The following is a 40,966-nucleotide window of genomic DNA, read 5'->3' on the forward strand; positions in this document are numbered from 1 at the left end:
AAAGCTTTATAGGTTTTTCACAGGAAGGGCAAAACGAATTGGGCAGGATTATTGACCTGTTCCGGGGAAGCCGGTAGATGCATACATTAAGAAAACTGCCAACAACAGAACCGAATATGAAAATAAGGATGTTTAATATATTCATTAGCATATCTCATTCTTGACTGCCGTTATAACCATAAATAAATATGGGGGCGTACTTACGCCCCCATATTTATATTCACTATTAATTGTTACTTTGGTAACAGAGGGGTAATGTTAGCATTGGCTGACCCGAATGTCCATGTCGGCGTTGTTGCAATATTGGTTGATACCAAATTCATAACACCACCATTAACGTCACTACCTATATTTGCCAGCGTCACATTGATGGTGACAATATCTGAAGCATTGGTAACATTTGCATCAGATACATATTGTGATGGAAGAGTAATGCCAAAGTTAGAATTAATTTCGGTAATGCTTGTAGGGTTGGATGGAATATTTCCTTTTTCTGTATAGTATGCCGTTATGGCATTCTTAAGAGCACCCATTGCACTTGTTACACCCGATAACTTAGCCTTTTTTGTGTATCCAGTATAAGCAGGGATTGCAATTGCAGCGAGGATACCGATGATCGCAATAACGATCAGCAACTCAATTAATGTAAAGCCCTTACTATTTCTGTGAACCTTAATCATAAAAACACCTCCTGAAAGATTTAATATGTATTGCAATATACTTTATAGTATCAATACATTTTCTTGTCAATGATATTCGTCACATTCCTTAGAGATTGGGTTGAAGGCGGCTAAACCGAGGACTCAAGTTCAAAAAAAATATCAATCTTCCTTTTATTTGCTTACCATAAACATATCTGCAAGTTTGGCATACTTTTCGTTCCATTCCTTATTTTCAGTTGGGACAAGCATATGTGCATATTTGAATAGGATTTCTGCATCTCTTCGGTTTCCCGACAAGATTGCAGCAAGACAAACATCATGCATAGATTTATAATCTGTTGTACTAGAAAATGGATCAGTAATCATCTTTAAGATTTTATACGCTTTAGCATACTTTTTCTGCTTCATATATATGTTGCCGATTTCTCTGTATATTTCGACCTTCTTTACTGCTCTGCTTAAGGCCTTTTTATACTCTAAAAGGGCATCATCATACTTTTCCATACCTTGCAATGCATCAGCTTTTAATTGATATCCGACAGGAGATTCCGGGTAGTATTTTATAATGTTTTCGGTATATTGAATTGATTTGCTAAAATTTCTTTTTTTATTTTGCAAAAGCGCCATAAATTGATTTGTATAACCACATCCGGGATATATTTCGATCAGCCTTGATAATTCCTTCAAAATGTTTTCATATCTTTCTCCAGATACAATTACGTCAATATTTACAAAATTAATTACATAAGGGTCTATTTCTTTTAGTTCATATTCATTAACAATCTTTGGAAATTGTTCACTATTTGCATATAAAACGCCTGTTTCATCAAAAAATATGGCTTTGTAACCAGGGTGTTTTGCAATTAATAATTTAAATCCTGTTCTTTCGATAGGTGCTATAATAAATGAAGGATGATATTTTTCTACAATGTAGTTTAGCCCCTTTCCTGTAAAAAAGGCATTATTTGCAATAAAAATATCTTCATTAAGAAAGAGAAAAGGGATTTCCATGTCCATAAATATGTTATACTTCGGATAAAGCATCCATTGCAGATAACCGCCATGGTTTGGATAATTGAAAACCGTTCCTCCTACTGCTTGTATTTTGTTTAAAAAAGTACATATTCCTTCAGGAAGATTTTTATGGGAAAACGGATACCTCGGAAGATTTGTAAACATGTCTTTTATGTTTAAAGAAGAAATAATCATAAAGATAACCAATAAAATTATGCTAAAAGGCTTCAATATATTTTCTTTTATTTTAAAATAATCCAGATCTGTCTTGTCTTTGATTCGTAAAGAAGATGTATCAAATTGCAAAATATCTTTAAAAATAGGCACTGAAAGCAACACATATTCATATACAAAGCGGTTTGCCTTTGTAAGCAGAGCAATCCCGCCTAAAAACATAATTAAATGACATATTCTCCTATAGTTTTTATTAAAAAGAGTTGTTATTGCAGCAATACACGAGATAAAAAACAAAATATTAAAAACCGCTCCATGAGAAAATTTCATTCTTATAATTTGAAACGTGAAAAATTCTTCCGGTTTTATATGTGCTATTTCATTGATATAAAGTGCTGCAAATCCAGTAGGGATAAAAGGTACCCACGTAAGTTGAGAACCATGGGGAGTACAAAAAACAGCGCCTACTGTCAGGATTATTGGAACAACAAAATACAGGTCCTCCTTTCTGATATGTGTTTTGCTTATTGTATATCTGATAAAGAACTCTATCAGATATGACAGCACAATCAAAAGCATGACAGGATACTCTATCCCGTGAAGATTAACCCACAATACTGCAATAAATGGCAAGGCCACTACGTATCTTGGTTTTAATTCAATGATGAAGATAAAAAGAATTATGAAGAAATATGTAAATATATGTGGTCTTATTAAATGAAAACGCGGTAGCAGCATAAGCATATACAGTGAAAAAACCAATACCGTATACAAATCAGGCTTATTCTTTATGCCTCTGTTTAAAATCAGATAAATAATAAATATCGTTGCGAGAAAAATAATTGCACGAAGAAAAATAAGGCCATAATAGCCTGAAAATGAATAGATTTTGTAAACTAGGACCTGAAATAACCAATAATAATCAACCCATTCGCGAGGAGGAGTAATGAAGGAGAAGAAACTGCTATCCCTTGGTATCATCCCATTCTGAAGGATATATCTGCCTCCGTTCAGGTGATACCAGAGGTCTGTATCTCCGGCATAAATTGGCCACTGGACAAGATAATATGAAACAAACGCAAAGAGAAAGAAGATGTAGAACAGGTAATAATTTTCTTGATTTTTAAAAAACTCTTTATAATTTAATTTTTCCATAGATGTAAAATTTATTAAACAGTACTATAATTTACCTTATTTATTCAAGGAGATTCAAAGGCAACAGATTGATAAAGAAGATAGACCTCGTTTCGGACGATATGGAAAAGCCGGGACTCAACAGGATCAGGTTACTGCCCCCGGAAAACCCGTCAATTGCCAAAGATGCCTCAATTTCGATCCCTGAGCCCTTGAAATCCTTCTTCCTTTATTTTTGAAATATTCTTTCAATATGCAAGGTTACACACGGTATTAAGAAATTCTGTAATAGAGCTTTTACTTGTAAATTAAATAACATTGCAGTATAATTAAGAAAAGGAGCATGAGGATCAAGGTTAAGTCTGTCCTTGAAAAACTTTACCTTCCTTCCATAAGACCCCCCTTGCAGTTACTTTAATACTTCAATGTACAGTGCAGGAGAAAACCCGGAGGAGATTCTTGTATGGCAGTGAACAGTGCGCGTCTTGACGTCTGTCCAAGGATATCCGCAGCAATATTTATTATATACTTGATAGCAGCAACCATGCTCTTTTCTGTTGTTGATGCTTGGGCTGGAGCGCAGATTGATTGCCCAAGCTCCCTGAAAGCATATAGTATCGATCCAAAGATGAATAACTACAATTGCAACTGTTCCAATGGCAATCGGAGCATGCCGGTATGCACACCTAAATCCGGATCATCAAAGAAATCACTTTCCGGCAGTAAGTCCAGCAGCCGCTCCATGAATAACGATATCAAGCTGCAGTTGTTCCAGGGTTTGCTGGATGGAATGATGCAGGGGCCAAAAAATAAAGCCCCATCCCGACAGCAACAGGAGGCGCAACAAGAGGCACAGCGGCAACAACAAATGCAAAGAGAGCAGAAGGAAAGGGAACTGGAGTTTGCGCGACAGAAGGATTTTGCTGAGAAAAAGGATCAGCTCCTGGGAACTCTCAAGGGGTCCAGTACGGGAGCCCTTGTAGATTTTAAAAATCTTGATGGAGATGCCGAAACAATGAGAAAAGCAGCGGGCGATCCCTTCGATCAACCGTCTGCCACTAACGGCAAAATTGAAATTTCCACAGGAACTAATTTTTTTGGAACTACACTTACAGAACCTGAAATATCTACGTTGATGGAGCCAGAAAATGACCCGATAATTGTTGATTTAAGGGATGCAAGTACTTTTGTTGTCCAGAGTTTAAAGCAAAATAAAGAAGCGATAAAAAAAGTAGAAAAACCTAAAAAAGAAGAAAAAAAACAGAAGACTGAAAGAGGAGAATGTAAGGAAATAATTGCTAAATACAATAAGCAAGTTGGTGACATGCAGAAATTTCAAAAACAAATTGAATTTACTAAAAGTCAACTTGATGAATGGAAACAGAAAAACGACGCCGCTTTCTGGAATGCAGTTATTGATGGATCATCTTTTGCTGTTGGTGAATTTTTTGATTATTTAAAGGAAACCAGAAGCGGAGCGGAGAATGTTAAACGAAATTTGGAATTGATTGAAACTAAATTAATAAAAGGAAATGTATATACTCACGCACAAATTGAGAGCCTGAAAATGAAACTAAATTTAAGAATGGCTGAATACAAAATTGCCAAGTATACTTCGGAATTTAGCAATATAGCAGATTATTTTGATTATGTTAAAAATGTAATTCAGTCTTCTGTTGCAAAAATAGGCGAAACAGATGCAGATATAAAAGAATTACTGTCAAATCCAAAGGTTAAAGAATATTTAAGCGAATATCCTACTATTGATACTGCACAGTTTTTATCTGGAAAATCAATAACCGCATTTTTAGCAAGAAAAGGATTTTCTAAATATTCTTATGTCGGTATTGCACAGTTGGTTGTGAACACAGCATACAACGCCACAGATATGTATTTAAGTTATAAAAACATTTGCACTCTGCGCAATGCTTCTGGTAAAGAGTTGGAATCAGCCAAGTATATTCAAAATCAAATTACTAATACATATAATAAAATTGTTGAATGCAGAGCTCAGTAACCCATTTTGATGGAGGCGCACCTGAAAGATTTTCATGGACAGATTGATGTATCATGCCGAAAAAATCACTAAGTTGGATCAGGAAGTCAAACAACTTAAGAAAACAGTTACCGGAGAAGAGAACAGAGCGGCAATCGTCGGACCAGAATAAGAAAAAGGAGAAGGAATAATGAGCAAATCTTATCACCGTTTAATAATAATAGCATTGGTCATCATGGGGCTGACGGCACCTGTTTTCGGGCAGAACAGTGCTGACGAAGCCCGCAAACATCTTGTACGCGGGATGGTGGCAATCGAAATGGCGAAAAGTGAGGGTGAGCTGGCAGCAGCGGCAGCCGAGTTTAAAAAAGCAACTGAGCTTGCACCAACCATGCCAGCAGCCTGGTACAACCTGGGATCAGTTCAGTCTAAAATGGGACTGCTGAAGGATGCAATAGCCAGCTATCGCCGCTATCTGATTGTGGCACCCAAAGCCAATGACGCACGGCTCGTCAACGATGAGATCATCAAGCTTGAGTACAGGCTTGAGAGAATCGAGAAAGTGGCGGAATTAGCCGGTGTCTGGCTTGTCGGAACAACGACCTTTGCCGTTTCGGTAAACAACGCAGAGTTCATCGCCAAAGGCAGTGTGGGGACCGACGGAGTAACGGTGATCAGTGACGGGGGTGCATTGGTAGGGAAACAAGGAAGGACGCCACGAGGCAATAGCGAGATGGTATTCAAGGGCAGAATAAATGGGTTTTCCATCAAAGGTATGCGTTACAGAGGCCCATTTACGGAGGGAGTCTCGGATTGCACGATACCCGGTGATCAGAGTGAGTTTACAGGCACTGTCAGCGAAGATGGCAATAATATCACTCTTAATTTTCAAAAGGGCTTATATCAGGCAGACAGGGATGCGGGGATTTTCTTCGGTCTGGATTCATGCACCGGTGTAACGAAAACCGGCGATATGCCCCAGACATACGTCCTCACGAGACATGGCGGGGTTCCGGGCAAAACCGATTCGGCCGGGAAAAAGCTTAAAAATGACATTGGCCTCGTTGGGTTAAAAATATCGGAAACAGATCCTCAACTCATTGCGGATGTTTTGCAGGGCTTGCCGGCGGCCGAAGCGGGGATTAAAATTGGCGACCGTGTCCTGAAGGTAGACGGGAAAGATGCCAGGGGTTTGACCATCCAGCAATTGGTGGGATTGATTAGAGGGCAGGTCAGAAAGTCAAACAACTTGCGATGAAACGGCTGAATGCCAACAAGGAAGAAAGTAGGCCTAAGGAGAGGTCAAACGAAAACCGTTGTCATGTTATTATTAACCTTATCCCGAAGAAATGACCGTAGCACATCGCTAATTTTGTGATCTGGAAACGAAGGGTTTACAAAAAACTGTAATGAAAATGTAATGACTTTTAAGGGGGTGACTCTAATAATATCAAGTAGTTAAAAGCGTCCCCACGGGGATTCGAACCCCGGTTGCCGGCGTGAAAGGCCAGTGTCCTAGGCCTCTAGACGATGGGGACATATATGGGCCGTGCAAGACTTGAACTTGCGACTCTCTGCTTAAAAGGCAGATACTCTACCAGCCTGAGTTAACGGCCCGCTGAAGTGTACTAACATATTAAAATTTTCACGCATTGTCAAGTCTAATAAACCCCCTTGCATTGCATCGATATTTTCTTCATGCACGAAAGCGATGCCCACCTATCCTTTCCGTAATATTCAATATGATTAGCTGAAATAATACAGGTAGTATTGTAGGGTACGCGAAAACCGAGAGAAACCTAATTTTAAAATGTAAAATATTTCGTTAAATATGGAAGGCAAATATCAACGATAAAAAGTTATCACGCACTAACTTTTACTTATCGGAAACCTTCTGCTTAGCCTCATTCAGAAATTTTATCAAATCATCAACACTGTCCGGCGTGAGTGAAATACCTTTTTTTGTCGGTATCCATTCTCCTTCCTGATTTTCAAAGTATGTTCTGATGTCAATATACTGCTTTCCTTTAAACTCCTTTAATGTAATGATAATTTTATCTTTACCTTTCGCCAGTTCTCCTATCTGCATACTCCCTCCTTATAGCTCCATTTTAGCAAATTGCCATAAAAAAATATACATAGCAAATATTTTTTTAAGAAAAAATTTACTTTTATAATTTTATATTGACAAAGATTACATTTCATTGATAACTATACCCAAAATTATGGATACCCCCCACAAAATGAGTCACTTCTCGTTTTTTATTCAACAATTCACAATAAAAAGCGCTTATATGTTTTTTAACAGTGCATTACAATTCTACGCTGCAAGAACACACAACTAATGAAAAGGCTTTGACAGCCATTCTGCTTGTAAGAGGATTCAGCGGCTTTGGCCTCCATACGCTGCTTTCTATAGTCCGTAATTTTCCTAACGTATACAAAAACTTTATCTTTGTCTCAGTTGCAGAGGTTGATTCCGGCACGTTTAAAGATATTGCCGAGATAGCAGCTTTGAAAAAATCAGTTGAAGAAAATCTAATAAAATATGTAAAAATTACCCGTCAACACGGATTTCCTGCTGATTATAGAACGGATGTGGGAACAGATGTGATAGATGAAGCCTCGGATCTTGTTGAAGCAACAGTCAAAGAGTTTCCGAGATCAACTGTTTTTACAGGAAAATTAGAATTCCGTCACAACAACCCTTTCCAGAAGATATCACAATGAAACAGCACACGCTATTCAGCGCAGGCTGCAGTGGAACGGTATACCAACGGTCATTTTACCGATACGGGTAAGCATTTAGCTTTACTTTGCTACAAATGACAAATAACGGTGGATTATTAAGAGAAGTTTATTGGGTATGTAAATACGGGTGGACATGCTGAATACCACCAAGGTGACCCCGCATCCACATACCATAAATATATATAATCTGATCAACCCGGAGGTTGATCAGTAATCAGGCATTAACGGACAAGGACATCATGTCCTGGTTATCTGTATAACAATCAACGCAGTGTACTTTGTTGATTCTCTTTCTTTCCCTGCCGGCCTCAAGTTTTATTACACTGCTATCCGGAGAACTGCACCCGAATACTTCTATAAGCATCTCTTCCATAGTTTTGTTAGTAATATCAGATTCCGGACTCCATTTCACTGCCATGGCACCCTCCTTAAGCTCCGATTTAATTACCTTGTATTTTTAAAGCAAGGACTGTGCCAAATGCCAATTAACTGTATAATCAGTATGTTATACATAACAGGCATTACGAGACTGTTATATTCAACAGATATTAACTGATACATATCTCAGTACTGCTAATAACTGTTAAATATGACGGAATATTATTTGCATAGTTATAGGAAATCCTGTAAACTACTAAGCACGGTAGGATTGTTTTGGATAAAGCTCTATGAATGTAGATGAAAATCAATTTTTCAGAGAGATTACCTTGCGCATATGCGGGAGTCTCGAAATCGAGAAGGCACTCTGGCACTGCTTCCTCTATCTCCGGAATATCATCCCCACTGATGAACTTATTCTAACCGAATATAACCATGGTACTGGAACGCTTGATGTCGTTGCAATCGCCGATGAACATGGCGGCATATCAAGCACTGATAAGATCCCTATGCCTTCACACCTTCAGAAGCAATTGGAAGATCCCTTCAAATTCCCACGTGTAAGAGCATCCGACGATGTGTACAAGGACGAAATACTTGCAATTGTTGCCGTGAATTATAATTGGGCCGACTCCTCAATTATCGTTGGACGTCTCACTGTTGAAAACAAATTTGTCGGTTCTTTGATTGTCCGGGCTAAAGGAAAAGGAAGATACACGGAAGATGACGCAAAACTATGGTCCCTCATAAACGAGCCTGCGGCTGTAGCCCTTGCCAACAGCCGCCGTTATATGGAGTTAATGAATTTAAAAGAGTTGCTTGCAGATGATAGTAAATACTTCCAGAACGAGTTAAGGCGTGGGTTCAGTGAAGAGATTGTAGGCGCTGAATTCGGTTTGAAAGGGGTAATGGAACAAGTCCTTAAAGTAGCGCCTCAGTCAAGTCCTGTATTGCTTCATGGTGAAACAGGAACCGGTAAGGAACTCATTGCGAATGCAATCCACAATTTTTCTCCAATGAAAAATGGACCGCTTATAAAGGTCAACTGTGGAGCCATACCGGAATCTCTTATCGACAGCGAACTTTTCGGTCACGAAAAAGGTGCTTTTACCGGCGCCTTATCCCAGCAGAGAGGCAGATTTGAGCGTGCCCACGGAGGCACCATCTTTCTCGATGAAGTAAGCGAACTGCCGTTCCATGCACAGGTACGTCTACTCAGAGTCTTACAAGAAAAAGAGATAGAGCGCGTCGGCGGAACCCGATCCATAAAAATTGATATACGTATTATCTCTGCCACTAACAAGGATCTCAAGTCACTTGTGAAAGGAAACCTCTTCAGGGACGATCTGTATTACCGCTTGTGCGTATTCCCCATCTATATCCCGCCTCTCAGGGAACGAAGAATTGACATCCCGACTCTCGTTGACTATTTCATGCGAAGAAAGGCAAATGAAATCGGATTACATTTTAAGCCTGCACTTCTGCCCGGCACTATGGAGCAATTGATTGATTATGACTGGCCAGGGAACGTAAGGGAGTTGAGCAATGTTCTGGAACGTGCAATGATCATCCACGGCGGAAGGTCGCTCAGTTTTAAAGATATTATTGGCATTCAGGTGCATAACAACGAACATCCAGAATACAGTCCCGACAACAATGATCTGACGCTCGGCAATATTGAAGCACTGCATATAAGGTTGGCTTTAAAAATGGCTGGAGGTAGAGTGGAAGGAGAAAAAGGTGCAGCGGCCATCCTGGGGATAAATCCGGGGACCCTGCGCCATAGGATGAGAAAACTTGGCGTCTCCTTCGGCAGGGCAGCAAAGAAGTAGTTCGGAAAGTTTTATGTCAATTATTTGGAGACGTACAAGATGCTATGATTTCGACAAATATTGGGAGTAAATTATGGATATAGAATTTCATTACTACATTACTTACATCATTGCATGCAGGGCAGGTTTTAAGCCGGAAGATGCCAGAATAATTGCATATTCGTCACAATATACAGATGACAATGATACAATATATAGAATTCATGAAGGTCATCCGGATGAATATGCAAACTATATCAGCCAGACGATGGATATCTTCAACCCGCAGAAAGAATATATGAGAATCTACCCTGTTTTTCATTTTATGCCGGGCACATTAACGGAAATTACCGGCGATTCGGCCTGGCGTCGTGACGGCAAGTTTCATATAATGAATACCATACCCGATAATCTCAACAGCAGGCAGTTGCTTCAGGCTGCCCTTTATTCTCGCAACCTCTATAGCATAGGTATAGCCACACATATGTATGCAGACACATTTGCTCATCAGAATTTTGTCGGATTTAATGAGGGTTTTAATGAAATGAAAGGTCTTTTTGAAGGCCTTATTCCTAATATCGGGCATGCAGATGCCAAACATAAACCGGATGAACCGGATCTGATATGGGAAGATGAACGTCTTATTCCAAGTATTTCGCAAATAGACAATAAGAAACGTTTCCTTGAGGCTGCCAGATGCATTTATGAAAAATACATTCGTTATCTCAACGCTCCCGATGACAGTAATAATTTTATAACTCTGATAGATGAAGCGATAGGTCCATACTACGGCAACGAAGAAGACCGTATTGATCGTTATAAGGCTTTGATCGGCAATAATTTCATTGAGTATGATAAAAAACAGTGGTTTAAAGAGGCAATTGATTTTGTGAATACAGAAATTCCATATTCCGGCGGCGGATACAACGTCCCCATAAGTGAAACAGAATGGATATGGAGGGGAAATTACAAAGAAACCGACTGGTACAAATTTCAGGAATCCGTAAAAGCTTACCAATGGTTAGCGATGGATACGGTTATCGGCCCTATCTTCGAGAAAATGGAATTTAAAGGTGTGTAGATAGGGATAATCCAGTATGCTCTGTTGTCTATGTGCCCCGGTCCATCATTTGTACTGCACATCCCCAAGTCTCGGGTGCATCCTGTGTTGTAATTCGAACTCAACAGGAACATTGCCGGATAAACCCTTTACAATCTCTTCAATCTTTTTTTTGTCGTCTATATTGTGAAAAACACCTCCCACAAATAAACCATATTCTACAAGCCCTTCTTCTTTTAACCTGACCTCCAGCGTTGGCACCGACAAATCAGGATTTATCGCAATTTCAGCCTTTATTTTTGCTGCAAGGGCCTTTAACTGTAATATATTCTTTGCTTTTTCCGTGCAGAGCTTATCTCTTTTTTCAAGCTCATTCTTTATAATGTCTGTAATTTCATCATATGTCTGTATGCTTGTATCAAAAACAAAATCATATTGCTCAGGATCGTCCAATGCACTTCCGTAAATCAAATAAACAGCGCCCGCCATCTCACTGTCTACCTTCTCTATCAGCCATCGGGCATTCTCACTGTTGTCGATTTCCAGCCATTTCATTACATTCTCAATCCTCTTTTCAATCGGTGCTATTGTTCGTATCCTTAATGCATGAGGTATCCCTTTCAATAAAAAATTTCCGCCTCTACCCATAATTACAATCCTGTCATGCATGGCATAATTAAGAATATGGCTCTGGTTTAATGCCACAAAACCCCTGTAAGACCATTCATATCTCTCTATGATAGTCGGTTGATTTTCGTCAAGATATTTTGTCAGCTCTTCCCAATTGACTCCTACCTTCTTCATATCCTCAAGTATTTGCTTTCTGTCAATATATGCATAATTCAACAACGTGGCAATGTTTTTGCCTATCTCTTTTCCTCCGCTTCCGTATTCCCTTGCTATCGTTAATATGGCCATAGCCCCTCCTTTTAAAAGTCTTTTTGGAAGAATCTATTTCTGAAATGGAATTACCCAGATCAGCATAGCAGGAATATAACAAAAAATGAGTGATATAATAACATAGGGCACAGTAATGCCCAGAAATTCTTTCAGACCGACCTTTCTCTGGTCTTCTTTTTCACCCATGCTTTTTGCTACAAATAATGCAGGTGCACCGGCAACGGTGAGGTTGCTTCCCAGCGTACCGGCCCATAACAGCATCCAGTACAGGGGCCAGGGGTTCATTCCTGTATCTTTACACAGGTCTCTGATAACATAGAGCATAGTAAGGATATAAGCATCGTGCTCCACAATGCCAACGATAGGGGCTGTTACCCAGTAAAGTGCTGTAGCACCCACAATAAGGCTCTTCTGGATTAACGGCGTAATTGCATTGGATACAAGCTTTATCACTCCTGCATGTTCCAGTCCTCCAACCAAGGCAAATAGGGAGACATAAAAGAATACTGCCCTCCAGTCCAGTTCGGAAAACACTTGTTCAATATTGGGAATTTCCAGGGTAAAACGGTCCTTAAAAACTTCAAATATTAGCATGATTGCCATAGCGCCCCACATAGCAATAAATCCGAGGGTATAACCAAAGACAGGACGAAAAGCCATGGCAATAATTGTAATGACAAAAATACTGCATGTAATTATGGCAAAAGGTTTATCCTTGATATGATCAAGGGGCTTTTCCTCAGACATGGATGCAACATCCATCCTGATATCTTTGTACTTTTTCGAAAATAACCAGTAAAAAAATCCGCAGGTAATGATATATGAAATACAAAGGATAAAAAATGATGATGGCCGCCCCATATACCACAGAAAACCATTGAATTCTATGCCTGACACGCTATGGAGCATCTGCGGAGGCAAATCACCCAGCAGCATGGCAGTGCCCATAAAGTTTGCACAAAGACCAACAAACATCACAGGCGCAAATGCAGGAAATTTAAATCGTCGACATGCATGAAAAACAACGGGTGCAAACATAAGGACAACAACTACATTATCAATCAACATGGATACAAATCCGGCAAGCATACCAAGGACTGTTACAAATATTGCCACGTTCCCCTTAGACATCTTTAAGATTATGGCAGCCAAAAAATCAGGTACACCGGATTTACCAAAATAGCCTGATATTATCCAAATACTCAGGAGTATAGCTATAACATTCCAATCAACAATCTTAAAGGCATCAATATCGCTGTATATGCCTACAAAAATCATCAGAATGATCCCTGAGAGCGCAGCGATGACGCTGTCAATCCAACCGGTGATTACAAGGATGATACTGGCGAGGAAGATAACGCTTGCTGCAATTTGCATAAAATCCATTTCTCATGACCCCCTGTTATTTAGTATACAAAATACAAAAAAGGCGGGAAATAATCCCGCCTTTAGTTTTATCAAATATTTTAAAAAATGTATACAATATTTTTTAAATCATATTACTCCCATAGCTTTCAGCACGGACAGCATAACTGCTGCTGCCATGACAGAACCTACCTGGCCGCCTGCATTTGCACCCATAGCGTGCATAAGGAGATAACTCTTTCTGTTGTATTTCTGGCCTTCCTTCTGTACTACTCTTGCAGACATAGGGAATGCTGAGATACCGGCTGCTCCGATCAGAGGATTCACTTTCCCGCCTGTCACGTAATACAGTATCTTTCCAAAAAGTACTCCACCTACTGTGTCAAGACATATAGCCAAAAGACCCAGTGCAAGAATAATCAAGGTTGTAGGTTTCACAAATAATGGTCCGTTCATTGTAGCGCCGATTGATAATCCGAGAAACAAGGTAACGATGTTGGCTATCTCATTTTCAGATGCCTTCGTAAGTCTGGCAACTGCGCCTGACTCCTTCATGAAATTGCCCAGCATAATCGTTGCAAGAAGCGGTAAGCCCATTGGAGCAATAAGTCCACCAACAACTGTGATGACAATAGGAAAAAGTAATGCTGTTGTGTCTGACACCGTCTTCTTGTGCGTCTTCATGATAGTCTCACGTTCTTTCTTTGTGGTAAGCATCCTCATAATCGGCGGCTGAAGCACCGGTACCAATGACATGTACGAATATGCCGCAACCGTGCATGGACCAAGCAGTTCCTTTGCATATTTGGATGCCACAAAGATAACTGTCGGTCCGTCACATGCGCCTATGATTCCGATGGTGACAGCTTCGTTATAGGGAAAACCCATCCAAAGGGCAAGAAGAAGTACCAGGAATATACCGAGCTGCCCTGCTGCCCCCAGAAGAAAAGTATATGGGCTTTCAAGGACAGGTCTGAAATCCGTCATGGCCCCGATACCGACAAAAATGAGCAAGGGGAACAATTCTGTTATAACACCCATGTCATAGAGAGTCCTGAGAAAGCCTTCTTTTTCCATAAGGTCTGCAAGGGGAACATTCACGATAATACAGCCGAAACCGATGGGAACAAGAAGTAATGGCTCAAAATCTTTTTTAATTCCCAGATAAAGGAGGATTCCACCTATTATCATCATCACCACATTTGACCAATGCAGGGCTGAAATGCCTGCAATAAGTCCTGATAAACCACCTAATATTGCTTCAGTCATCTAATTTTCCTCCTTTCCTATTCTTCTTCTTTTTTGTACGGGAAAATCTTTTTCAAACCACTCATTATAAAACTGAATAAAATGAGTGTAGCAATTGTTCCGCCCATGCCTACTACAAGCAAGGTTAAACCGAATGTCCATTTATCCATCATAAGCCTGCCTCCTTGGGGTTTGATATGTTAATGCTGTTATTAAAAATGATTAACGGATACTTTGTCAAGGGAATATTTTCACATATAGCCCTTTCTTTGACAATCTCCAAATATAGCCATTGCAGAATTAGCAACATTATTTTAAATTTTATTAATCATGCTATATATCTAAAAAATTCTTTATAAGGCAGGCAGCAAAGGCTCAAGAATATTAGGGGGTTAAATAATAACATGAACCTGTGCTGCAAAATAAATTAAATCTGCCTTTTCATCCTTAAAGTATTACAACAGGCTCTTCATGCCAGGTTTCAAATATGTAAATTTCAACATCGTCTTGCACTTGTCAAAAAGTGCTGCATAAAACTTCAGAAATATATTCTCCATCGCTTGCCGCAGCGCAACTCACTAAATAAGAATTATTGTATTATGTGAACGCATTCACATTCAATCAGGAAATCCCTGATTTTCAGATTCTATTTGTATGGTTGGAGATAAGGGAAAACCTTAGACGAAATAAAAAAAGCGCTTACCCCAACTAAGTATAATAATTTTTTAGAATCTTCTGACAACTCAGGTTTTTCGAAGGGAAATATCAGGATTAACCTTATTGACAATAAAGGTTGCATGGGTTAAAAATACCATGTGATTTTTTATACAAGCATTATGAATGCGGTGATTGAAAATTGTTTTATAAATATGCCTTTTGCATAAGCATTCCCATCTGCTGTATAATGTAAGCAGGCACAAGGATTTTTCCTGCATCGCCTGACATCGTTTCACAGGCATGTCAAAAGGATATTTACAACAATTTTACAATAGATTAAAATATAAATACTATTTTGTGAGGTGGACGTTATGGATTTTGGAAGTTTCGGGCATTTTAGTTTCACATGGGAGTTTGTAAGCTCTTTTTTAATGATAATATTGATCGATCTGGTCCTGGCAGGTGACAATGCAGTTGTTATTGCAATGGCTGTCCGGAACCTTTCGCCCAAACAAAGATTGAAGGGCATTATGATGGGCGCAGGCGGAGCAATTATCTTGAGGGTTGGACTCACAATTGTTGTTGCCCAGCTTCTCGGCATAAAGGGACTGAAGTTCTGTGGCGGCGCCCTTATTTTTTGGATAGCTCTGAAACTTTTTATAGAGGGCGGACCTGAAGAGGGGATCAAGAAAGAGCCGAAGAGCATATGGGAGGCTATGATAACCATTGTAATTGCCGATATTGTCATGAGTCTCGATAACATGCTTGCCGTTGCCGGCGCGTCCCACGGCAATAATTTTCTGATCATCTTCGGACTCGTTTTGAGCATTCCATTTATTGTATTTACAAGCAACCTTCTTTCCATGTTGATGGATAAATATCCCATTATTGTATACCTTGGGGCCATGGTGCTTGGAAAAGTGTCAGGGGAGATGATAATTACAGATCCCTATGTCCAGTCATTCCTCCACACAGGCAAGGCTACCCAGTATATCGTAGAGGTTGCAGGCGCTGTTTTAGTTGTTGTTATAGGGAAACTCTGGATGAAGATGAAGCGCGATAAGGCAGCTCAAGAAGAAAGCAAAGAAGCACACACAAACTGAAATAAGGAGGTTTATTATTTATGGCAACCTTAACCATATCAAGGCAGCACGGAAGCAGCGGCAGGTATATAGGACAGGAAATAGCACGTGAAATAGGGTATGAATACATTGACAGAGAAAAAATACTTACGGATATCAGAGCAAAGGGGCAGGATTGGGAAAAATGGGAAAAAGAATTTGCAGAACATAACCCCACCATATGGGAAAGATACGACTGGTCTTTCAGGGGATTTGTGGCGCTGCAGCAAAGCCTGATATTTGATTATGCATTAAAAGATAATGTTGTAATCATGGGCAGAGGTGCAAACTTTCTCCTTAAGGATGTCCCCTACGTTCTTAGAGTTCGTTTTGAAGCTCCTCTTGATAAAAGAATCGAGATGGTACAGGAACGTGAGGATATGGACAGCGCTACTGCTAAGTGGATGATAAACAAGCTTGATAAAGAAAGCAAGGGCTTTATTGGAACAGTATATGGCGCAGACTGGAATGTTCATACATATTATGACATCATATTCAATACGGCTGTCCAATCTGCAGATGTAATTAAGACATCTCTGAAAGCATCTATTGCTGAAAAAGATCAACTGAAAACAGAAGAAGCAATAAAAACACTTAAGATGAAGGCTGCTGCATTTTATGTAAAAGCCGGAATATTGACAAATTCAAAATTCTTTGTTCCAACTCTTAACGTGTTCTCGAGCAATGACACAATTGTTATTAAAGGAGTAGTTCATAATCCTAAAGAGTATAAAAGTATTGAGGATGAGGCAAGGCGTCTTGCCGGTGACGTACCTTTAAAGTGCGAGCTAAAATACCGCTGAAAATTTGGATAAAAAAATATGTCAGAAGCATAACGGCCAGGATTATCCTGGCCGTTATTTTTTTAATGTATGTGTTAAACTACAATGATGTAAGCCCTTCCCTTATCGCATATTTTGTCAGTTCGGCGATACTGTGCATGTTCAGTTTCTCCATAACCTGCTGCCGGTGTGTTTCAATTGTCTTAATACTGATATTCAAATAAACTGCTATCTGTTTGGTTGTTTTGCCTTCTGCAAGCAGTTGGAGCACCTCCCGTTCCCTTGTAGTTAAAGCCGAAAAAGCCGTAGTTTCATTTGCAGGTATATTGTGAATATATTCCTTTATCACCACATCCGTTATCTTCGGGCTTAAATATGGCTGGCCGGACATAACGGTCTGAATTGCCAGTTCAAGTTCTTCGAAGGCGCTATCCTTCAGAAGATATCCTGATGCCCCCGCTTTCAGCATCTGGAGCACAAACCTTCTGTCCGAATGCATTGAAAGGGCAATGACTCTGATATCCTTTGTTTCTGCGATAATCTGGCGCGTTGCATCAATGCCGTTCATATCGGGCATACCTATATCCATGATCACAATATCCGGTAAAAGCTTTTTTGCAAGACGTACAGTTGTTAATCCATCCTGTGCTTCTGCAACAACCTCCATGGCCTTATTCTTTTCAAGCAGTGCATGGAGGCCCTCCCTTATAATTTTATGATCATCTGCCAGAATAATTTTTATACTCATTAAAATCTCCCCTTCTATTAATGGGGCTCACGTCGCCCCCTCCACCAGCAAAGCTGTCGGAGCCACCCCTTCTCGCTCAAGAATGAGCTAAGGGGTTGTTGTAAATTCAATTTTTCCGTCTTCACTATTCACTATATACTATTCACTATTCACTGTTGTGGGGCTCACTGACCCCTGATGTCAATAGTGGACACCAATCATATTCATGCTGCCTTCCTTCCTGCATAAAATTGCCGTTCATAAACAACGGGGGATAAATATCCAAGCCTTTTCTGCCGACGTTGCCGATTATAAAAGACCTCAATGTCGACCCGCAAGCGGGTACCCCGGCCACCCCTTCTCGCTCAAGAATGAGCTAAGGGGTTGTTGTAAATTCAATCTTTCCGTCTTCACTATTCACTATATACTATATACTATTCACTGTTGTGGGGCTCACATATTAATGTTTTAGCGGTGCATATAGAATTACCCTTGTTCCACGATTTTTTTGCGACCTGATTTCCATCTGACCTTCAAGATGGTGCAACCGTTCGCGGATACTGAAAAGTCCGAATCCCTTATTTTCATCAAAATAAAAATTCATCTTTGCAGCGTTAAACCCGACACCGTTATCTGCAACATGAATAGATATATTGCTTTCTATTTTCCGCACAGTTACCTTTACTGTCCGTGCATGGGCATGTTTCGCAACATTTGCCAGAAGCTCTCGTACTGCCGTAAAAAGAAAAATACGTATCTCATCATTGACAGGTTTGAACTGATTATCGTTTTCAAACTCATAGTCAATTTTATGCTGTTCGTGAATCTGCTCTGTCAGCCATTCAAGCGCTGCCTCAAGACCGAGATCATAAAGGATTGGCGGGCTCAGTTCAAAAGTCAATGAACGGGTATAACGGATTGCCTGCTCAATATGTTCCCTGACTTCATTTAATTTTTCGATTAACGTGTTTGCTGTTTCATATTTCAGTAATGCGCCCAGCTTAATCTTGGAAACAGCGAGTACCTGACCGATATGATCATGGAGCATGTTAGCTATGCGCCGCCTCTCTTTCTCCTCTGTCAGCGAGAGGTCTGATGCCAGAGATCTGAGCTGCTTCTGGTAAGAGTGTATTTTTTCTTCAGCTTTTTTCTGCTCGCTTATGTCCTCTACGGTTCCCTCATAATACAGGACTGCGCCGTCCGCTCCCCTTATTGCCTTGGCATTCTCTCGCATAAAAACTACTGAATTTCCGCGCCTACTCCATTTTACCTCAAATCCTCTTACCCTTTCCTCTTTTTCAAGGCGCTTTTTGAGCCTCTTTTTAAGGTATGTAGGTTCGTAATCCCCTTTTTTCAATTGACTCGATGCCATTTCATTAAATGAGTTGTACCCGAGCATTCTGATCAGAGTGGGATTGGCCATCAGAATCCTTCCATCAGGATTTGTCCGGTAAATACCTATTGGAGAATTTTCAAAAAGATTCCTGTAGCGCTCCGCACCTTTGCGAAGCATCTCCTCGATGCGTTTACGCCTGTTCAGCTCCAGAGTAAGACGTTCGTTTGTATCCAGCAATTCTGCTGTCCGTTCTTTTACCCTTTGTTCTAACTCGTCTTTAGCCTTCTGCAGCGCCTCCTCAACCTGTTTATGTTTCGTGATATCATTGTTTATCTCCATTATAGCTATTGGATCGCCTTTATTATTTCTCTTTAGAGCCCATCTACTTCCTACAGCTATTCGCACACTGTCGCGCCTTGTATGGATAAGCTCACCATCCCAACGTCCATTAACGAATACATCTGCCTTAATCTCTTCAAACGGTTTGGAAAATTCTGTACGCAGGAGCGTATGTATATTTTTTCCTATGGCTTCTTCCTTTGTCCACCCGTAACGTTCTACCGCCCCGTTGTTCCAGAATGTAATCATTCCATCAAGATCACCTACGATGATTGCATCTTCTGCAATTTCAAGAAGTTCTGCCTGGTCTCTCAGTTTATCCGACTGTTTCTGTAATTCTTCTTTTGCATGTTTTTGAGAAGATTGCTTCATTAAACGCCGGCATTGTTTCTCACTTTCCTTTAGAACCTTTTGAATATACTTTAATTTTGGCTGCAAACGTTCAAGCCGGGCAACTTTATTCCGCAACATAATAAGTTCTTTTTCCATACTGTTGCAGCTTTCTTTTTTATTCATCCGTTTCTCCATCAAATAACCTGTGATAATTTATAATATGTCCGGTCTGATTGTCTATAGATTAAGAAAATAACTTTAGTTTGAAGCTATTCTGCCATTGACAAAAAGCAGGGGCAAAGTATAAAATTGGACAAGCATTTAAAAAATAAAATAAATAAATGACTATCGGGTAAGATCATTAACTTATCGGCAGGGACAAAGATGAAAAGGAAATTAACGAAAAAAATTAGTATTGGTAAAGTTCCTATTGGCGGCAATAGCCCGATAATTGTTCAATCAATGCTCAAAACTCATCCCGAAAACCCGCAGGAAACATTAGACCAGGCAATGGCTCTCAAAAAAGCCGGATGTGAGCTGATAAGGATAGCATTACCACAGGAAGATACATGTAATATTATTCCTTTTCTAAAAAGAGAGATAGATACGCCCCTGATAGGAGATATTCACTTTAATTATAAGATTGCAATAAAAGCGATGGAACTCGGTATTGACGCAATACGCATAAATCCTGGAACAATCAATAACGTGCGAAAGGTAAAAGAGATTGTCCTTGTTGCAAAAGAAACAAAAACACCGATACGTATCGGTCTGAATACCGGCTCAATTGAGAAAAGAATACTTAAGAAATACTCCAGACCATGTGCAGATGCAATGGTTGAAAGTGCGCTTTATTATGTAAAATTCTTTGAAGATCTTGGTTGGAGGGAGCTGAAGGTATCCCTGAAGGCTTCAGACATATACCAGACGATTGATGCATATAAAAAATTTTCAGAACAGTCGGATTACCCTCTTCACGTCGGTATCACAGAAGCCGGTCCAATATTCTCAGGCGCTATAAAATCTGCCATAGGCATAGGTATATTACTATATGAAGGCATAGGAGATACTATCAGAGTTTCCCTCACAGGGAACCCTGTTTATGAGGTTACCGCTGCATATCATATTCTCAGGGACCTCGGCCTTAGAAAAAGGGGCATTAACATCATATCGTGCCCTACCTGTGGAAGGTGTAAAACCAGTATATTCGATATTGTGGCAGATTTCGAAAAAGAAGTTGACCATTTTGAGACAAATCTGAATGTAGCCATCATGGGCTGTGAAGTTAACGGACCGGGAGAGGCAAAAGAAGCTGATATCGGCATAGCATTCGGCGCCAATAAAGCTGTTCTGTTTTCCAGGGGGGTTATTATTAAAACAGGTATACCAAAAGAAATGGCAAAGAACATCCTCAAGGAAGAAATTTATAATATGACATCATAAATGCTGCCTGCCTTACAACCCCTTATCGGGTTTATGCCCTGCCGTAATCATCTTCAACCCTCACAATATCATCCTCCCCAAAATATTCTCCTCTTTGAACTTCAATAAACACAAGCATTTCCTTCCCGACATTCTCAATCCTGTGAAGGGCCTCTTTATTTATACGAATGCAATCACCGGCTGCTAAAGGATAATCTGTTCCATCTATTGTTACCCTACCCTCACCTCTTACAGCCTGCCAGTGCTCTTCCCGTTTAGAATGCTTCTGGTAGCTAAGCCTTTTTCCCGGAAACACATCTATTCTTTTTACCTTGAAATCCACCTCATCCTGAATTACAAACCATCTCCCCCAAGGCGGCGTACCTTTTTGCCCGGCATCAATTTCCATTAATATCTCCTATAGCTGTATTATTTGAGTCTGTTACCATTTTTATACTTCTTCATGCTCATATAGTCAACTGACTTTACCGCAGGCAACGGCAGTTTTATAAAGCATTATTAGCAAGACCTGATTGAGTACCGGAAAAAAATATTGTATAGTTAGAGTACTAATTATGAAAAAAATAGTAATCGGCACAGCCGGACACATAGATCACGGTAAAACATCCCTTATTAAAGCTATTACAGGCATCGACTGCGACAGGCTGAAGGAGGAAAAAGACAGAGGAATTACAACTGAACTCGGCTTTGCACATTACAAGTTCGGTAATGATTTGCTCCTCGGCATAGTAGACGTACCGGGACATGAAAAGTTTATCAGACACATGGTCGCCGGTGCATGGGGTATTGATATGGTGCTTCTAATAGTTGCGGCTGATGAAGGAGTAATGCCCCAGACAAGAGAACATATAGATATATGCGAACTTCTCGGGCTATCAAAAGGCATCGTCGTGATTACCAAGAAAGACCTTGTTGATGATGATATGGTGGAGCTTGTTACCGAAGACGTACAGGATCTTCTCAAAGGGAGACTCCTTGAAGGCGCAACTATTATACCCGTATCTTCAACTACAGGTGAAAACCTTGAACAGTTGATGAAAACAATCAAAGAGATTGCTGCTGAGATACAGGAAAGGTCCGGCATGGGTATATTCAGATTGCCTGTGGACAGGGTTTTTACATTAAAAGGACTCGGCACAATAGTAACAGGGACATGCATTTCCGGCTCTATAAAAACAGGTGAAGAAATTGAAATATATCCTCTCAACAAACGGGCAAAAATAAGGAATATTCAGACATACCATGAAGATACGGCAGAGGCAATTGCAGGTGAAAGGGTTGCCTTAAATCTGCAGGGCGTTGAAAAACAGGATATAGAAAGAGGAACCATCATAGGCAGGCCTGGTACTTTAATATTATCCAACAGGATAGATGTGGCATTAAAATATTTGAAGCTTCCCTTTAAACCCATAAAAAACGACTCAATTTTAAGGTTTCATATAGCCACAACCCAGGAAGAAGGCAGATTGATTTTATTCGGCAAAGACACTATAGAACCAGGGGAGGAGTTGTTCGCCCAGTTTGTCTTTTCAAACCCTGTTGTTGCATTGCCTGACGACAGATTTATTATCCGCGGATCATACATGGTTCAAACCATAGGCGGCGGGAAAATTCTTGATATTACACCGACAAAACATAAAAGAAAAACCATAGAACTAGACTCCATATACAACCTTTTGAAAGAAGGCACTTATGATGACAAAGCCGAATATCATATATTAAAAGGCGGATACAAAGGCATTGATAAGACATTACTTCCCGTACTCATAGGCAAAGATGCATTGTATGCATTAAAACTGGTGGATACGTTAATACAGCAAAGCAAGATAAAGCTTATTGGAAAAACAATAGTACATATGGACTATTTCACAGTTTACAAAAAAACCCTTAAACAATTGCTGGCTGATTTCCACGAAAAAAACCCTTTAAAAATAGGCATATCAAAAGAAGAACTCCGCATGAGACTGCCTGCTGTTGAGCCCCTGATATTTCAAACAGCCCTGGATGAATGCATCAATGAAGGCGCGGTAGAAACCGAAAAAGATAAGGTAAGGGCAAAAAGCGCAGAAAAATCAATTGATAAAGACATTGAACTCCTTGAAAACAACATATTAAATACGCTCTTTAGCGCAGGCGCTACCCCCCCCACACTAAAAGAGCTCTCTTTGGAATTCAAAAAAAGCGAAAATCAGATAAAAGACATAATCGAAAAATTGATATATAAAGGCAAAGTAATAAAATTAAAAGGAGATATCTGTTTTCACCATGACATCATGGACAGTATAAAAGAAAAGGTGGTCATGCATTTAAAAGAAAAAAAAGAGATGACACCAATAGACTTCAGATCATTTTTTGACATATCAAGAAAATATATGATTCCCATACTTGAATATCTCGATGAAATTAAACTGACAATCAGAGTTGGGGATAAAAGGGTTTTAAGGAACTAAGCGGTAGCCGGCCGAAACTGGTAGCTGCCCTCGGGTCTGCCCGTGGGAATCTATCTGAACGATAGTACGTCTTGTGATACCCAGCCTTCTCTGTTTCCGTATAAATTAAGTCTGAACCACTTCTTGCCGGTAATATCTTTTTTTTCGTCCACTATTTTCACTGTTTCACCTTCGAAAATTAATGCAATTCTTGCAGCATTAATATCTGGCGCACTTCGTACGTTTGCTCCACTTGCAATGATTAAGGCTTCTTTTTCATATTTCTTCGGGGTTTCAACCTGCACCGGTTCTTCACGCTTTGTCTGTTCCGGCTTTTGTGTATTGTTTTCCTGCACTTCTTGAGTTGGTTGAACATCAGCTTTAACCATAATTTCATTCTTTGCAGGAACCGTGCTGATGGCCTCAACTTCCTTTTTTGCAGGCATTATGCTGCTTACCTCTTTTACACCGAAAGTTATATAATAGCCCACAGCAAAACCAGCGATTATTGCAAATAAAACAGCCAACACAGCAAAAAAGGGCCTAACATGGTCTATTTTTGTCTCATATCTCACTTTTTCATTTGTGCTTACAGAAGCAACAGAAATGTTGGGTATCTTTTTTTCTATAATTTCTTTCCTTTCATTTATCCCGGACAAATTATCCGACATAGTTTCCTTTTTTGTCTTTTCCTCTTTAATATATGCAAGGCTGTCTCCCCTGCCTGACATAGCATTTATAACTTTTGACATCTCCTTAAAACCGATCTTGCTTGAACGATCGGCAAAACCTATCAACAAAGAAAGGTCCGACATGGCAATTATTGTTCTTGGAGAACCCATGGAATATCTCTGAATAATTTCCAGGGCATCATCCGTAAAAATTTCTTTTTTATCATTCAGGCCTGCTCTCATAAGCCTGTATTTTATAAGTTCCTTAGTTTCCTGAATCTGCAAAGGAACAAAATAATACCTCACAGGCAGCCTTTGCCAGAATTCCGGCATGGATTTAACTTCGTTCCATAACGGTCTCTGTCCGGAAAGAATGAATGTATGCAGATATTCATTTTTGAATGTAAGGTTAATAAGAATCCTCAACTCCTGCAAAATATCCTGTGCCCCGCATAACATCTGTCCTTCATCTACAATGATAATACTTTTACCGCCTTGCTGCTTTACTTCAATGAGCGCTTCTTTTAAAATCATAAGATTCTTCAACTTATCCTCATTATGACTTAAATCAGAAACGATCTGCATTCGGTTGTGGATAAAATCAATCGTAAGATTTCTTGGTTTGTTATCCTCGTTTGGCGTGGCATCAGTGAAACATCCTGCTATATAAGCTATCAACTGATTTGACGTTAAGGTCGGATGGTCAACAAAGGCATATTTAAAGGCATTGCCGTATATTTCCCTCATTTCGTTTATAAGTTTTAAAAGAATCGTAGTCTTTCCGAGGCCTGCATCTTCCGATACTACAAGCGCCCCGCCCTTGTTTGTGTTTACGGCATATTTCAACCGTTCAAGGCATTCATAGTACTGCCCGGCCATATGCATCATATTGCTGTCAGGCGCTAAAAGGAATGGATGTTGTTTCAGTCCCCAATATTCTATGTATTCTTCACTCATGGTTTGCATTGTTTGCAGGGAGAATATCCCACTTTAATTGCATCAAAACGGCTTCGGAAAATGATTTTATTTTTGTCGGAAATTTTGTCCGTCATTGTACATGACGGCCTGTGCAAAGAGTATGTTCTTTTATTTCCTACATAAGAAACTTCCGTCTCACGCTTCTTCTCCTGCCACAGCCCTCTTTCCTCGTCCATTGCTGTCTTCTGATGATTTAAAAGCATATCTTTATATTTTGCATTAGGCAACTTGACCATTACTTTTGCATATCCAAGTTTTACCAACTCGGCATTAACAAACAAATCCTTCACAAAAACATATGCAAGCAGCCTTCCGTACTGATCTTTTTTTTCAACATCAAATTCAAGCCTTACTTTTTTCATGTAAACAAGCTTTTTATTATATTTTGCAGCTTCTCTTGCATAAAATTCGGCCCCAATACCCTTTTTAGACAACTCCGGCGTATCTATCCCCAAATATCTGACAGTTTCACCTGTATCCAGCCGAACCGTGTCTCCGTCAATAATTTTATTAACCACGTATTCTTTGGCAAAGGAGTTTCCTGCTAAAACCATTATCAAGTAAAGCAATATCGCAAAGACTCCAGTTTTCTTCATAAGAACGATTTTACAATATTTTACCTTTATGTTAAACAACAAAAGTCTGTTTGATGCCTGTTTTTATGTGAAAATCCTTTTATCTTTGTTTTTGTTTCTGTAAAACATCTATTTGCTGAGCGGTTTTTCTGAAACAGACCTTGTGAAGGATGCCCTAAAACTGGGAGTCGGGGGATATGTCCAAAAACCCTATCAGATCGATAAAATCGGTATTGCAGTAAAAGCTGCGCTGAAAAAGTCTCCGGCAAATTAGATCACAGCGGCAAATGCTCTGTCGGTCTTAGAAGTTTGGGCATAAAATCCTTATACAAACATTTGTCCCATCAGTCTGTTCAGCATTTCAGTCCCTTTTATTTCGGTTTCAAAAAGCGGTACAACACTCCTTACCCTGTCTCCAAAGACATTCCAGATAGTAGCCATATGTTCGTCCTGCATTTTAACACGATTATGCACAAACTCAGCAGCGCCTTCGGCTACCTGATCCTTCTGTATGATACCGTTAACAAGCACACCACCGACAGGTATGCCAAATTCGTAAAACCAGTTGATAAACCTCGTAATAACAGCTATGGGAAGCGCTTCAGGCAGAGTTGCAAAAAAGAAAGCAGTAAGATTATCGTCTGTGAGAAGACTCTGCGCTTTTGCCATTCTTTCTCTAAAGCTCAAGAGATAGTCCATAAGAGGGTCTTTTTCTTTTTTCTTTGAAAAAGAAAGGGCTTCCCTCAATGAAGTTGCTTCATCCCTGCTTTTCAGCATCTTTTCAACCCATAGCGAATAGACCTTCGACATACCCAGAAGCCTTCTTGCATTCGCAGTAGGCGCGGTATCAAAAACATAAAAGTCATATTCATCTTTGAACATAATATCAGTCATATTTTCAAACATGGCAGATTCTTCGAAGGCAGGATTCATAGTGGCAGATTCTACAAACTCATCCGCCTTTGTCGAAAGGTCTGCGAACCTTAAAAACCAGTTGATCTTTTCACGGATTTCATTTTTTGACCGCTCAATTGTATCGTGTGTGTCAATCTCAAAGGCATAACAGAGTTTTTCATCACATACATTCACAGCCTTTCCGAAAACATCCTGTCCAAAAAGGTTTGAGAGACTGTGGACCGGATTGGTAGAGGCAAGGAGTGTCTTTTTCCCCTGCTTGGCTGCCCATATGGCGGCAGCACCGGCCATAACCGTTTTCCCTACCCCTCCTTTGCCGCCAAAAAATATGTATTTCAGCTTCGGGTGATCCTTCATATATTTTGTCATGCTCGTGGTTATCTGATCCATTGCGGAACTCCTTTATTACTTCTTTGTTCGGGCTTAGTCAAACATGCGTTCTGCCAGCTTTTCAATCATCTGCAACCCTGTTACATCACGCTCCATCTCAGGAACATAGGCAAGTATCTGGTTTTTAAAGGTATCGTCAATAACCTTCAAATAATGATCTTGCATGGTGAGGCGGTTTTTCAGGTACTCAGGGATTTGCTGGTTTTTCAGTTCCTCCGGTAAAACACGGTTCACAATGTAACCGCTCAAAGGGACATCGAATTTTGCAAAAAGGCCTGCGGCCTTCAGGGTATCATTAATCACCATCTCCTCGGCAGTTACCACGAAAAAGAAGGCAGTCCGTTCTTTATCGGTGAGTATCCCGGATGATTTGTTAATACGGTCTTTGATATAGAGCAGTTCATTCAATATGGCGTCTTCTTCTGCATTTTTCTCGTGACGCATCACGGCAGCCACCTGATCATATTCGCGCATCTGCTGGCGCAGACCGGTAATCTTGCCGATCCATTCATCGTAAACGGATGCCATGCTCAAATAATATAAAGCATGTCCCAGGGGCACAAGATCATAGATGTAGTAGTCAAAACCGCCTTTTACCACGATATCAACAACCTCGTCAAAAATGGCGCTCTCTTCCATGGCCGGCTCTGCCGCTGCTGCCTGTATATAGCTTTCAATCTCTTCAGGGATTTTGTCCATACCGTACATATCGAGTATTTTCTGCCTTATTTCCTGTTGATATTCCTTTACCCGCTGGTCAGCATCTATTTCCTGCGCATAGAGGTTCGGCATGATCTCTGTGGGACCTTTTCCAAAAATATCTTTCTTGAAAATATCGCTTAATGATGCCTGAGGATCAACGGAAAAAACAAGAACGCGCTTGCCCTGTTTTGCCAGATAATAGGCAGTTGCGGCAGAAAATGTTGTTTTGCCGAGACCGCCCTTGCCGCCGAACATGATGTAACGTCTGTCCGGGTACTGTTCAAATATCTTTGTTAGAGAAATGGGAACCACCCCCTTTTATAAGAATTTCAAATTTAAGATTTCAAATTATTAAGCCAATGCATCGGTTAAATCTTTTTCCCTCAACATTCTTCTCTTCCAGGTTGCAATCTGGGGTACAACATATGGAAGCAGTCTCAAAGAATAATACGGCGGCAGAATAGGAACGCCAAGCATATCGCCCATAGTAATAAGAATGAAAAGATGCTCCATGCTTGCCCTTGTTTTCAGGGCAAATCTCGCCGAGTCATGCGCAGCCACACCGTATACAAATTCTTTAACAGCCTGAAAGAAACCGCCTTTTTTTTCTTCGTCTCCCATGATGTATCTCCTTTATTAATTTTGTATCGCTATCTTTTATAGCGCATTTCCAAATAAATTGCCTGCATTAATTTAAGACTTTGCCGGCGATGCCTGTGCCTTCATTACTCTGTATCTGTTAAGCGCTTTAATGCCTTCCACGCCAAGAATAATGGCTGCAATAACAAGAAAAAAACCTACAAGCCCCATGAGGGTATTGCCTATAAGAGCCTCTCCTTTTACCGTCCCTGAAATAACTTTATTCAGCAAACTGTAAGATGTATAAACAAGGGCTGCAATGGTTGTGATAAACATAAAGATCATCGGGTAGAATGTCCAGGCAGCTGGTTTTCCTTCAGACATTAACCAGGCTGTTACCAGTAAAAGTGCAAGGGAAGCCATAAGCTGGTTTGCCCCTCCGAATAGCACCCACAGATATTGCCACCATCCTGTTAAGACAAGTACCATGCCGAGGACACACGCAATAAACGTTCCCACATGGGTGTTTCTGAAGACAGGGCTTATGTCGCTCAGCAATTCCGAAGTTGCCACCCTCATAAAACGAACCACAAGCTGCATAATAGTAATAGCCAGAACAACCATCATAACGCTGCCGTAGGAATTACCCAGATTTAAAGGCAGGCCCAGGGCGCCCATAAATTTCGCGACTCCTCCTGCAAAGATGACACCGGGGCCCTTTGCAATTGCAGCCCCGTATTCGGCCGGGGATGCGTAAATTGTTCCGGCAATAATAAGTGCAAATAATGCGAGCATCATCTCGACAAACATAACCCCGGCGCCTACAGGCCGTGCATCCAATTCATTTTCCAGTTGCCTCGCTGTGCCGGAGCTTGATACAATGCTGTGCCATCCGGAAACAGCCCCACAGGCAATGGTAACAAACATGATAGGCCATAAAGGACCGACCTTTATCGAAAAATCTGTATATGCAGGAAGGGTAAAATTCGGATGAATGATAAAAACACCGATCATCCCGAAAAACAATCCGAGAAAAACAATATATGACGCAACATAGTTCACGGGGAGCGCAAATCTCCAGATGGGCAATACCGCCGCAAAATAACAAAAAACAAAGGCCGCAATCGCCCATAAAATTCTACTGTTGGAAAGGTCTGTACCAAGTATTTTATCAGAAGGCGCGATTGTGCCGAGATATATTCCAAGAAGGGCAATAATTACTGTAACAGCGGTTGTCAGGATAATATCGCTTCTCCACCGGTAGATCATCTGGCCTGCAAGGACGCCTGCAATAGTTAAAAAAAGCCAAGCCATAGGAGCTGCTTTAAGCCCGATGGCAGTACTTACCACAACATTTCCGAATGCTCCGGCGATGAGAAGCAGATAGAAATAAATAAACGCAAGGAGTATAACCCGGGCTCTCGGTGAAATAAGCTTATGGCTTAACCCTCCGAAAGAAGCGCCTTCGTTTCTCATTGATATTGCTGCACTTGAATAATCCTGAACCCAGCCGATAAAAAATGCCCCGGCAAGTATCCATATCAACGCGGGAAGCCAGCCCCACTGAATTGCGATAATGGGACCGATAATCGGCGCTGCTCCGGCAATTGACTTGAACTGGTATCCGAAAAGAATATTTTTGCTGGTAGGCATAAATTCCACGCCGTCCATATACATTTTTGCAGGAGTAGTTCTTTTCGGATCAGCTTTGATAATCTTTGAATCAATATATTTTGCATAATAATGATAACCGACAAAGGCAACAACAAAACCAAGAATCAGGACAACAACTGCGTTCATAGCTACCTCCCCTTTTTAGCTTCATTTCAATGTTTCTTCAGAAACAATCCTGTTCTAACAACATTATAGGCAATTCAAAGCAATCTCAAGTTCTTCTTTGAATTTCAACCCTGATTGCTCTCTCAGGTTTATTCATGAGAGGAACTACGAATTGTCTCTTAGGAGATTATTCTATATTTTTATAACCTTGAAGATTGTTAAGTCAAACAAAAAATGGACATGTTCTGCATAGATTTTAAAATACGGATTATTCGCCTTTTAAAATATACGTTTAAAAACGTTGTCTTATCAAATTTTCACATTCGTTAGTTTTATTTTTGTATTTTAACTTAATCGTTAAGCCCCCGACTCCATCTGAGAGTAAGTTACTGGTCAAAATCCGAGGGAACGATCATCATTTGAATTTATCTACCTTTATTGATAATCATATGAATTGTAGTACTATCCAGTCAGGAGATTAGAAAAACTGCTTAGATTTGTCAATTATTTATTGAATAATTTTTTGAACATTGATATCATCCATAAAACCATATAATAATTTTGTCTTCGAGGGCGCTTTGGATCCTCGACAATCGCGCGTATGCAGAGTATTCGCTTTTTTGGTGGAATATAATCGCTTACGATCCGGTTCCGTCTGACGCTGGTGATATGCAAAGAGGAAAGAGCATGAAGCATTTTCGGATCACATTCGGATTTCTTGTTGTATTGACACTAACTATTTTTATTACCGCAACTTCTCATGCCGATGATGCTGACTTGGCAAAATTGTTTCAAGATCGTGGGGTAGAGGGCACTATTATCATCTCGTCACTTGACGGCAAAATGAACTATGTCCACAATAGTCGTCGTTCCGAAACCAGATTTATACCGGCATCAACATTCAAGATTCCCAACACGCTCATTGCCCTCGAAGAAGGAGCCGTCAAAAACGAAAAGGAAGTCATCAAGTGGGACGGAAAAGACAAGGGATTAGATGCGTGGAACAAAGACCAGAGCCTTGAAACGGCCTTTCCTCTTTCGTGCGTCTGGTTTTATCAAGAGCTCGCCAAACGTGTCGGCAACGAGAATTACTTAATTCAGCTTAAGAAGCTGGAGTATGGCAATGAGAAGACCGGCCCTGATGTGACTACTTTCTGGTTAGAAGGTGACCTGAAGATATCTGCCAGGGAGCAGATACATTTCCTCAAAAAACTCTATGAGGAGTCGCTCCCTTATAGCAAAGGCAATATAAAATTGCTGAAAAAAATCATGATAATCGAGGAAAACCCGCAATTTACCATCAGGGCTAAAACAGGTTGGGCTATGAGAACTGATCCCCAACAAGGCTGGTATGCAGGATACGTGGAAACAAAAAGACAGGTATGGTTTTTTGCAACAAACCTTGAGATAAGAAAAAAAGGCGATGATTCATTCCGTAAAGAGATTACGATGGCGGCTCTGAAAGCAAAAGGAATACTATACAGATAATTCTCTCCACCAATAAATAAATGTTTCATTCGCCCTACCCTGCCCTCAATAATAGAATAAATCCCATTAGAATAGGCAACGGCGTAAACCTCTTTTACACTAATATCTTAAAAAAGGATTGAAAAGGATCGAAAAACAGAGCAGTATTTATAAGTGACTGAAAGCAACCGGGCATTGCCCCACATCCTCATTGTAAAATCCTCAGCCGGAGCAGGGAAAACATATAATCTTGCCCTCAGGTACCTGCAGCTCCTGCTTCTGGATAAAATAGCAGACTTACCGATAAAAACACACATCTCAAATATTGTCGCCATTACCTTCACCAACAAGGCTGCCCACGAGATGCGTTCCCGCATCATAGAATGGATGAAACGAATAATCCTCGATCTGCCCTTTGAAAACTCATCGGACCGACCCGTAGATGAAATATTGAAAAACATGTCAGGAGTAAGCGGCAATGGAACAAGAGATTTAAAGTCTCTTGAAGATTCAATCAGAGAGACAATTGAGATAAATTTTGAGGCTTTGATTAAAAATTTCTATGATTTCAACGTAAGCACCATCGACAGTTTTGTGAATCTCACTCTTAAGGCCTCTGCCTTTAAACTGAATCTCATGCCGGATTTTGACATCTCTCTTGATTCTGCCGTTTACATCGATATTGTTCTACAGGAGTGCCTCCAGAAGATACTTGAAGATAATGCCGTGCGTGAGAGGTTTGATCGTTTTTTAAGGAACTATATCGAACTGGAAGGCGAGAATGTAACCTGGATACCCAAGGACTTTCTCCGGGATATTATATCCGGCTTTTGGCGTGAGGAAGCCAAGGAGAACGCAAGCTTTATTTATAAGGCAAATATATCGCATATAGAGCACATCAAAAACCGCATAGAAGAGGAAGTTTCAGGCTTGGCTTCATATCTCAAAGCCACTGAGGGGATGAAACCTGACAAGAGGTTCATCAATGCCCTTGAACAATTCTCTATTTCAAAGAAATCCGAAATTAAACTGAGTAATTATTTTTTACGGCAGGCCCTCGGAGCATCTCTGAACAAAGGCAGTGCTCAACCTGATAGGGAGCATGAGGATTTGTGGAAAGATATACTCCTATCGCTTTCAATGTTTTTTGAGGCAGTCTCGGAATCAAAATTTTCTTCTTATGTGGATATATATCTGCTCTTTAAAAAAGTGCTCAGCAAAGAAATCACGCACGACAAAAGTCTTGTCCTGATAGAACAACTGAATACACTGTTGCAGCAGATATTGGATAAAGAACATTTTATACCTGAAATATATTATGCACTTGCAGAGCGTTATTCCCATTTTCTCATAGATGAGTTTCAGGACACGAACCACCTCCAGTGGAAGAATGTGGAAATACTTGCAGAAGAAGCCTTAAGCAGAGGAGGCACTCTATTCCTTGTGGGCGATAAAAAACAGGCCATATACAGATGGCGAGGCGGCAAATCCGAACTGGTGGATGAAGTAGCTCTGAAGTACAGTGCCTATCCTGTTTACGAATTCAGGCTTACAGAAAACTATAGAAGTGATGAATACATAGTAAAATTCAATAATATTGTTTTTGACTCCGCTAACCTCAGGTCCCTTATAGAATCTGCTGCCCTGGAATATTCTGCTGAAAATATGATGAAGGTCATGGAAACATATACCGATGCCGCCCAGAGATTCATCAGTTCCAAAGCAGACAAAGGATACATCCGCATTGAAAGGATTGTCGAACAAACAGACGTTCAAGAACAAGAATCAGTAAATGATAATTTCAGTTCCCTCTCCAAGGATGAGAAAAATGAGATTATAGAAGACAGATTCCGGCAATTGATCCGGCGAATAAAGGACAACGGCATTTTTCAGGAAAAGGACATTGCCGTTCTTGTGAGGAGAAAGGAAGAGGCACGTTTTATCGTCAGGACGCTCCTTGAAAACGGTTTCAGCGTCGAATCGGAATTTACCGTAAATGTAAAAAATAATCCTCTTATAAAAGAAATGATCAACTTCCTGGACTTTATCAATACCCCGGACAACGATCTTGCTTTTGCAGGTTTTCTGACGGGCAGCATCTTTCAGAACAGAATATCCCTGCCTGAAGGCGGGATCATCCAATGGATTGAGCGTATCAGGATAACAGGCAATCCAGGCTATCTCTATGAGGCATTTAAACAAGTCTATCAGGCTATCTGGAATGAATATTTTGAATATTTTTTTAAACGCGCGGGATATCTGCCGCTGTATGAACTCGTTGTACTCTTCATGAAAAAGTGGCGGATACTGATAGACTATCCGGATGATGCGCCTTATTTTATGCATGTTTGCGAACTCATAAAGGCAAGAGAGGCACTTGAAGGCAATAACCTCAATAAATTTCTGCAATTCTGGAACGGAAATACAAGTATATTCTTCCGTGACAGCCAGGAAGTAGAAAAGCCCTTTCTTTTAAATACCTTTGAAGGAACAAATGCCGTTAAAGTTATGACAATTCACAAGGCAAAGGGCCTTCAATTTCCTGTCGTTATCCTGCCATTTTTTAAGCTCAATGCTTTTGGTGTTTCAGATTCGAGGGACAAGACAAAATATTTTGTAAGAGAAAAAGAAGATATGCATCTCCTGTATATAAAAAAGGACTTTACAAAATATTCACAAAAGCTTAAGGATATTTATCAGGAAAAAGAAGCCGAATACCTCCTTGATGAACTGAATAATATGTATGTCGCCTGCACACGTGCCCAGAAAGAACTCTATATATTTCTCGGAGACTCAAAAAGGCAGAAAAACTATTTAATTGATTACTTCTTTAACGTGGAAGATCTGAAGACATATGTAAATGGCGATGTCATTGAAATGGGGAGGCAAACAGACACAGTACCGGCAAGCGACAAGGATCAGGGGGCAATAAGCGAAATAAACTCAGATGCCTCAGAACCCTTATTCCATGACCTGGGAGATGACATAAAATGGATGGAGAAAATCGGCACGAAGCTTGAAGCAGCGCCAGGTTTTTTTAAAGAGCAGTTGTTTGCAAAAAAGAAGGGCGATATCATTCACTATATACTTTCTCTGATTATAAGATTGCCCGATCAATGTGAAGAATTTTTAAACACATGCATATCTTCCGGCATAGCAAGATATACATTTCACCCTTATGCCGATGAAATAAAGAAAATGATATTCAATATCTTTCTGAACCCTGAATTCAAGAGGTTCTTCCAGCCCGAAGAAGACACGCTGGTATACACGGAAAAGGAGATCATAGACAGCCGCGGCAATACATATAAAGTCGACAGAATAACAATAACAGATGACTGCATCGAAATTGTAGATTTTAAGACAGGCGAAACTCGCTCAGAAGAACACGCCCGGCAGATCATGCAGTATGCCGGACTTATTGAAACAATACATCCGGACAAGGCGATAAAGAAATACATCCTCTATCTTGATGAGGGCAAAATACAAGAAATATGAAAAAGATATACTCCATACCATTCGGCTGTGATTTTATTGATGTACTGAAGGATTTTATCCTTGGGCGCAGTAAAGACATATCAAATGTTGCCGTTGTTTTTCCCGGCAAAAGACCGTCTCTCTATCTTAAAAGAAGACTTGCGGAACACTTCCAAAAACCTTTTTACGGCCCGACATTCTTCTCCATAGAGGAATTTATAGATTATATCGTGAAGCATAGATATGACGACTTTTCGGACATTGAATATTCCGATGCTATCTGGCTGCTTTATCAATCGGTTCGGTCATTAAAGGCCTTCAACAACCATGCCTTGAAGAATAAAGGTTTCGGTGAATTCTTTTCCTGGGGACGATACATGCTCGACTTCATCAACCAGCTCGATATGGAAAATATCCCGAATACAAAGCTCCTTTCTCTGGAAAACAATGCAAAGATCGGATACGACATCCCTGAAAGCATAAACAAATTGCTGATGAACATCAGCATTTTAAGGGAGGAATTTCACGCATCGCTTAAAGAGCAAAAATGCTTTACCACCGGGTTAAAACATCAGTGTTCGCTTGAGATTATTGAAGAGATTGATTTTAGTGAATTTGAAATGATCTGTTTTGCAGGACTTTTTGCAGCAGGAGAGGTGGAGAAAAAACTTATTAAGACTATCTGCGAGAAAGGCAAAGGGGAAATCATCATAGAAGGCGTTCCCGAAGAATGGCCTGTATTAAAACAGTTTGTTTCATATCTCGGTGCGGACATCGAACAAATCGAGTGCCAGGCCGCAGAACCTTCGCAAATAGCAGTCTATGCCGGATTTGACACCCACTCTGAGATTATGAAAGCACATGAAATACTGAAGACAGTCAATTCAAAAAAAACTGCCCTTGTTCTTCCTTTGTCTGAATCACTTTTTCCTCTTCTTACCTTTGCAATTGACAGAATTGACACAAAATACAACATTTCCCTGGGATACCCCTTTTCGAGGACGTCGGTCTTTGATCTGATTTCAAACATGTTGAATGCCCAGCTCACAAAGCGAAAAGGAGGCCTGTATTCAACAGGCAGTTACCTCCAGTTAATTCTCCATCCCTTTATAAAAAACCTTGAATCATTGGAAAACGTGAGGTCACTCATCTACTATATTGAAAAATCGCTGACCGGCGATATCAGGAGTATCGTCTCAGGCAAACCCTTTATCAGGCTGGAAGAAGTTGATTCTATGCTGCAGGGGAAAGAATCAGTAACCGGCAATGAGCATAAAATCCTGAAAGAATTACATGAAATGTTTTTTCAAAATATTGAGAAAGCGGATAATTTATTCGAAATGTCCGAGGCACTGGAGAAGTCCCTTCAGTTCATTCTCGCATATACGCCCCTTCGCTCTTACGTGCTTTCAGGAGAGATATTCAAGCTTTTATACGAATCCCTTGAACACTTGAAACACGCTCGGTTCTGCAAAGAAACCCTGCACCCTGATCAAGAAGAAAATAAAAGAATACTATGTGACTTTATACTGCATCATCTGAAAACAATTAATCTGCCTTTTGAAACAAAACCGATTGAGGATCTGGAGATCATCGGCGTTCTCGAATCGAGAAACATCGCCTTTGACACTGTCATTATGCTCGACGTGAATGAAGGGATCATGCCTCAGCCAAAAAAAATAGACCCTCTAATACCGCTTGGCATATACGAAAAACTCGGCATTCCGTCGCCGGAGTTCAACGAAGAGATATACCGTTATTACTTCTACCGTCTTATCAAATCGGCAAAAGATGTGCACATTCTCTACATTGATGCGGAAGACAAACAGCGAAGCAGATACATTGAACAGATTATCTGGGAACATGAGAAACTAAAAAGACAACTTAACGTCATTCCCATAGAACAGGCAGTCAATAAAGTCAATCTGAGACCCGGCACATCCCTGCCTGAAATAAAAAAAACCGACATAGTGATGCAAAAACTTAAGAATATGGTCTGTTCACCCTCTGCAATAGACAATTATTTAAAATGTCCAACACTCTTTTACTATAACAACATCCTGAATTTTGAAGAAAAACGTGTTGTAACAGAGGATATAGACGTAATGGACAGGGGCAATCTGATCCATCGGATTCTCTTTGATACTTTTAAGGTTTTTATGAATAGAGAGATCAATCCTTTGAATTACGACGATATACTCACTGAAATGCAGGAGGAAATTGAAAATTCTTTTAAGGACAAAGTGGTTACGGGCGATTACTATCTTTTTAAAACACTGGCAGGCTACAAACTGGAGGGGTTTTTAAGGAAAAATATAAGGAATGCATCCGGGCCGTTCATCATTCGATACCTCGAAGAAACAGTGAGAGGCGATTTAAGCACAGGGGATGTACCCGTTCGGTTCAAAGGCAGGATTGACAGGGTCGATCTCTCCCCCTACAACAGGGAATACACGATAATTGACTACAAAACAGGAAATACAAAACAGTATTCGCAGAATATTCTGAAAAAAACAGATTTCAGTTCCATTGAAGATATCCATGAGAATGTTGCATCCTTCCAACTGCCTCTTTATGTTTATCTGTTTCAGAAGATGTTTTCAGTGCCGATTGAAAACATCAATGCAAAGCTGATACTTCTTAAAAACAATGAAGAGAACCTCTTGTTTGAAGACAACCGGGATGTTGACAGAGAATCTGTGCTTGATATGTACATACATGGCGTTAAAACAGTTTTAACGGATTTGCTGGACAGCTCAAAACCCTTCAAACCCTTTGATGATGATCTATGCGGCACATGTCCATTTAATGGGCTCTGCCGTCAATAAACCTCCCCGCAGCAAAAGCTGTGAGGAATCCATTGATTAAAACCATTGTAAAATTCTAAAATTCTCCTTCATTATAATTGCAAAATTACCTTGTAATTTTGCAATCCACTTGATAGTATGTTTTTATGGAATACAAAAAAAGGAATATATCGGAAATTCTGTCGCTTAAAACAACGAAAGAACAAATAATTGTGCTTACCGGTGCACGACAAACCGGAAAAACCACTTTATGTGAAGGAATACTTCCCCGGCAGCTTAACATGCCGTACACGTATATATCCTTTGATGACCCCGATGAACGATTGCGCTTTCAAAACACTGGTATAACCATTCTGGAGTCCATCAAAACTCCGCTGGTAATCCTTGATGAAGTACAGAAAATACCGGTTTTGTTTGACCAGCTAAAATATGTAGTCGATAAGCAAAAAAGGACTGCCGGCAGCCAAAGAAACATCTTCATACTGACGGGCTCATCGCAACTCATTCTACTTAAGAATATAAAGGAGACTCTTGCAGGAAGAACCGCATTAATGCATCTTTACCCTTTTTCTCTATCAGAAGTTCTCGAATACAGTAATTTACCGCTACTTTCAAAAATATGGTCGGAACTAATTCTGACAGATCAGGATATAACACGGTGCAATACAATCTCTCCGGAGGAATCCAGAATTATACTAAAGAAAAGGGACGAACACCAGACATGGGGAGGGTACCCTCCTGTCTGGGAAAGATCAGAAGAAGCGGACAGGATAAACTGGCTCAAAAATTATAGAACCACCTACCTGGAAAGAGATATATCTGATGTGGGACAGGTGGCCAACCTGGACAATTTCGCAATGGTACAAAGATTATTGTGTGCCAGAACTGGTCAAATGCTTTCGCTCAGTGAAGTTGCCCGTGATCTGGCGCTGGCGGTGAACACCGTTAAACGTTACGTCAGTTTGCTGGAAATGACGTTTCAATGTTATCTTGTGCCTCCGTACTATACAAACATCGGGAAACGCTTTGTTAAAAGCCCCAAAATATATTTTCCTGATGCAGGTTTGAATAGAGCCATCCTGGGAGAAATGACCACATATTCCGGGGCATCGTATGAGAGCTGGATTTTTTCTGAGCTGGTAAAATGGAAGCAACTTCAACCGGTGGAACCGGACATCTTTTTTTATCGCACCACAAGTGGAACAGAAGTGGATTTCCTGATAGCAGGTGAGGGTCTCATATTACCAGTAGAAGTAAAATCCTCAACCAAAGCAGCCTATGCTGACGGACGCAGCCTTGAGTCCTTCATGCATGACAACGATCAAATCGCCCCTCTCGGCCTTATAGCATATAAGGGGAAGACCATAATTGAAGTAAGAAAAAATATCTGGGCTGTTCCTGACTGGTTTTTGTTCGGGGGCCTGTCCTCTGCCAGGGGGGCGTGAGGAAAAAGAATCAAAAACATTGTCTCTCGCAGAGACCGCAGGGTAAGCAGAGAAAGGCAGGTATACATGTGAGCTGTATCCTGAGGCTAACTGATCCTGCTCACATTTCATGCCCCTTCGGGGCAAGAAGCAATTTTACCCGCAGGGTGTGCGGGTTTGCCGGAATGAATCATTCTCTCAATTCCGGCAAAAATAAGTTTCAGCTCTGCGATCTCTGCGTACTCGAACGACCATATGGGAGTGGGCGTGAGGGTAAAATATTTTAAAGCTTTGTCTCTCGCAGAGACCGCAGGGTACGCAGAGAAAGGCAGATAGACTTAACGGAATTCAAATAAAGGGGGATTAATATGGCAACAAAGAAAACAGTTGAAAGTCCGGAATTTATGTACCTGCCTCTGGAGAGCATTATAGTGGAAGAACAGGTTCGCTCAGGGATCGATACGGAGAGTGATTCCTTCAAGGCACTTATGGAATCGATTAAGGACCGGGGTGTTCTTGAGCCTGTCCTTGTAACTCCTAAAGACGGCAAGTATCTGCTGCTCTGCGGGGAACGCCGTTACCTTGCAACTCAGAGGCTGGGTTTAGAATCCATCCCTGCTCGTATCGTTAATATAATCACCCAGAAGGATGAGATACTGGCTTATCAACTTACGGAAAACCTTCAAAGAGAAGATCTGAATCCCACTGATCAGGCTAAAGGGATATTGGCGTATATTCAGGCAAAACTTCCCGATAAAAAGTATGATGTGGAAGGGGTTATGAACGAACTTATGAGCTATAACCGTAGACCAGATTCAGTATCTGAGGAAATTGCGGCAACATTTGCCGCAATTCTTGAAATCTCCGGAAAGTCAATAAGGACGCTGTTTAACGGGCTATCACTTTTAAAACTTCCTCCTGATATTCAGGCCGAAATCAGGTCAGGAAATCCCCCTCTTTCCCAGGGATATCTCTTCGCTGCCAACCTCGATTGTCCTGATTTTATGGAAATATTTACCGACATTTTAAAAACGCCGGTGACCTATAAATCTTTAGAAAGCAGACTCACCGCATACAAAAAAGTCAAACCTGCACCGACTAAAACAAAACCCATAACTGTAATGAAACAGGTTAAAAGTATTGCATCAATAAAAACAGATTTTGAAAAGGGTATTGGAACCTATATACGGGAAGATGTTGAAAAATATCTCTATGAACTTCAGGTTTTCTGTAATTATGTACAACAACAGATGTTTATAACCCCATACGGGAAGAAAAGACCGCCACAGTTGTGAAGAGTAAAAAAAGTAAAAAGCAAAAGGCGAAAGGTAGCCGCGGCTTTAGCATGCGCAAGTAAAAAAGACAGGGTAAGGGTTGTGAAGGTGGCACGTATTATGCCGTTGGAGTAGCCCCCGTTTTAGCCGGACACTCATACAACCAAAATAAGTTGTAGTAATAGCCATAGAGTTATTACTATAATCAGGAGGAAGGTGACGTATGAGTCCGATAGAGATCATTACATCAGTTGAGAGAAGAAGGTAT

33 protein-coding genes and 2 tRNA genes are annotated in these 40,966 nt (G+C 40.4%); 15 read left to right on the forward strand and 20 right to left on the reverse strand.

What is annotated here, in order from left to right; translation table 11 throughout:
• The 3 genes from NT010_08805 to NT010_08815 all read right to left on the reverse strand — a co-directional run.
• The coding region (locus NT010_08805; protein MCX5806148.1) for a prepilin peptidase at nucleotides 1–145 on the reverse strand (145 nt) is incomplete at its 3' end.
• 88 nt (nucleotides 146–233) lie between these two features.
• On the reverse strand, nucleotides 234–680 hold the full coding sequence (locus NT010_08810) for a pilin (GenBank protein ID MCX5806149.1): 447 nt from the start codon (nucleotides 678–680) through the stop codon (nucleotides 234–236).
• 153 nt (nucleotides 681–833) lie between these two features.
• Nucleotides 834–2,180 carry a hypothetical protein gene (locus NT010_08815; protein ID MCX5806150.1) on the reverse strand — a complete coding sequence of 449 codons (1,347 nt, stop codon included), beginning with the start codon at nucleotides 2,178–2,180 and terminating at the stop codon, nucleotides 834–836.
• A gap of 1,267 nt (nucleotides 2,181–3,447) precedes the next feature.
• Here NT010_08815 and NT010_08820 point away from each other — a divergent pair.
• Both NT010_08820 and NT010_08825 read left to right on the forward strand, forming a co-directional pair.
• Entirely contained in the window at nucleotides 3,448–5,001 is a 1,554-nt protein-coding gene (locus tag NT010_08820) for a hypothetical protein (protein ID MCX5806151.1), read from the forward strand.
• A gap of 169 nt (nucleotides 5,002–5,170) precedes the next feature.
• Complete coding sequence (locus NT010_08825) at nucleotides 5,171–6,238, forward strand: PDZ domain-containing protein (protein ID MCX5806152.1); 1,068 nt, start codon at nucleotides 5,171–5,173, stop codon at nucleotides 6,236–6,238.
• Nucleotides 6,239–6,445: 207 nt separating this feature from the next.
• On the opposite strand, the gene NT010_08830 is transcribed toward NT010_08825, so the two are convergent.
• The 3 genes from NT010_08830 to NT010_08840 all read right to left on the reverse strand — a co-directional run bounded on the left by NT010_08830 (nucleotide 6,446) and on the right by NT010_08840 (nucleotide 7,069).
• Nucleotides 6,446–6,518, reverse strand: a tRNA-Glu gene (locus NT010_08830).
• 5 nt (nucleotides 6,519–6,523) lie between these two features.
• Nucleotides 6,524–6,597, reverse strand: a tRNA-Lys gene (locus NT010_08835).
• Between the two features lie 259 nt (nucleotides 6,598–6,856).
• A complete protein-coding gene (locus tag NT010_08840) occupies nucleotides 6,857–7,069 on the reverse strand; it encodes a transcriptional coactivator p15/PC4 family protein (GenBank protein MCX5806153.1) in 213 nt (70 codons plus the stop codon).
• 266 nt (nucleotides 7,070–7,335) lie between these two features.
• Here NT010_08840 and NT010_08845 point away from each other — a divergent pair, with 266 nt between their 5' ends.
• Entirely contained in the window at nucleotides 7,336–7,710 is a 375-nt protein-coding gene (locus NT010_08845; protein ID MCX5806154.1) for a hypothetical protein, read from the forward strand.
• A 235-nt stretch (nucleotides 7,711–7,945) separates the two neighbouring features.
• On the opposite strand, the gene NT010_08850 is transcribed toward NT010_08845, so the two are convergent.
• On the reverse strand, nucleotides 7,946–8,149 hold the full coding sequence (locus NT010_08850; GenBank protein ID MCX5806155.1) for a hypothetical protein: 204 nt from the start codon (nucleotides 8,147–8,149) through the stop codon (nucleotides 7,946–7,948).
• A gap of 250 nt (nucleotides 8,150–8,399) precedes the next feature.
• On the opposite strand from NT010_08850, the gene NT010_08855 reads away from it, so the two are divergent.
• Nucleotides 8,400–9,941, forward strand: a complete 1,542-nt coding sequence (locus NT010_08855) for a sigma 54-interacting transcriptional regulator (protein MCX5806156.1) — start codon at nucleotides 8,400–8,402, stop codon at nucleotides 9,939–9,941.
• Nucleotides 9,942–10,014: 73 nt separating this feature from the next.
• A complete protein-coding gene (locus tag NT010_08860) occupies nucleotides 10,015–11,001 on the forward strand; it encodes a hypothetical protein (protein MCX5806157.1) in 987 nt (328 codons plus the stop codon).
• A gap of 45 nt (nucleotides 11,002–11,046) precedes the next feature.
• Here NT010_08860 and NT010_08865 read toward each other — a convergent pair whose 3' ends face one another.
• From NT010_08865 to NT010_08880, 4 genes are all read right to left on the reverse strand, one after another.
• Complete coding sequence (locus NT010_08865; protein MCX5806158.1) at nucleotides 11,047–11,898, reverse strand: cytidylate kinase-like family protein; 852 nt, start codon at nucleotides 11,896–11,898, stop codon at nucleotides 11,047–11,049.
• Between the two features lie 33 nt (nucleotides 11,899–11,931).
• A complete protein-coding gene (locus NT010_08870; protein MCX5806159.1) occupies nucleotides 11,932–13,266 on the reverse strand; it encodes an SLC13 family permease in 1,335 nt (444 codons plus the stop codon).
• A gap of 108 nt (nucleotides 13,267–13,374) precedes the next feature.
• A complete protein-coding gene (locus NT010_08875) occupies nucleotides 13,375–14,514 on the reverse strand; it encodes a sodium ion-translocating decarboxylase subunit beta (GenBank protein ID MCX5806160.1) in 1,140 nt (379 codons plus the stop codon).
• A gap of 17 nt (nucleotides 14,515–14,531) precedes the next feature.
• The gene (locus NT010_08880; protein MCX5806161.1) at nucleotides 14,532–14,666 is read right to left on the reverse strand and encodes an OadG family protein; all 135 of its coding nucleotides are present in this window, start codon (nucleotides 14,664–14,666) and stop codon (nucleotides 14,532–14,534) included.
• Nucleotides 14,667–15,521: 855 nt separating this feature from the next.
• Between NT010_08880 and NT010_08885 the strand changes: the two genes are divergently transcribed.
• Together NT010_08885 and NT010_08890 are read left to right on the forward strand one after the other, a co-directional pair.
• Nucleotides 15,522–16,253, forward strand: coding sequence for a TerC family protein (locus tag NT010_08885; protein ID MCX5806162.1), 732 nt, complete (start codon nucleotides 15,522–15,524; stop codon nucleotides 16,251–16,253).
• A gap of 20 nt (nucleotides 16,254–16,273) precedes the next feature.
• Nucleotides 16,274–17,074, forward strand: a complete 801-nt coding sequence (locus tag NT010_08890; GenBank protein ID MCX5806163.1) for a cytidylate kinase-like family protein — start codon at nucleotides 16,274–16,276, stop codon at nucleotides 17,072–17,074.
• Nucleotides 17,075–17,153: 79 nt separating this feature from the next.
• Here the strand turns inward: NT010_08890 and NT010_08895 are convergent, their stop codons facing one another.
• Nucleotides 17,154–17,801, reverse strand: a complete 648-nt coding sequence (locus NT010_08895; GenBank protein ID MCX5806164.1) for a response regulator transcription factor — start codon at nucleotides 17,799–17,801, stop codon at nucleotides 17,154–17,156.
• A gap of 439 nt (nucleotides 17,802–18,240) precedes the next feature.
• Nucleotides 18,241–19,971 carry a PAS domain S-box protein gene (locus tag NT010_08900; protein MCX5806165.1) on the reverse strand — a complete coding sequence of 577 codons (1,731 nt, stop codon included), beginning with the start codon at nucleotides 19,969–19,971 and terminating at the stop codon, nucleotides 18,241–18,243.
• A gap of 201 nt (nucleotides 19,972–20,172) precedes the next feature.
• On the opposite strand from NT010_08900, the gene ispG reads away from it, so the two are divergent.
• Nucleotides 20,173–21,231 (forward strand): flavodoxin-dependent (E)-4-hydroxy-3-methylbut-2-enyl-diphosphate synthase, encoded by a 1,059-nt coding sequence (ispG, locus tag NT010_08905; protein ID MCX5806166.1) that lies wholly within the window; start codon nucleotides 20,173–20,175, stop codon nucleotides 21,229–21,231.
• A gap of 31 nt (nucleotides 21,232–21,262) precedes the next feature.
• Here the strand turns inward: ispG and NT010_08910 are convergent, their stop codons facing one another.
• Complete coding sequence (locus NT010_08910; protein ID MCX5806167.1) at nucleotides 21,263–21,619, reverse strand: phosphomannose isomerase type II C-terminal cupin domain; 357 nt, start codon at nucleotides 21,617–21,619, stop codon at nucleotides 21,263–21,265.
• A 166-nt stretch (nucleotides 21,620–21,785) separates the two neighbouring features.
• On the opposite strand from NT010_08910, the gene selB reads away from it, so the two are divergent.
• A complete protein-coding gene (gene selB / locus NT010_08915; GenBank protein MCX5806168.1) occupies nucleotides 21,786–23,681 on the forward strand; it encodes a selenocysteine-specific translation elongation factor in 1,896 nt (631 codons plus the stop codon).
• Between the two features lie 50 nt (nucleotides 23,682–23,731).
• On the opposite strand, the gene NT010_08920 is transcribed toward selB, so the two are convergent.
• From NT010_08920 to NT010_08945, 6 genes are all read right to left on the reverse strand, one after another.
• Entirely contained in the window at nucleotides 23,732–25,288 is a 1,557-nt protein-coding gene (locus NT010_08920; GenBank protein ID MCX5806169.1) for an SH3 domain-containing protein, read from the reverse strand.
• Entirely contained in the window at nucleotides 25,285–25,905 is a 621-nt protein-coding gene (locus NT010_08925) for a thermonuclease family protein (protein MCX5806170.1), read from the reverse strand. Before NT010_08925 ends, NT010_08920 begins: the two co-directional genes overlap by 4 nt.
• 303 nt (nucleotides 25,906–26,208) lie before the next feature.
• Nucleotides 26,209–27,189, reverse strand: a complete 981-nt coding sequence (locus NT010_08930) for a TRC40/GET3/ArsA family transport-energizing ATPase (GenBank protein MCX5806171.1) — start codon at nucleotides 27,187–27,189, stop codon at nucleotides 26,209–26,211.
• A gap of 33 nt (nucleotides 27,190–27,222) precedes the next feature.
• Nucleotides 27,223–28,203: a TRC40/GET3/ArsA family transport-energizing ATPase gene (locus NT010_08935; GenBank protein ID MCX5806172.1), complete on the reverse strand. Its 981-nt coding sequence runs from the start codon at nucleotides 28,201–28,203 to the stop codon at nucleotides 27,223–27,225.
• Between the two features lie 39 nt (nucleotides 28,204–28,242).
• Nucleotides 28,243–28,512, reverse strand: coding sequence for a hypothetical protein (locus NT010_08940; protein MCX5806173.1), 270 nt, complete (start codon nucleotides 28,510–28,512; stop codon nucleotides 28,243–28,245).
• Nucleotides 28,513–28,584: 72 nt separating this feature from the next.
• Nucleotides 28,585–30,270: a hypothetical protein gene (locus tag NT010_08945; protein MCX5806174.1), complete on the reverse strand. Its 1,686-nt coding sequence runs from the start codon at nucleotides 30,268–30,270 to the stop codon at nucleotides 28,585–28,587.
• Nucleotides 30,271–30,936: 666 nt separating this feature from the next.
• Between NT010_08945 and blaOXA the strand changes: the two genes are divergently transcribed.
• The 6 genes from blaOXA to NT010_08975 all read left to right on the forward strand — a co-directional run bounded on the left by blaOXA (nucleotide 30,937) and on the right by NT010_08975 (nucleotide 40,719).
• Nucleotides 30,937–31,737 carry a class D beta-lactamase gene (blaOXA, locus tag NT010_08950; protein ID MCX5806175.1) on the forward strand — a complete coding sequence of 267 codons (801 nt, stop codon included), beginning with the start codon at nucleotides 30,937–30,939 and terminating at the stop codon, nucleotides 31,735–31,737.
• Nucleotides 31,738–31,890: 153 nt separating this feature from the next.
• Complete coding sequence (locus NT010_08955) at nucleotides 31,891–35,214, forward strand: UvrD-helicase domain-containing protein (protein ID MCX5806176.1); 3,324 nt, start codon at nucleotides 31,891–31,893, stop codon at nucleotides 35,212–35,214.
• A complete protein-coding gene (locus tag NT010_08960) occupies nucleotides 35,211–38,021 on the forward strand; it encodes a PD-(D/E)XK nuclease family protein (GenBank protein MCX5806177.1) in 2,811 nt (936 codons plus the stop codon). Before NT010_08955 ends, NT010_08960 begins: the two co-directional genes overlap by 4 nt.
• Before the next feature lie 125 nt (nucleotides 38,022–38,146).
• Nucleotides 38,147–39,445 carry an ATP-binding protein gene (locus NT010_08965; GenBank protein ID MCX5806178.1) on the forward strand — a complete coding sequence of 433 codons (1,299 nt, stop codon included), beginning with the start codon at nucleotides 38,147–38,149 and terminating at the stop codon, nucleotides 39,443–39,445.
• Nucleotides 39,442–39,711 carry a hypothetical protein gene (locus NT010_08970; GenBank protein ID MCX5806179.1) on the forward strand — a complete coding sequence of 90 codons (270 nt, stop codon included), beginning with the start codon at nucleotides 39,442–39,444 and terminating at the stop codon, nucleotides 39,709–39,711. Before NT010_08965 ends, NT010_08970 begins: the two co-directional genes overlap by 4 nt.
• 81 nt (nucleotides 39,712–39,792) lie before the next feature.
• Nucleotides 39,793–40,719, forward strand: a complete 927-nt coding sequence (locus NT010_08975) for a ParB/RepB/Spo0J family partition protein (GenBank protein ID MCX5806180.1) — start codon at nucleotides 39,793–39,795, stop codon at nucleotides 40,717–40,719.
• The last annotated feature ends 247 nt before the right edge of the window (nucleotides 40,720–40,966 follow it).

The sequence above is a fragment of the Pseudomonadota bacterium genome, assembly GCA_026388275.1.
In the GTDB taxonomy this organism is placed as follows: Bacteria; Desulfobacterota; Syntrophorhabdia; order Syntrophorhabdales; family Syntrophorhabdaceae; genus JAPLKB01.

Excerpts from the sequence above, each read along its gene's own strand:
- NT010_08870 (MCX5806159.1), bottom strand. The coding sequence starts at position 13,266 with ATGGATTTTATGCAAATTGCAGCAAGCGTTATCTTCCTCGCCAGTATC.
- NT010_08840 (MCX5806153.1), bottom strand. The coding sequence starts at position 7,069 with ATGCAGATAGGAGAACTGGCGAAAGGTAAAGATAAAATTATCATTACA.
- NT010_08885 (MCX5806162.1), top strand. The coding sequence starts at position 15,522 with ATGGATTTTGGAAGTTTCGGGCATTTTAGTTTCACATGGGAGTTTGTA.
- NT010_08930 (MCX5806171.1), bottom strand. The coding sequence starts at position 27,189 with ATGGATCAGATAACCACGAGCATGACAAAATATATGAAGGATCACCCG.
- NT010_08850 (MCX5806155.1), bottom strand. The coding sequence starts at position 8,149 with ATGGCAGTGAAATGGAGTCCGGAATCTGATATTACTAACAAAACTATG.
- NT010_08890 (MCX5806163.1), top strand. The coding sequence starts at position 16,274 with ATGGCAACCTTAACCATATCAAGGCAGCACGGAAGCAGCGGCAGGTAT.
- NT010_08815 (MCX5806150.1), bottom strand. The coding sequence starts at position 2,180 with ATGAAATTTTCTCATGGAGCGGTTTTTAATATTTTGTTTTTTATCTCG.
- NT010_08965 (MCX5806178.1), top strand. The coding sequence starts at position 38,147 with ATGGAATACAAAAAAAGGAATATATCGGAAATTCTGTCGCTTAAAACA.
- blaOXA (MCX5806175.1), top strand. The coding sequence starts at position 30,937 with ATGAAGCATTTTCGGATCACATTCGGATTTCTTGTTGTATTGACACTA.
- selB (MCX5806168.1), top strand. The coding sequence starts at position 21,786 with ATGAAAAAAATAGTAATCGGCACAGCCGGACACATAGATCACGGTAAA.
- NT010_08810 (MCX5806149.1), bottom strand. The coding sequence starts at position 680 with ATGATTAAGGTTCACAGAAATAGTAAGGGCTTTACATTAATTGAGTTG.
- NT010_08920 (MCX5806169.1), bottom strand. The coding sequence starts at position 25,288 with ATGAGTGAAGAATACATAGAATATTGGGGACTGAAACAACATCCATTC.
- NT010_08940 (MCX5806173.1), bottom strand. The coding sequence starts at position 28,512 with ATGGGAGACGAAGAAAAAAAAGGCGGTTTCTTTCAGGCTGTTAAAGAA.
- NT010_08960 (MCX5806177.1), top strand. The coding sequence starts at position 35,211 with ATGAAAAAGATATACTCCATACCATTCGGCTGTGATTTTATTGATGTA.
- NT010_08865 (MCX5806158.1), bottom strand. The coding sequence starts at position 11,898 with ATGGCCATATTAACGATAGCAAGGGAATACGGAAGCGGAGGAAAAGAG.
- NT010_08855 (MCX5806156.1), top strand. The coding sequence starts at position 8,400 with ATGAATGTAGATGAAAATCAATTTTTCAGAGAGATTACCTTGCGCATA.
- NT010_08925 (MCX5806170.1), bottom strand. The coding sequence starts at position 25,905 with ATGAAGAAAACTGGAGTCTTTGCGATATTGCTTTACTTGATAATGGTT.
- NT010_08975 (MCX5806180.1), top strand. The coding sequence starts at position 39,793 with ATGGCAACAAAGAAAACAGTTGAAAGTCCGGAATTTATGTACCTGCCT.
- NT010_08945 (MCX5806174.1), bottom strand. The coding sequence starts at position 30,270 with ATGAACGCAGTTGTTGTCCTGATTCTTGGTTTTGTTGTTGCCTTTGTC.
- NT010_08895 (MCX5806164.1), bottom strand. The coding sequence starts at position 17,801 with ATGAGTATAAAAATTATTCTGGCAGATGATCATAAAATTATAAGGGAG.
- NT010_08860 (MCX5806157.1), top strand. The coding sequence starts at position 10,015 with ATGGATATAGAATTTCATTACTACATTACTTACATCATTGCATGCAGG.
- ispG (MCX5806166.1), top strand. The coding sequence starts at position 20,173 with ATGAAAAGGAAATTAACGAAAAAAATTAGTATTGGTAAAGTTCCTATT.
- NT010_08910 (MCX5806167.1), bottom strand. The coding sequence starts at position 21,619 with ATGGAAATTGATGCCGGGCAAAAAGGTACGCCGCCTTGGGGGAGATGG.
- NT010_08875 (MCX5806160.1), bottom strand. The coding sequence starts at position 14,514 with ATGACTGAAGCAATATTAGGTGGTTTATCAGGACTTATTGCAGGCATT.
- NT010_08820 (MCX5806151.1), top strand. The coding sequence starts at position 3,448 with ATGGCAGTGAACAGTGCGCGTCTTGACGTCTGTCCAAGGATATCCGCA.
- NT010_08900 (MCX5806165.1), bottom strand. The coding sequence starts at position 19,971 with ATGAATAAAAAAGAAAGCTGCAACAGTATGGAAAAAGAACTTATTATG.
- NT010_08825 (MCX5806152.1), top strand. The coding sequence starts at position 5,171 with ATGAGCAAATCTTATCACCGTTTAATAATAATAGCATTGGTCATCATG.
- NT010_08880 (MCX5806161.1), bottom strand. The coding sequence starts at position 14,666 with ATGATGGATAAATGGACATTCGGTTTAACCTTGCTTGTAGTAGGCATG.